Below are 57415 nucleotides of genomic sequence, written 5' to 3' on the forward strand. Positions count from 1 at the left end.
GCCGGACACCAGTGCCGAGAAGATGGCTGCGCTGCAACCGTTGCGGCCGGGCGGCCGGACGACGGCTGCGTTGTCGTCGCAGATCTCCGACGGTGCTTCGGCGGTGCTGGTCGTGTCGGAACGGGCGCTGCGCGAGCGTCGGCTGACCCCTCGCGCTCGGGTGCACCACCTCTCCGCGCGCGGGTCCGACCCGATCTACATGCTGACCGCGCCGATCCGTGCCACCAAGTTCGCGTTGGAGCGGGCCGGGATGTCGATCTCGGACATCGACCTGTTCGAGATCAACGAGGCGTTCGCGTCCGTGCCTTTGGCCTGGGCCAAGGAGTTGAAGGTCGATCTGGGGCGGGTCAACGTCAACGGGGGAGCGCTGGCGCTCGGGCATCCGATCGGGGCGACTGGCACGAAGTTGTTCACCACGTTGCTGCACGAGCTGGAGCGGACCGGTGGGCGGTACGGGTTGCAGACGATGTGCGAGGGCGGCGGTCAGGCGAACGTGACGATCATCGAACGTCTCTGAGCTGGTCGATGATCTTCTCGGCGTCCTGCACGATGGTGGTGATCAGTTCTTCGCAGGTGGGCAGGTCGTCGAGGATTCCGGCGACCTGACCGGAGGCGAGCACGCCTGCGTCGGTGCGGCCCTCGACCAGGCCGGCTTTGAGCAACATCGGCGTGTTCGCGGCCATGATCACCTGCGACCAGGTGAGGTCCTTGCCGTGCTTCATGGCCAGGCCTTCGCGGATCATCGCGCGCCAGCTCAGGCCCGTGTGCTTGCGGAACTTGGCGGCGTTGGTGATCGCTCTCGTGAGGCTGCTCAGCTTGCCCGACTGTTCGAGGTGGTTGACGAGGTCGGTTCTGAGCACCCGGTGGGGCAGGCCGTCGACGCGGGTGGTGACGACCGTGCCGTTCAGATCTCGTTGCAGGTAGGCCTGTTTGACCTGGTGTGGCACCGTGCTTTCTTGCGTGAGCAGGAATCTGGTGCCCATCGCGATTCCAGCAGCGCCGTACGCGAGTGCGGCGGCGAGGCCCCTGCCGTCGAAGAACCCTCCGGCCGCGATCACCGGGATGTCGACGGCGTCGAGCACGCTGGGGAGCAGGAGAGTCGTTGCCACGCCGCCGGTGTGGCCGCCGCCTTCGCCGCCCTGGACGATCACGGCGTGGGCGCCCCACTTCGCGACCTTCTCCGCGTGCCTGGCCGCGCCGATCGACGGGATGACCACGACGCCGGCGTCGTTGAGCTTGGCGATCATGTCGGGTTTCGGGGCCAGTGCGAAGGAAGCGACCTTGACCTGTTCGCGGATCAGCAGGTCCACCCGTTCCGGAGCGTCCTGGGCGTCCGCTCTGAGGTTCACGCCGAACGGTTTTGTGGTGCGGGAACGGGTCTCCTTGATGGCGGCTTCGAGTTCGGCGTAGGTCATGGTGGCCGAGGCGAGGATGCCGAGCCCGCCGGCTTCTGCGGTGGCGGAGACCAGCCGCGATCCGGCGACCCAGCCCATCCCGGTCTGCACGACCGGGTGCCGGACGCCGACCAGGTCGGTCAGCGCGGTCCTCATGCCGGGACTTCCTTGTCGCGCTTGTTGTTCGGGTCGATCGTCGTGCGGATGAGCTCCAGCTCCTCTTCGGTCGGGAGCCGGGTCTCGGTCACGTCGTCGGCGATGAGCGGGAACGACGTCTGCTTCTGGACCTCGTCGACCGACACTCCCGGGTGGGTCGACACTATGCGCATCGAGTGGTGCGGGGTGTCGAAGTCGAGCACCGCCAGGTTCGTGACCACGCGGTGGATGTCGTGGAACGGGCCCACGGCGTGGTCGTAGCCGACGCCGGAGACGACGTCGACCGCGTTGACCAGGATGCGCGGGCTGTGGCGCGGCACCCAGTAGCTGGTGCGGTGGTTGATGGTGTTGCCCGGCGCGCCGCGGAACCCGAGCAGCTGCCGGGTGGGTTTGGCGTGGTCGCCGATCGCGGAGATGTTCTGGTTGCCGAACCTGTCGATCTGGTTCGCGCCCATCACGACGTGCCTTCTGCCGTGCGCGACTACGTCGAAGACCTGGCGGTACGGCAGCCATCCCTCCACTGTGGACTCCGGCGTGAGCAGGTAGGCCTCGCCGTCACTCAGCAGCAGGTCCGGCTCGGTGGTGAGGCGGGCCAGTTTCGCGCCCAGCGACGGGATCAGGCCCATCGGGCTGATCAGCGTCTCGCCGGCGCCGAGGAAGAGGTCCGCACAGGCCGTGACGCAGATTTCGGCCCTCGTGATGTCGCTCATGCCAGCAACCTCTCGTAGAAGTCCGGCCATTTCTCCAGGTCACCGGCGGCTTCGGCGTACTCCCGCTGCAGAGCCTCGTCGCGCGGGTAGTCGGGGACGCAGCTCGTGAACCCCGCGCCTTGTGGTGCCTCGATCACGCCGTCGACCATCATGCGGTTGAGCAGCAGCGTTTGTGGCGGACCGTCGAACGTGTCCACGATCTGCTCGCAGGAGACGTATCGCCGGTCCGCGGCCAGGCAGAACAGGTCGTCGAAGTACGGGTCCGGCCCGAGGTACTGGGCGTTGCCGTGCCGGTCCGCGCGGTTGAGGTGCACCAGCGCGACGTCGAGCTTGAGCGCGGGCATGGCGACGAGCTCTTCACCGTCGTCGTAAGGCGACCGGACCGTTTTGAGCTCCGGGGCGTACTTGAGCACGTCCGAGCCGAGGCCTGCCCTGATCGGCAGGAACGGGAGACGGTGTGCGGCGGCTCGCAGCCCGGTCTGGAACATGCCCTCGTCCAGCTCCAGCACGTCGATCTGCGCGGTCTCGCGGGCCCTGCGGAACCACGGGTCGTACGCGATGGTGTCGAGCGAGACGAACCCGTAGATCAGCTTGCGCACCTTGCCGGCGGCGCACAGCAGTCCGACGTCCGGGCCGCCGTAGCTCACGACGGTGAGGTCTTTGACGGTGCTTTTGAGGATCGCCTTGACCAGGGCCATCGGTTTGCGCCGGGAGCCCCAGCCGCCGATGCCGACGGTCATGCCGTCCTTGATCTCGGCTACGGCGTCCTCAGCTGTCATTCGCTTGTCGCGCATGGTTCCCGTCCACGAAGGCCTGCCGGGCGTGATCGGACACGCCGGTGAGGTTCAGCTCGAAGGTGAAGCCCTGCTCGAAGCGGTAGCTGGTGTGCACGCGCTGCGTGTCGATGCCGTTGATCGCCTCCTTGGCCGCGCGGATCACCGTCGGGTCCTTCTTGGCGATGTCCCTGGCGACTTCACGGGCCGCCTCGTCGAGCCGGTCACGCGGCACGACGTTGTAAACGCTGCCGTGGTGGTGCAAGGTCTGCGCGCTGACGTTGCGGGCCGTGTAGTACAGCGTCCGCATCAGGTGCTGCGGCACGAGCCGGGCCAGGTGCGTAGCCGCGCCTAGGGCACCCCGGTCGACCTCGGGCAGCCCGAACGTGGCGTCGTCGGACGCGACGATCACGTCCGAGTTGCCGACCAGCCCGACCCCGCCGCCGAGGCAGAACCCGTTCACCGCCGCGATGACCGGCACCTCGCAGTCGTACACGGCGGAGAAAGCCTTGGCACATCCCCGGTTCGCCGCGATCAGCGCGTCGTAGCCGGGCGTGCGCTGCATCTCCTTGATGTCGACGCCCGCGCAGAACCCCCTGCCCTCGGCTCTGAGGATCACGACCCTGGCATCCGGGTCCCTGCCGGCCTGCGTGATCACGTCGGCCAGCTCGAACCAGCCGCGCGCCGGTATGGCGTTCACCGGCGGGATGTCGACGGTCACTTCGATGATGCCGTTTTCGGTGTGGCTGCTGGAGATTCCCATCCGCCCGCCTTCCGAACCAAGCGATTGCTTGGTAATTTAGCAGCGCCGGAGCGACCGGGGTAGGTGCATCGTGGAACTGTCCCTCGACGGAGCCGTAGTCCTGGTGACGGGCGGCGTGCGGGGCGTCGGTCTGGGGATCACCCGCGCCTTTCTTTCTGCTGGTGCGGTGGTCGTGACCTGCGCCCGGCGTCCTGCTGACGTACCGGGCGCGTCTTTCGTGCCGTGCGACGTCCGCGATGCCGAGCAGGTCTCGTCGCTGGTGTCCGGGGTTGTTTCGGAGTTCGGCCGGTTGGACGTCGTGGTCAACAACGCGGGTGGTGCGCCGTTCGCGTTGGCCTCCAACGCTTCGCCGCGGTTCCATGCCAAGATCGTCGAGCTGAACCTGCTGGCGCCGTTGCTGGTGTCCCAGGCGGCCAACGAGGTCATGCAGTCGCAGTCCACAGGCGGCTCGATCGTGATGGTGAGCAGTGTTTCCGGTCGTCGTCCGTCTCCTGGTACCGCTGCCTATGGGGCCGCGAAGGCCGGGCTGGACAACCTGACCGCGTCACTGGCCGTCGAGTGGGCGCCTCGCGTGCGGGTCAACGCTCTGGCTGTCGGCATGGTTCGCACCGAGCAATCTCATCTCCACTACGGCTCCGAGGCCGGGATCGCGGCTGTTGAGCGGACGGTGCCGTTGGGGCGGCTGGCGTCGCCGGACGAGGTCGGGGCGTGTGCGGTCTTCCTCGCCTCACCGCTGGCTTCGTACGTGACCGGTTCGACGTTGGTCGTGCACGGCGGGGGAGAGGTACCCGCGTTCCTGGCTGCTGCCGACACCGATGGGGGTTCGTCATGAGGTTGTGCGAGGACCGGGTCGTCATCGTCACCGGTGCGGGGCGCGGGATAGGTCGTGCGCACGCGCTGGCCTTTGGTGCTGCCGGGGCGCGGGTCGTGGTGAACGACCTGTCTGTCGAGCCGGCTGCCGAGGTCGCTGCTTTGATCGGGCCGCGGGCTGTGGTCAACACCGATGACGTGGGGACTTGGGCTGGTGCCGCTCGGGTGATCGATGCTGCGGTGTCTTCCTTTGGCGGGCTCGATGTGCTGGTCAACAACGCCGGGATCGTGCGCGACCGGATGATCGTGAGCTGTGGTGAGGACGAGTTCGACGAGGTTGTGCGGGTTCATCTGAAGGGGCACTTCGCGACTCTTCGTCACGCTGCTGCCCATTGGCGTGCTGTGCACAAGGCCGGTGGGGCGGTCTCGGGGCGGGTGATCAACACGTCGTCTGGGGCGGGGTTGTTCGGGTCTGTCGGGCAGGCGAACTACTCGGCGGCCAAGGCCGGGATTGCGGCGATGACGTTGGTGGCGGCGGCTGAGTTGGCTCGGTACGGGGTCACGGTGAACTCGATCGCGCCTGCCGCCCGGACTCGGATGACCGAGCAGACGTTTGCGGAGTCGATGGCGGTGCCGGACGGCGGGTTCGACGCCATGGCGCCGGAGAACGTGTCGCCGTTGGTGGTTTGGCTGGGGAGTGCGGAGGCTGCCGACGTTTCTGGGCAGATGTTCGAGGTTGATGGTGGGCGGGTTTGCCTCGTGCAGGGGTGGCAGCGGGGGCGGGAGATCGACAAGGGTGCTCGGTGGGAGCCGGCGGAGTTGGGGGCGGTGGTTCGCGAGCTGGTCGCGGAGTATCGGCCGGTGCCGGTCTACGGCGCATGACTCGTTGAGGTGGCCCGTTCCGGGCGGGTCGGCTTGCGTTGGCGGGCGGCGGGTCCCAGGCGGGCGGGTCGGCTTGCGTGCGCTGGCTCGGGTTCCAGCGGAGGGGTCGCCTTGCGTGCGGGCGGTCGCCTTGCGTGGGTGGTTGCTCAGGTCCTTGGACGGGCCGGGTCATTTCATCGCCGCTTCGCGACGATTGCGATTGGGGCTTGACTTCGGGGCCCTTACGAGGCGCTGGTCGGCCTTAAAAAGCCGGGCTGATAAAGCGCCCGGCCGATCCGAACACGGTAGCGCCTCGAACCCAAAGTCAAGCCCCAATCGCCGTCGTGCGTGGTTGCGTTGACACCGGACCTCACCAATACCGGTACCCGGTCGGGTATTAGGCCTTTTCGGGCTCGGCTTCGCCTTCGCCACTGGCGGGCTGCTTGGTCGATTCATTCGATCGTGTCTGGCTTTACGCGTAATCTAATCGTGATCTTGCGGTAGATTGGAACACGTGATCGAAGGTCTCCCGCTTCTCTCCACTGACGATGTGCTCCGGCGTATCGTCGGTAAAGCGATGGAGATCCGTAGTGGCGAGCACGAGTTGATGGAGATGATCGCCGAATTGGATCGGCGAGGCGCCGCATCCGAGCTTGGTTATAAGGATTTGCCGTATGTGTTGAAGCATGCCGTGCGGTGGGATCGGACTGTTGCCAAGCAATGGGTTGAGAACGCGGCGTTGCTGAGCGCTGAGATCACACCGACCGGCGCCGAACTCGCTCCGAAACTTCCCGCCACCGCGTCTGCGGCGGCGGAGGGCGCGTTGTCGGTCGAGCACGTCAAGGTGGTCGCCGAGGTCATGAAGAAGCTGCCCGCCGAAGCCGAAGCCGCGGTGGTGGATTTCGCCCGTGAGCATGAGCCGAGTGCGGTGCGGTCGTTCGGTAAGGAGCTGGCCTACCGGCTCTATCAGGATGACCCCGAGCCGCGCGACGCCGGGCCCGCACCGCGGGTCAACGACCTCACGCTGGACTGGCGGGGCGATCTGCTGAAGGTCTCGGGAACGTTGGACAAGATCACCGGCGCCAAGTTCGAGGCGCTGATCGACCCGCTGGCCAAGCCGCGCCCGACCACGGTCGAGGAAGGCCCGGACCCGCGCTCGCGCACGCAACGCCAAGGCGACGCGTTCGCTGAGCTGGTCGACTTGATGCTGCGCGCCGACCAGATGCCTGAGCACGGCGGCGAGCCGGTGACGTTGACTCTCACGATGCGCTATGACGACCTCGCGGCCCAGGTCGGCGCGGCGACGCTGGACACCCGCGAACGCGTCCCGGCCGATCAGGTCCGCCAGCTCGCGTGCAGCGCGGGCATCATCCCGCTGGTGTTGGGCACGCAGTCGCAGCCGCTGGACGTCGGCCGCAAGGCCCGCACCTTCACCGCCGGAATCCGCCGACTCCTGGTCATCCGCGACCGAGGCTGCGCGTTCCCCGGCTGCGACAGGCACCCGAAGCACTGCGATGCCCACCACATCAAGCATTGGGCCGACGGCGGCGCCACCTCCGCAGAAAACGGCGTGCTGCTCTGCCGTCACCACCACACACTGATCCACCACAGCGGCTGGACAGTAAAAATGGTCAACGGCATGCCGGTCTTCCAGCCGCCCAAGTGGCTGGACCCAGACCGCAGACCCAGACGAAATCTAATCCACGCTCTCTAGGGGTACGGCACGGCGCTAACTGCCGTGCCGTGCAACGGACGCCGCTATGGCGCCGCGAAGCGAGCCCGAAAGGCCTAATGCCCGACTGGGTACCGGTATTGGTGAGGTGCGGTGTCAACGCAACCCACGCACGACGGCGATTGGGGCTTGACTTTGGGTTCGAGGCGCTACCGTGTTCGGATCGGCCGGGCGCTTTATCAGCCCGGCTTTTTAAGGCCGACCAGCGCCTCGTAAGGGCCCCGAAGTCAAGCCCCAATCGCAATCGTCGCGAAGCGCCGATGACGCAACCAAAGCTCGTCTAAGGACCTGAGCAACCACCCACGCAAGGCGACCGCCCGCACGGCAGGTGACCACCCCGCTGGAACCGGCGGTCAACCCACGCAAGCCGACCCGGGTCGTGACCCGAACCAGCCACGACCCTCAGATCCGCTCGATGATCGTCCCGGTGGCCAGCGCCCCACCCGCACACATCGTGATCAACGCCGTAGCGGCATCCCGCCGCTCCAACTCATGCAGCGCCGTGGTGATCAACCGCGTCCCGGTACTCCCCACCGGATGGCCAATCGCGATAGCCCCGCCATTGACGTTGACCCGATCCAGGTTCGGCCGATGCACCGCCGCCCAAGACAGCACCACAGACGCAAACGCCTCGTTGACCTCAAACAGATCGATGTCCGCCATCTTCATCCCACTGCGCTGCAACAACCGCGCCGTGGCATCCACCGGACCGTCGAGGTGGTAGTACGGGTCCGACCCAACCAGACACTGCGCCACAATCCGCGCCCGAGGCCGCAATCCGTGCGCCCGAGCGAACTCCTCGTCCACCACCATCACGGCAGACGCACCGTCAGAGATCTGTGAGGACGTCCCAGCGGTGTGCACCCCATCTGGCACCACAGGCTTCAACGCAGCCAACGCCTCAAGCGACGTCTCCCGCAACCCCTGATCGGTCTCCACCAACTCCTCGCCGACCTTCACCGGCACAACCTCAGCGGTGTACCGCCCAGCCGCCCAAGCCGCCCGAGCCCGGTTCTGCGACTGAACCCCGAACCGGTCAACCTCCTCACGCCCGATCCCGCGCCGAGCAGCCACCCGCTCAGCCGCCACGAACTGGTTGGGCAGATCGATGGTCCAAGACTCAGGCCGCGGCATCCCGGTGTCACCGACGTTGCTGCGTAGCGGTACCCGGCTCATGGCCTCAACCCCGCACGCGATGCCACAAGAGATCGCACCCGCCGCGATCAGCCCCGCGATGAGGTGCGTGGACTGCTGAGCCGACCCGCACTGGGCGTCGACGGTCATGCAGCCCGTCGAGGAAGGCAGGCCGGCGTGCAGCCATGCCGTGCGGGTGATGTTGTTCGACTGCTCGCCCGCCTGGGTGACGGTGCCGCCGATGACCTGTTCGACAGTGGACGGATCTACGCCTGTTCTGTCAAGCAGACCTCGTTGTGCCGCACCGAGGAGCTCGGCGGCGTGCAGGTCGGACAACCAGCCGTTGCGCCGGCCTATGGGCGTGCGCACCGCTCCCACGATCACCGGACTGCCCACGCGGGCCTCCTCTGCCTGGAAACTAGAACACGTTCCTGTGAGTCTCCAGATTGGCCGCCTGGGGGCTTCAACACAAGGCGCAAGCGTGTTTGAATCAGATAGAACGTGTTACATCTAGGAGGTGCCTGTGGGCAAGCCGCGCATCCCCGAGGGCTTCGACTTCACCGACCCCGACATGTACGCGAGTCGTCTGCCCTTCGAGGAGTTCGCCGAACTGCGTCAGACCGCACCGATCTGGTGGAACTCCAAACCACTGGGGCAGGGCGGGTTTCCGGACGACGGCTACTGGGTGGTGACCAGGCACCACGACGTCAAGGAGGTGTCGCGGAACAGCGAGTTGTTCTCCAGCCGGGAGAACACCGCGATCATCCGGTTCCGCGACGACATGCCGCGTGACAACATCGAGATGCAGCGGCTGCTCCTGTTGAACATGGACCCGCCGACACACACGAAGCAGCGCGGCATCGTTTCGCGCGGCTTCACCCCGCGCGCGGTCAACGCGCTGCGTGAGGCTCTCACTGCTCGCGCCGAGAAGATCGTGACGGAGGCGCTGGCCAAGGGAAGTGGCGACTTCGTGAGTGACGTGGCGTGCGAGTTGCCGCTGCAGGCGATCGCGGAGTTGATCGGCATCCCGCAGGAGGACCGGCGCAAGATCTTCGACTGGTCGAACCAGATGATCGCCTACGACGACCCCGAGTTCGAGATCGAACCGCTCGCGGCGGCCACGGAGCTGCTCGGCTACTCGTGGACGATGGCCGAGGACCGCCGCAAGTGCCCGCGCGAGGACATCGTCACCAAGCTCGTTCAGGCCGATGTGGACGGTGCGGGGCTCGCGTCGGAGGAGTTCGGTTTCTTCGTGTTGTTGCTCGCGGTCGCCGGCAATGAGACCACCCGCAACGCCATCACGCACGGCATGAAGGCGTTCCTCGACCACCCGGACCAGTGGGAGCTGTTCAAGGCCCAACGGCCCGCGACGGCCTGTGACGAGATCGTCCGCTGGGCCACGCCGGTGGTGTCGTTCCAGCGCACCGCGATGGCCGACACCGTGCTCAGCGGGGTGGAGATCAAGCAGGGGCAACGGGTCGGGATGTTCTACTCGTCCGCCAACTTCGACGAGGAGGTGTTCGACCATCCCGAGAAGTTCGACATCACCCGTGATCCCAACCCGCACCTCGGATTCGGTGGCAGCGGCGCGCACTTCTGCATCGGCGCGAACCTCGCCCGGCTGGAGATCGACCTGATCTTCAACGCCATCGCGGACGCCATGCCGGACATCAAGCAGGTCGCGGAACCGCGGCGGCTGCGGTCGGGCTGGCTCAACGGGATCAAGGAGTTCCGCGTCCAGTACTCCTAGTACGGTCGGGCGATGGGGGCCGACTTCATCGAGGAACCGACTGTCGTGCCGAGTCCTGCCGGTGACCTGCGCGCGATCGTGCGCAGGCCCGGTGAGGGCGTGGTGCCAGGGCTCGTCTTCGTCGACGGCAGCGGGTGCGGCGGGATCGAGGAGTGGGGCGACTGTCCTGCGCGGATCAGCGGGTGCGGTGTCGCTGTGCTGGCGCACGACAAGCCTGACTGCGGGAAGTCGCCCGGTGACTGGCGGACGCAGTCGTTTGCCGACCGGGCCGCCGAATCGCTGGCTGCGGTGGAAGTGTTGCGCGGCTGGCCCGGTGTCGACCGCGACAGGGTCGGTCTGATCGGGTGGAGCCAGGGCGGCTGGGTGTCGCTGCTGGCCGCCGCCACCGCGCAGGTCGACCGCGTGGTGACGATCAGCGGGCCCGGGGTCACCATGGCCGCGCAGGAGCGCATGCGCGTCGACAGCTGGCTGCGGCGGGACGGGGTTGGCGGCGCCGACCACGCGGAAGGCATGGCCTGGGTGGACGAGCGCGCGCGCAGGTTGCGCGCGGGCGAATCGGCCGAGCAGGTCGTCGCGGCTCAACTCGGCTTCGCCGACAAGCCCTGGTACGGGGTCGTATCTCAGGCCGTGACCACGCCTGGAGCGATGGCGTTCTTCGCGCGCAGCATGGATGTCGACCCCGCGCAGCTGTTGCCCGAGCTGAAGTGTCCGGTGCTCGCGCTGTTCGGTGGCGCCGACGACTCGGTGCCGGTCGCCACCAGCGTTGCCACGTTCGCGGCGGCCATGCCGGAGGACGCGCGCAACGGCATCGCGGTCTTTCCCGGCGCTGATCACAGTCTGTTCGTCGACGGCGTGATCGCGCCGGGATTCCTGCCGATGCTGACCGCGTTCCTCAGCGGTCCGCCAGAACGCGTTGCGCGCCCATCTCGCCGATCATGATGGCCGGCGCGTTGGTGTTGCCGCCGGTGATCGACGGCATGATCGACGCGTCGCAGACCCGCAGGCCCTCGACGCCGCGGACCTTGAGGTCGGGACTCACGACCGCGAGCTCGTCGACGCCCATCCGGCAGGTGCCGACGCCGTGGTAGACCGACGTCGCCCGGTTGAGGATCGCGTCCCGCAACTCCTGGCCACGCAGCCCGACACCTGGGTGGATCTCCGATTTGACCGAGCCGTTGAACGCGCTCGACGCGAAGATCTCGCGGACCATCTCCGAGCCCTCGGTGAGGACGTCGAGGTCGGCCGGATCGGCCAGGTACTGGGGGTCGATGAGCGGTGCCGCCGCCGGGTCCGCGGAGGCGAGGCGCAGCGTGCCGCGGCTCTTCGGGTAGATCAACGTGGTCAGCACGGTGAGCGCGGGGCGCTGGTCCACGTCGTGCCGGATCGGTGCGTCCTGGTTGGGCGACACGTACGCCCACGGCAGCAGGTGAAGCTGCAGATCGGGGATTGCGTCGGCCTGGGACGTGCGCAAGAACGCGACGGCCTCGAACACCGAGTTCGCGAGGAACGTGGTGCCGGGGCGGAGCAGCTCGCGAGCCAGCCCGCGCGCGAAGTACGGTGCGGAACCCTTGTTGCGGCTCGACGAGACGTGGAACGTCAGCGCGTGGAACATGTGGTCGTGCAGGTTGTCGCCGACCGGCAGGTCCGCAACCACCCCGATGCCGTGTTCGCGAAGGTGCTCGGCGTGGCCGATGCCGGACAGCATGAGCAGCTGCGCGGATCCCACGAACCCAGCTGAGAGGATGACTTCCTTGCCGGCGCGCACAGTGCGTTGCGTGCCGTCGGAGTCGACCACTGAGACGCCCACCGCGCGGCCGTTCTCGATTAGCACCTTCTGCACCAGCACGCCGGACTGCAGTTCCAGCGTCGCGGGCGCGAGGTGGTGGAGGTAGCCGCGTGAGGCGCTGTAGCGCAGGCCGTCGGCGGCGTTCTGCTGCATGCGGCTGACGCCCTCTTGCGACTCGGCGTTGTAGTCGTCGAGGATCTTGCAACCGACCGTGTCGGCGGTGGCCTGGAGGAACTGCAGCGAGCCCTCCTCCGGGTTCCTGACGCGGGTGACCCGGATTGGACCACCCTTTCCTCGGAACGTGTTCTCGCCGTCCTCGAAGTCCTCCATCCGCTTGTACGCGGCGTTCACGCGGTCGGCGTCCCAGCCGGTGTTGCCCTCGGCGGCCCACGAGTCGAAGTTGGCGCGGTTGCCGCGGACGTAGACCATGCCGTTGATCGAACTGGAGCCGCCGACGACCTTGCCGCGCGGCACCGGCATCTTGCGGTCGAGGGCGTGCTTCTGCGGCACGGAGTAGTAGCCCCAGTCGAAAGGCTTCTTGAGCTGGGGAACCGCGTGCATCGGGCCGACGAGTCCCGGCTTGCGGACCAACAGTTTCTCGTCGGTCTTGCCGGCTTCGAGAACGATCACGCTCGCGCCTGCCTCCGCCAGCCTGCCCGCGATCGCCGCTCCCGAGCTGCCCGACCCGACGACCACGTAGTCAGCTTCGTTGCCACGCGACGCCCTCTTCGCCATGTCCACTCCTCGGTCGCCCGGCACCGAAAACTGAAACCTGTTCTAGTTGAACGTATAGCGCCTGCGCCCGGTTTCGCAACCGGCGTGCTACGTCACGCCGGACGGGCACGGCCACGCCGCCGTGCAGGCCGCGCTGGACAAGGTGCGCAAGGGCATCACCGGCGCCCGGCTCAGCGGGGACGAGTTCGGGGCCAGGTCCGGCTTCGGCCTGTGGGCCAACGAGCTTCCCGAACCCGGTCAGGGCCCGGCGATCGGCTCGGTGACGTTCGAACGACTGCGCCTCAAGAACAACGAGGTGGACGTCAGGAACACGACGTCCACCTTCACGATCACGAGGTAGTCAGGGAGTCTGAAGGGTCGCGAGCGCGCGTTCTGTCTCCCAGAACGCGCGCAACGACTTCACCAGCCCGTCCTCGCCGACCCTGTAGACGAACACGCCCTCGGTGTCGATGCGCGCTCCGCCAGGCAGGAACGCGGTGATCGTGCCGACGTTGGCACACTCGGAACCGGCCGCGAACGAGTCGTGCATCGTGAACTCGAACCGTTCGACGTTGGCGATCGTCAGGTCCCAGAACGCCGAGATCGCCTCCTTGCCGTGGTGGCCTTTGCCCTCGGCGTCGAACATCGACGGGCCGACCGGGTCCTCGACCACCGCGTCGTCGGCGAACAACGCCAGCCAGTCGTCCTTCGCACCACGCGTCACGGCGTCCATGGAACGCCACGAGGCCACCCGGGCCGGGGTCTCGGTCTTCGAAGCCGTCCAGGTCACCGCGGTCACGCGAACTCTCCCAACACCTCGTCGGCGAAGCGCCGAAGTCCGTCCTTCTTGGCCTGCAAGCTGCCGTCGAACCCGACGCCGTAGAACAGCCACGGCACCACGATCACGTCCGTCACGCCGATCTCGTCGAGCTGCTTGTACCCGTCGAGCCCGAACCGGTCGATGCACACCGCCTGGATCTCGAACGGCCGCTCGAACGCCCCCAGGTCCTTCAGCTGTTCGATCACCGACTTGAGGTCCGCGTACTTGATCATCGCGGACGTCCAGCCGTCACCGACCCGTGCCGCGCGCTTCAGCGCAGCAGGGGAGTGGCCACCGACGTAGAACGGCACCGGCGAGGAGGGCGCCGGCGACATCTGCAGCCGGTCGAAGTCGAAGTACCCGCCGTGGTACTCGACCATTCCGCCGCCGAGCACGAGCTTCAGCACGTCGATCATCTCGTCCACGCGCGGGCCGCGGTTCTTGAACGGCGCGCCGCACCACTCGAACTCCTCCGGCGACCAGCCGAGCCCGACGCCGAGCCCGAAGCGGTTGCCGGTCATGTGCGCGACCGAACCGACCTGGCGGGCCAGCAGCAACGGGTTGCGGGAGCCGAGCTTCAGCACCTGCGTGTAGAAGTGGATTCGCGACGTCACCGCGCCCATCGCCGCTGCGGCGACGAACGGGTCGACCCACGGGGTCTCGGCGTTCCACATCCGTGAGCCGTCGGGCGTGTACGGGTAGTCGGCCGACACCTTCTCCGAGAAGAACAGCGAATCCGGCAGCGCGATCGACGCGTAGCCGCACTCCTCGGCGGTCTTGGCCAACTCGGTCAGCTGGTCGAGCGGGCTCATGGCGATGCCAACGGTGAACTTCACGGCTTCTCCGATCCGACGACCCACATGGCGAAGAACTGCGACCCACCGCCGTACGCGTGGCCCAGGGCCACCCGCGCGCCGTCGACCTGGTGGTCCCCGGCGGTGCCCATGACCTGCATCGCGGCCTCGGCGTAGCGCAGCAGGCCCGAGGCGCCGATCGGGTTCGACGAGAGCACGCCGCCGCTCGGGTTGACGGGCAGCCGGCCGCCGATCTCGGTCTCGCCCGCCTCGGTGAGCTTCCAGCCCTGGCCGACGTCGGTGAACCCCAGGTTCTCCAGCCACATCGGCTCGAACCACGAGAACGGCACGTAGATCTCGGCAGCATCCACTTCGGACAGCGGGTCGGTGATGCCCGCCTGCTTCCACAACGCGCGGGCGGCGTCCTGTCCGGCCTGCGGGTTGACCTGGTCGCGGCCGGCGAACGTCGTGGGTTCGGTGCGCAGCGCTGTCGCCCGGATCCACGCCGAAGGGCCGGACGTCGGTTCGGCGGAGATCACGACCGCACAAGCACCATCCGAGGAAGGACACGTCTCGTCGTAACGGATCGGGTCCCACAACATCGTGGACGCTCGAACCGATTCGACGGTGATGTCCGGCTGTTTCAGGTGCGCGTAGGGATTCAGCGAACCGTTTCGACGGTCCTTGGCGGCCACCATCGCGCCGATGTGTTCCGGGGCGCCTGCGCGGCGGATGTAGGCACGGACGTGAGGCGCGAAATAGCCGCCAGCGCCCGCGTGCACGGGCATGGTGAACGGGGTGGGCACCGAGAGAGCCCACATCGCGTTCGACTCGGACTGCTTCTCGAACGCCACCGCCAGCACGCGGTCGTGCACGCCGGACTGGACCAACGACGCGGCGACGTTGCCCGTGCTGCCCCCGACCGAGCCCGCGGTGTGCACGCGCAGCAACGGTTTGCCGACCGCGCCAAGAGCGTCCGCGAGGAACAGTTCAGGCATCATGACGCCCTCGAACAGGTCGGGGGCCTTGCCGAGGACCACGGCGTCGATGTCAGGCCAGTCCACGCCGGCGTCCGCCATGGCGCGGTCGATCGCCTCACGGCACAGACCGGCCATGGAGACGTCCAGGCGCTTTGCGGCGTGGTGTGTCTGGCCGGTGCCGACGACTGCTGCCGGGCGCATCAGTCCCGCCTTTCCTCAACGTGGAAGAGGTTCCGCATCTACGGCCGCCCTTCCATGACGCAGACCAGGTTCTGTTGCAGCAGCGGCCCGCTCGTGGCGTGCCCCAGCACCTTGGAGGCCGAGCCGTCGTGCACCCGGCGCGCGGCCTCACCGATCCGCGCCAGCCCTGCCGCGAACATCGGGTTCCCGGCGAGCACTCCGCCCGACGGGTTGACCACCACGTCGTCACCGAGTCCGAGTGCCTGGCGCAGCAGGATCTCCTGGTGGGTGAACGGCGCGTGCAGCTCGGCGACGGAGACACCCTCAGTCCCGGCCGCCTTGCCCGCGGCCACCGTCGAAGGCGAGGTCAGCAGGTCGCGTGCGCCGAACGACGGCGAGTCCACCCGGTGCTCGAACCCGGTGATCCACGCCGGCCGTTCGCAGAGCTCCCGTGCGCGGTCGCCGGCCGCCAGCACGATCGTGGCGGCGCCGTCGGTGATCGGCGCGCAGTCGTGCCGCCGCAACGGATCCGCGAGGTAGTCGGAAGCAAGCAACTCGTCGATGTCGACCTCACCGGACAGCTGCGCGAGCGGGTTCGACATCGCTGCGGCGCGACTCTGCGCGGCCACGGTCGCCATCGCCCGCTCGTCCCAGAGCCCGGCCTCGATGCCCATGCGGGCCTGAATCCCGGCCAGGCCAACGGAATCCGGCCACAGCGGCGTCACGACGTACGGATCGAGCTGCATGGCCATGACCCGGCGCAACTGACCGGCCGACGACTTGCCGAATCCGTAGACCAGTGCGGTGTCGACCTCGCCGCAGAGCAGCTTCACCCAGGCCTCGTACAGGGCCCAGGCGGCGTCCATCTCGACGTGTGACTCCATGATCGGTGGGAACGCGCCGATCGCGTCGACCGCCGACACGAACGAGAACGCTCGCCCGGCCAGGTAGTCCGAGGAACCCGAGCACCAGAACCCGATGTCGGACTTGGTCAGTCCGAGCCCGCCGAGCACCTCGTGGAAGATCGGCACCAGCATCTCGACACCGTTGGTGGTGCCGTCGGTCTCACGCACGCAGGGCGTTTGCGCGAAACCGACCACCGCGATCTCTCGCATCAGGGCCTCACAGGTGCTGGGAGTAGGAGTCGAACGGCGCGTCCGGCTCGCCGGAGGGCTTGAAGTGGTCGATGTTGCGCATCGTCGGGCCCCACTCCTCGCGCGGCTTCCACACCGCTTCCACGCGCATGCCCATCCGCACGTCCTCGGGAGCGATGCCGAGCAGCAGGTGCAGGAACGGGATGTCCGCGCCGTCCAGCAGCACGTAGGCCGACACGTACGGCGGCGGGATCCGCTGGCCCAGGAACGGCACGTTGACCACGCAGAACGTCGTGATCGTGCCGCGGTCGGACAGTTCGATCTGCTCCGTCGTCGGTACGCCGTCGGTGGGACAGGCGGGACGCGGCGGGAAGTAGACCTTCTCGCACACCGGGCAGCGCTGGGCGAACAGCCGCCCTTCCATCAGGCCACGCAGGAACGGGTCCTCGGTCGGTGACGCGGAGTGCGTGTAGTGGAGGTTCACCGGCGTGGTCACCATCGTGACCTCGTCAGCTTCAACAGGTGGGTCCGCAGCGTCTTCGGAGAGCTCGAAGCACTCGATGTCGGTGATCGCGCCGACCCGTTCTCCACGCCAGCGCACGCGTACACGCGCGCCTGTGGAGATCTTGTCCGGCGAGCCCGCGTCGACGGCGTGCAGCAACGAGGTGTCCGCGCCGTCGAGCTGGATCAACGCCCACGCGAACGGCCGGTCGAGCGGCTGGCCCTCCAGCGGCTCGGGAATCCACGACCAGCCGCGCACGACCCCGGTCGACGCCACGTCGACGAACTCGGTGAGCCGCTCGGCGGTCACCGGGTCGTACTCGAGCGGCGGCACGTGCACCCGCCCGTCCGCACCGCGGATCCCGGTCACCTTCCGGCGCCGCAGATCCGAGAGGAACCGGCCCAGCGTCGGGCCCGTCGAGCGCGTGTAGTCGAAGCCGACGTCCAGCGGAGCGCTGAGAGGTTTTGTCTCGGGCGGCTTGGTCACAGATCAAAGTGAAACAGGTTCTCGAAATGGTGGCAAGATGGGTGCATGAAGCTCGGTCTGCAGCTCGGGTACTGGGGCGCTGGGCCGCCCGCGAACGCCGCCGAACTCGTGGCGGCGGCAGAGGAATTCGGCTTCGACGCGGTGTTCGCGGCCGAGGCGTGGGGCTCCGATGCCTTCACTCCGTTGGCGTGGTGGGGATCCGACACGCAACGGGTCCGGCTGGGCACGTCCGTCGTGCAGATGTCGGCCCGTACGCCGGCTGCCTGCGCCATGCACGCGCTCACGCTCGATCATCTTTCGGGCGGGCGGTTCGTGCTCGGGCTGGGCGTGTCCGGGCCGCAGGTCGTGGAGGGCTGGTACGGGCGACCGTTCGCCAAACCGCTTGCCAGGACCAGGGAATACGTGTCGATCCTGCGCCAGGTGATGGCGCGCGAGGCGCCAGTGGTCAACGACGGCCCGCACTATCCGTTGCCCTATCAGGGGCCGGGTGCGCTCGGTCTCGGCAAGCCGCTGAAGCCCATCACGCACCCGCTGCGCGCTGACCTGCCCATCTGGCTCGGTGCGGAGGGTCCGAAGAACGTCGCTTTGGCGTCGGAGATCGCCGATGGCTGGCTCGCCATCTACTACGCGCCGCGGCTGGCCGGGATGTACGACGAGTGGTTGGCCGAAGGGTTCGCGAAATCAGGTCGTAGCAGGGAGAACTTCGAGGTCGCGGCCACGTGTCAGGTCGTGGTGACGGACGATCCGGTGAGCGTGCGGGCCATGCTCAAGCCGTTCGTTGCTTTGTACATCGGCGGAATGGGTGCGCCCGGGATGAACTTCCACGCCGAGGTGTTCACGCGCATGGGGTACGGCGAGGCCGTGCAGGACATCGGCAAGCTGTTCCTCGCCGGACGTAAAGACGAGGCGGCGCAGGCGGTTCCGGACGAGCTGGTGGCCGAGATCAGCATCGTCGGCACCGCCGAGCACGTGCGCGACGAGATCGGCCGCTGGGAGAAGGCGGGCGTCACGATGCTCATCGTCGGGTGCCGTGACGTTGCCTCGATCAAGGCCGTGTCGGAGGCTTGTCAGTAGGTGAAACGCGTTCTACTTTGAGGGGGTGGTGACAGGACTCTGGAACATCGCTGCCGATCAGCCGGACCTCACCGCGCTGGTCGATCCGAGCGGTCGCGAGATCACCTACGCCGAGCTCGCGGCATCAGCAGACCGGTACGGGCGCGGGTTCCAGACACTGGGGCTGGAGCCCGGCGACAGCATCGTGCTGATGCTGCCCAACAGCGCCGAACTGGTGGCGGTGTACTTCGCCGCCTACCAGACCGGCCTCTACGTCGTGATGGCCAACTGGCACCTGACCGGGGCCGAGGTCGCGTACCTCGTCCAGGACAGCGGCGCCAAGGCATTCGTGGCCCACGAACGGTTCGCGGCCGCCGCGACAGAAGCCGCGGCGAGCCTGCCTGCGGGATCTCGCTTCGCCGTGGGCGAGATCGCCGAGTTCGAGCCGCTGAGCAAGCTCGGTGAGGGTGAATCTGGCCGGCCGGATGTGCGCACGGCGGGCTCGCCGATGCTCTACACCTCGGGCACGACCGGGCGGCCCAAGGGTGTGCGCAGGCCGTTGACCGGCGCCGACCCGGACGTCATTCCACCGTCGGCGCCGTGGTTCTTCGGCATCTTCGGGATCAAGCCGCACGACGGGCACGTGCACCTCTGCGGGTCGCCGCTCTATCACACCGCGGTGCTGAACTTCGTCGTCATCTCGATCCAGCTCGGCCACACCGCGGTGCTGATGGACCACTGGTCGCCCGAGGAGATGCTGCGGCTGATCGAGCGGTACGAGGTCACCCACAGCCACATGGTGCCGACCCAGTTCCACCGGTTGCTGGCACTGCCGGACGACGTCAAGGCCAAGTACGACATGTCGTCGTTGCGCTCGATGATCCACGGCGCCGCGCCGTGCCCGCTGGAGGTCAAGCGCCGCATGCTCGACTGGTGGGGGCCGGTCGTGATCGAGTACTACGCCGCGACCGAGGGTGGCGGCACCGCGATCTCCGCGCAGGAGTGGTTGCGCAAGCCCGGATCCGTCGGGCTGCCGTGGCCGACGTCGGAGATCAAGATCCTGGGCGAGGACGGCACCGAGCTGCCCGTCGGCGAACGCGGCCTGGTCTACATGCGGATGGGCGACGCGACCTTCGAGTACCACAAGGACGCGGAGAAGACGAAGGCTGCGCGCGTGGGCCGGCTGTTCACGTTGCAGGACATCGGCTATCTCGATGAGGACGGCTATCTGTTCTTGTGCGACCGCAAGAACGACATGATCATCTCCGGTGGCGTGAACATCTACCCGGCGGAGATCGAGGGTGAGCTGATCTGTCACCCGAAGGTCGCAGACGTGGCGGTGTTCGGGGTGCCGCACGCGGACTGGGGCGAGGAGATCAAGGCGGTCGTGCAGCCGGTCGACGGTGTCGAAGGCTCCGAGGCGTTGACCGAGGAGCTGCTGGAGTTCGCCCGCACACGGCTCGCCAAGTTCAAGCTGCCGCGCACCGTCGAGTATCTCGCCGAGTTGCCGCGCGACCCGAACGGCAAGCTGTACAAGCGAAAGCTGCGGGACCGTGCGTGATCTGATCAAGATGAACGCAGCGGAGATCGAGGCGTTTCTGGACGGTCAGAAGACGTTGATCGTCGCCACCATCGGCCGCAACGGCCTGCCGCACGTCGCGCCGATGTGGTTCGCGTGGCTGGACGGCGAGATCGTGTTCTGCACGGACCGCAAGTCGCAGAAGATCGTGAACCTGCAACGGGATCCGCGCTGCAGCGTGCTCGCCGAGGCGGGGGAGACCTACGACCAGCTGCGCGGCGTGCACATGGAGGGCGTCACCGAGTTCACCGACCTCGGCCCGGTCGTGGACGCGGTGGTGGCGCGCAACTTCGGCGAGGTCGGCGACGACGAGACCGCGCGCGAGGCGTTGCGGAAGGCGATGGCGAGGCGCGTGGCCGTGATCTTCCGGCCGACCAAGATCGCCAGCTGGGACCACCGGAAGACGATGTCTGGAGCGACCCCATGAACCTGAACCGCCGTCAGGTGCTCGCCGGTGCCGGTCTCGCGCTGGCCTCCGGACTGGTCAAGACTTCTTCCGCTTCGGCGTCGCTCGGTGAGTTCGACGTCGTGGTGGTCGGTGCCGGTGCGGCGGGCATGACCGCCGCTCTGACCGCGGCGAAACGCGGCCTGAGTTGCGTGGTGCTGGAGAAGGCACCGACTTACGGCGGCTCCGCGGCAAGATCCGGTGCCGGGATCTGGATTCCCAACAACGAGATCATCCTCGCCGCAGGCATTCCCGACACCCCGGAGAAGGCGCGGCAGTACCTCGCGGCGGTCGTCGGTGACATCCCGGCGGTGCGGCAGCAGGCTTATCTGACCTACGGGCCGCAGATGATCTCGTTCGTCATGCGCAACAGCCCGTTGCGGTTCCGGCACATGGACGGCTACAGCGACTACTACCCGGAGCTGCCCGGTGGCATAGTTCGTGGGCGGTCGATCGAGCCGGAGATGCTGGACGGCCGGATCCTCGGGGCGGAGCTCGCCAACCTCAACGCGCCCTACCTGGCCACACCGGCGGGCATGGTCATCTACGGCGCCGACTACAAGTGGCTGGCTCTGGCGTTGGTCAACGCCAAGGGGGCTGCGACGGCTGCGGCGGCGTTGGCACGCGGTACGGCGGCGGCTTTGGCGGGGCAGAAGCCGTTGACGATGGGGCAGGCGCTGGCAGGTGGTCTGCGGGCGGGCCTGATGCAGGCTCAGGTGCCGGTGTGGCTCAACACCCCGTTGGAAGACCTGCACGTGGAAAACGGCGCGGTCAAGGGAGTCCTGACCTCGCGCGGCCTCGTCCGGGCTCGGCGTGGCGTGATCATGGGTTCCGGCGGCTTCGAGCACAACGCGTCGATGCGCGCCCAGTACCAGCGTCAGCCGATCGGTACGCAGTGGACGGTCGGCGCGAAGGAGAACACGGGCGACGGCCACCGCGCCGGCCTGCGGGCCGGGGCGGCGCTGGACCTGATGGACGACGCCTGGTGGGGCCCCGCGATTCCGACGCCCGGCTCGCCGTACTTCTGCCTGGCCGAACGCACCCTGCCCGGCGGCCTGATGATCAACCAGGCGGGGCAGCGGTTCGTCAACGAGGCGGCACCCTACAGCGACGTCGTGCACACCATGTACGACAAGAACCCGACTTCGCCGTGCATCCCGGCGTGGCTGATCGTCGACCAGAACTACCGCAACCGCTACCTGTTCGCCGATGTGGCGCCGACGCTGCCGCTGCCCGACGGGTGGTACCAGGCCGGCGCGGTCGTGAAGAACTGGTCGCTCGACGGACTTGCCTCGGCGATCGGCGTGCCGGGGGCTGCTTTGAAGGCCACCGTGAGCCGGTTCAACAACCAGGCGTTCACGGGCAGGGACACCGATTTCCGGCGCGGTGACAGCGCTTACGACCACTACTACACCGACCCGGCTGTCTTCCCGAACTCGTGTCTCGCGCCGTTGTGGGTGGCGCCTTACTACGCGTTCAAGATCGTGCCCGGTGACCTCGGCACCAAGGGCGGGATGGTCACCGATGCCCGTGCTCGGGTGCTGCGGCCGGATGGTTCGGTGATTCCCGGGTTGTACGCGGCGGGCAACGTCAGCTCGGCTGTGATGGGGCGGAGCTACGCCGGAGCGGGGTCGACGATCGGGCCGGCCATGACGTTCGGGTACATCGCGGCGAACGACCTCTAGTCCCAGACCGTGACCTGGCCGGTGATCGTGCTGGAGTCGAGCGCGACCACGTCGACGAGGAAGATCCGGCCGCCGGGTGTCTGTCCGCACACCCGGCTGCCTGCGATGAGGTTCTCCGCGTCCCTGGTCGCCTTCTGCCCGACGTGGTCGGCGCATTCGGCCTGGCCGGGGACGTTGTCGCTGAGCCATTCCGCGAGCCAGTAGCCGTCGTCGCCGTGCAGGCGCCCCGGGGTGAGCGGCCAGATGTTCGTGCCGGGCATGTCGCGGGGCTGGGCGAGGTCCAGGTGGAAGCTGCCGAACTGAAGTGTGCCGCTGAACCGCACGCCTGCGGGTGGAGGCGCGGCCGCGACGGCCACAGTGGTCGTTGTCGGCTCCACGGTGACAGGACGGCTGCTGGTCGAGCTGGTCGCCTTGCCACCTGGGGCTGGACGGGCGGCACCGGCCGTCGTGGGTCTGGCCGGTGCACCAGGCGTGGAGACGGCGGGTGCTGACGGGGTGCCGGTCTCCGCCGACGCCGAGGCGGTAGCGGCCGCCGGTGTCTGCGGCGCCGGCTCGTCCAGCGCCAGCAGTGCCACGGCCGCGACCGCGGAGCAGGCCAGGAGAGCCGCCGTCGGAACGGCCGAGTACCGCAGAGCCTTGCGCCAGGAGAGCTTGCCGGGCGTGCCCACGTACACGTCGCCGCCGATCGACCCCGCCTGGATCGCCGTGCCGCTGTTGTCCCCGCTGACGTCGTTGTCGGTCGACTGATCGGAGTGCTTCAAGACTGGCCCCTGCTCCGGACTGCGAACGAGTGATACGTCGCAGATCGGCGGAGGTGAGGCAGGTGTTACGGGTGCGAACGAATATTCCGCTCGACGTCTACACCGGACTGATGCGGGCCCTGAGCAGGCAGAAGACGTTGCCCTCCGGATCCTGGAGGACGTGCCACGACTCCTCGCCGGTCTGCCCGATGTCGGCGGGCCGTGCTCCGAGGCTCAGGAGGCGTTCGAGCTCGGCGTCCTGGTCGCGGTCGGTGGCGTTGACGTCGATGTGCAGCCGCGGCTGTCCGGTCTGGGGCTGTTCGTTCGGGCTGAGGATGATCGTCGGCTGCGGGCCGCCGGACCCTGACGGCGGCCCGATCTCCATGCTGCCGTCGTCGTCGCGGTCGAGCACCACGAAGTCCAGCACCTCGCACCAGAACCGCGCCAGCAGCTCCGGGTCGCGGCATTCGAGCACGAGTTCACTGATTCGACACGCCATGGGCGAACTCTAGTGCCGGTCGCGGCACTAGCGGCCCTGGAAGTCCGGCTTCCGCTTCTCCGCGAAAGCGCGCGGGCCTTCCTTGGCGTCCGCGCTCTGGAAGACCTCCATGCCGAGCCGGGCGTCCACTTTGAACGCCTCGTTCTCGTGCATCGCCTCGGTCTCCCGCATGGTCCGCAGGATGGCCTGGACGGCGAGCGGGCCGTTGGCGGTGATCAACGCGGCCAGTTCCATGGCCTTGTCGAGCGCCTGGCCGTCCGGCACCACGTGGCCGATCAGGCCGATTTCCTTGGCCTCGGCGGCTTTGATGTGCCGGCCGGTCAGCAACAGGTCGGCCGCGACGGTGTAGGGGATCTGGCGCGGCAGCCGCACCGCCGAACCGCCGAGCGGGAAGAGGCCCCAGCGTGCTTCCGAGACGCCGAACCGTGCGCTCTCGCCGGCCACACGGATGTCCGTTGCCTGAAGGATTTCCGTGCCTCCCGCCACCGCCGGGCCTTCCACGGCGGCGATGAGCGGTTTCGTCAATCGACGACCTTTCAGCAGCGGTTCGATGACGGAGAAGTCGAACTTGCCGGCGGATTCGCTGGGGTGGTTGGAGGTCATCGCCTTGAGGTCGGCGCCCGCGCAGAACGACCCGCCGGCGCCGGTCAGGATGCACACGCGCACGTCGGGATCGTTGTCCACGCGGTCCCACGCCTCGCGCATGATCGCCATCATGGGGCCCGACAACGCGTTGCGGACCTCTGGGCGGTTCATCGTGACGACCAGAACGTTCCCGACCAAGTCCACCAGCGCGTGTGGTTCCGTCGTGGTCGTCATTCGGGCGCCTCCTGGATCGAGTCTGACCGCACGGGGGATTGTCCAGAACAGTAACACGTTCTACTTTGCCTACCATGGCCCTCAACGTCGCAGACCTCGTTGAACACGCCGCAGACACCGTGCCCGAGCGGACCGCACTCGTGTGCGGCACCAAGCGGGTCACTTACGCCGACCTCGAGTCGCGAGCCAACAAACTGGCTCACCACCTGGCAAGGAACGGCGTCACAGCGGGGGCGCACGTCGGGCTCTACGCACGCAACTCGATCGAGCTCGTGGAGGCCATGCTCGCGGTCTACAAGCTGCGCGCCGTCGCCATCAACGTGAACTATCGTTACACCAAGAACGAGTTACAGTACTTGTTCGGCGAGGCGGATCTGGTCGCACTCGTACACGAACGGCGGTACGCGCCACTGGTCGCGGAGGTCGGTGCGCCCGGCCACACCGTCGTGATCGACGACGAGTCCGATGTGGAGTTCGCCGGCGTCGACTACGAGACGGCGCTCGCCGGGGAGTCCGGGGAACGCGACTTCGAACCCCGCAGCGGCGACGACCTCTACATCCTGTTCACCGGCGGCACGACCGGCATGCCCAAGGGCGTGATGTGGCGGCACGAGGACGTGTGGCGCACGCTCGGCGGCGGCATCGACTTCGTCACCGGTGAACGCCTCACCGACGAGTGGCACCAGGCCAAGTCGGGCAAGGACTACGGCCTCGTGCGGCTCTGCCTCCCGCCGTTGATCCACGGCGCGGCGCAGTGGGCCGTGCTCGGCGCGTTGTTCAGCGGCAGCACCGTGGTGCTGGTCCCGAAGTTCGACCCGGCCGAGATCTGGGAGGTCATCGGGCGGGAGAAGGTCCAGGTCGCGGTGATCACCGGCGACGCGATGGGCCGGCCGTTGATCGAGGAGTACCAGCGCGGCTCGTACGACGGCTCTTCGTTGTTCATCATCAACAGCAGTGCGGCGTTGTTCTCCTACACCGTGAAGAAGCAGTACCACGAACACCTGCCGCACACGACGTTGCTGGAGTCGATCGGGTCGAGCGAGACCGGGTCGACGGGGATCGGCGCGGTGCCCAAGGAGATGGTGAAGACCGACGGCACCAAGGTGAAGCTCAACGAGGACACCATCGTCATCGACGAGGACGGCAAGAAGCTCGAACCGGTGCCCGGTGTCGTCGGCAAGCTCGCGCGCGGCGGCCACATCCCGCTGGGCTACTACAAGGACCCGGAGAAGACCGCGCGGATGTTCGTCGAGGTCGACGGCAAGCGCTACACCGTTCCCGGCGACTGGGCCCGGTTCGAGGAGGACGGCGACATCACGTTGCTCGGCCGCGGCAACACCTGCGTGAACACCGGTGGCGAGAAGGTGTTCCCCGAAGAGGTCGAGGGCGTGCTGAAGTCGCACCCGGACGTGTTCGACGCGTTGGTGATCGGCATCCCGGACGACCTGCTAGGCCAGCGCGTCGGCGCGATCGTGCACCCGCGCGAAGGTGCGTCGCCGACACTGTCCGAACTGGACGCTCACGTGCGCGAGACGCTGGCCGGCTACAAGGTGCCGCGGTCGCTCTGGCTGGTCGACGAGATCGGCAGGACCCCGAGCGGCAAACCCGACTACCAGTGGGCTCGCCGCCACGTGGAGGACCATGCGCACCAGCCTGTGTGACACGTTCGGCATCGAGCACCCGGTCTTCGGCTTCACCCCGTCCGAGCACGTGGCGGCGGCGATCAGCCGGGCCGGGGGGCTCGGCGTGCTGGGGTGCGTGCGGTTCAACGACGCGGAGGACCTCGACCGCGCGTTGACGTGGATGGACGAGAACACCGACGGAAAGCCTTACGGCGTCGACATCGTGATGCCGGCCAAGGTGCCCACCGAGGGCACGCAGGTGGATCTCTCGGCCTTGATCCCGCAGGGGCACAAGGAGTTCGTTCAGCAAACGCTCTTGAAGCTCGGCGTGCCGCCGTTGCCGGAGGGTGAGGGCGGCGAAGGCGTGCTCGGGTGGCTGCACTCCGTCGCGCGGTCGCACGTCGACGTGGCGTTGGAGCACCCGATCCGCTTGATGGCCAACGCTTTGGGCTCACCACCGGTCGACGTCATCGAGCAGGTGCACGCGGCGGGCGTTCCGGTGGCGGCTTTGGCAGGCAAGGCCTCGCACGCTCAGCGGCACGTCGAGAACGGCGTGGACATCGTGGTGGCGCAAGGATATGAGGCCGGTGGACACACCGGTGAGGTTGCCACGATGGTGCTCGTGCCGGAGATCGTCGACGCGGTTTCCGTGCCGGTGCTCGCGGCCGGTGGGATCGGGTCGGGTCGTCAGGCTGCGGCGGCGTTGGCGTTGGGTGCTTCGGGTGTGTGGATGGGGTCGTACTGGCTGACCACCGCCGAATACGCTCTCGGGAACTCCAGCACGCAACGCGCGTTGCTCGCCGCCGGTTCCAGCGACACCGTGCGCACCCGCGTCTACACGGGCAAGCCCGCGCGGCTGTTGAAGACTCGGTGGACGGAGGCGTGGGCCGCGGAGGACGCACCGGAACCGTTGCCGATGCCGTTGCAGAACCTGCTCGTCAGTGAGGCGCATCAGCGGATCGCCCGGACCGATGACCCGTCGGTCGTGTCGATGCCCGTGGGGCAGGTGGTCGGGCGGATGAACGACGTGCGCCCGGTCGCGGAAGTGATGGCGTCACTACTCTCCGAGTTCAACGAAACCGTCGAACGGCTGGCGAAGCTTTCGGGTTGACACGCTCAGTTATCTTGTTCCCGCATCTCGACCTGGGGGAACCATGAAGCTCAGACGTGTCCTTTCCGGATTGTTCGGCGTGCTGGTGATCACGTCGTCGGTCGCGGCACCACACGCCGCGGCCGAGGCGTGCCGGTGGATCGCGCACGACCTGCCGGTGCCGCCCGGCGCGAAGAACGTCGAGATCAGGGCGAGCAGCGGCGACAACACCTTGATCGTCGGCTGGCACGGTTACCGCGGCCTGGTGTGGTGGAACGGCGACCTCTGGCAGATGGACGAGCCGCCGCACGGGGCGTCGACGAACGTCATCCCGTGGGGCATCAACAACAGCGCGGTCGTCGTCGGCGGCCTGGAGACCTATCCGGACGGCGGCGGTCTCGATCGGCGGGCGTTCCGCTACCAGTACGGCCAGTACCAGTTGCTGCAGACGGCATCGGACGAGCAGTCCGTGGCGCTGGGCGTGAACGACAACGGGGACGTCGTCGGCGAGGTCTGGAAGGAACCGAACATCGACTGGCGCACGGTCGTCGTGTGGCCGGCGAACGGCCCGCGCAAGGACTTCGAACGGGGCGACGCCGTCGGCATCAGCTCGGACGGCAAGGTCGTCGCCAACACCCGTCTCGCCGGGGACCGGATCGGCTGGGTGAAGGACATCAACACCGGGGTCAAGACGACGTTCCAGGGGCCGTTCCGGCCGATGCGGCTCGACAACGACCGGATCCTGTACTCCGAGGGGATCTCCGGCGGCGGCGACCGGATCGTCGAACAGGGGCTCGACGGCCAGCGCGTCGCGACCTACGCCGACGGCACCCACGTGTTCGGGAGGACCTCGAGCGGCACGGTGTTCGGTGCGGTCTCCTCCGGCGTCGCCCACCTCTGGCAGTGGGGAACGCACTACGCCGTGGACGCGGAGAAGCTGCCGTCCGCCTGGTACTACGGCGACGTGACCGATGGCGGTGGGTTGGTCGGCACCTACATGGACGCTGACGGTGGCCGCCACCCCGCACGCTGGTTCTGGTGCGCCTGAGGCCCTATCTTGATCCCCCACATCGTTCCAGGGGGATTCGTGAAGCACAGACGTGTGTTCGTCGCGCTCATCTGCTTGTTGTCGTCGGCCGTCGCAGCTCCACGGGCTGCTGCGGCCGACGACTGTCTGTGGAAGATCTTCGAACTGGCGTGGCCGGACAAGCGTTCGGAGGTTCGGGGCAGTAGCCCGGACAACCGCCTGATCGTCGGGACGGTGACTTTTCCCGAGAGCAACGGTCACGGCGTGATCTGGACAGACGGCATCCTGAGCTGGATGAGAAGCATCCCGGGCGAGGGTGCCACCAGCACCGTAACGCCCCACGGCGTCAACAACAGCGGCGTTGTGGTCGGCGATCACCGGCACTACCTGGGCGACGAGGTGTACCAATCTCGCGCCTTCCGCTACCAGAACGGCGCGTACGAGAACCTGTACACCGCTCCGGGCGAGTCTTCGACGGCGATCGGCATCAACGAGGCCGGCGACATCATCGGCGAGGTGTGGAAGACCGGGTACCCCAGCATCCACCCCTGGATCGCCCTGTGGCCGCGCGACAACCATCCGCGCCGCCTGTACCTCAACGGCAAGGCAGTCGGCATCACCGACGACCGCAAGCTCGTCGTGGAGCAGGACGTGTGGAGCAGCAACCGGAAGGTCTGGTCGATCGACGGCAACACCGGCACCTGGACCGCCTTGCCCGGCTCGAACGGGCGGCCTGTGCTCGACGACAACCGGTTGTTCACCGCCAGCTCCGCCAACAACAGCATCCACGAGTGGACCCTCGACGGTCGGCAGGTCGGCACGTACGAGAAGGGCTGGGCGGGGCACGGCCGCAACTCCAGCGGCACGGTGTACGGCTGGACCAACAACGGGGCGAGCCTGTGGCAGGGCGGCGCCCGCACCCGTACGGAGGTGGTCGCGGACCAGGTGCACTACGGAACCATGTACGGCGACATCACCGACGACGGCCGGCTGATCGGCACCTACCGGGACGCTCAGCAGGTCAACCACGCGGCTATCTGGTTCTGCTCCTGATCAAAGGTCTCAGCGGTTATCTTTCTCCGTCTGGGGACGATTCACTTGGGGGAACCGTGAGACAAAGACCCGTATTCGTTGCGCTCTTCTGCGTGCTGACCTCGGCCGTCGCAGCCCCGCAGGCTGCGGCGGCCGCTGCGTGCCAGGTGGAGGACCTGCCCGTGCCCGCCGGTGCGTTCGAGGCGCGCACCCGCGGTACGTCCGACAACGGACTGATCGTCGGCGAGGTCCAGCACGACGGCATCCGCGGCGTGGTCTGGGCGAACGGACAGCCGAGCGAGATGGCCGCGCCCGCGAACCCGAACGTGACGAGCGTGCGGCCGTCGGACATCAACAACCACGGCTCGGTCGTCGGCACGCAGGAGACCTTCGGCAGCGGCGAGACGGTCAACCGCGCCTTCATCTACCGCGACGGCGTGTACTACCTGCTGTACACCGAGGGGCCGGAGCAGTCCAGGGCAGTCGGTGTCAACGACAACGGCGACGTCATCGGTGAGGTGTGGCTGAAGTCGGCGCCGCAGACCCGGTGGGTCGCGCTGTGGCCGGCCGGGCAGCCGCGCCGGTTGTACGTCAAGGGCCAGGCCATCGGCATCAGCGCCGACCGCAAGCTCGTGCTCGCCACCGCCACGGACAAGACGTGGGTGATCGACGGCAACACCGGCGCCTGGACGCCGATGCCCGGCGCCCGCACCCCGATGACGCTCGACAACGAGCGCATCCTGCACTTCGAGTTCACGCCGACCGGCACGCAGATCGCCGAGTGGAACCTCACCGGTCAGCGGGTCGACGCGTACGCGGAAGGTCGCGACGTCTACGGCAAGAACGCCGCGGGCGTGTTGTTCGGCGTGAGCACGCACGGCGAGACCAGTGTGTGGTCCGGCGGCACGCGGAAAGAGATCGTGGCCGACAAGCTGCCGCATTTCAGCTACGCCGCCGACATCCTGGACGACGGCACGATGATCGGCACGTACGAGGGCTCGCAGAGCGGCCTCCCGCACGCGGCGAGGTGGACCTGCTCCTGATCTGTTGACACGTAAGGGAGATTCATGAAGCGAAGACGTGTGTTCGCCGGCGTGTCCGGCGTTTTGCTGGCGGCGTCGATCGTCGCCGCGCCGCAGGCTTCCGCGGCCGCCTGCTCGTGGGTGGCGAACGACCTGCCGCTGCCCGCCGGTGTGACGCACGGGCAGACCACAGGTAGCAGCGGGGACAACAGGTTCATCGTCGGCTCGTACTTCCAGAACGGCACTCGCGGTGTCCTCTGGGACCACGGCGCGTTGCGGACGATGACGCTGCCTTCCAACTCCGCCGACGACATCACGCCCAGAGACGTCAACAACAGCGGGGTGGTGGTCGGCGCCTACTGGTACAGCTGGGGCGCGGACAGCCGCTATCGCCCCTTCAGGTACAGCAACGGCACGTACGAGTTCCTTTACTCCGACGTGAACGAAGACGCGATCGCTCGTGGTGTCAACGAGAACGGCGACGTGATCGGCGAGGTCTGGTTGCGGTCGGCTCCGCAGACCCGCTGGGTCGCGATGTGGCCTGCCGGTCAGCCTCGCCGCCTGTACCTCAAGGGCCAGGCCATCGGGATCAGCAACGACCGCAAGCTCGTGGTCGTCACGAACACGACCGCGTGGCTGATCGACGGCCACAACGGCAAGTGGACCGAGATCCCCGGCGGCCGGACGCCGATGGTCTTCGACAACGAGCGGGTGCTGCACATGGCCTGGGGCGGCGAGAACGGTGCCGCGTACCGGATCGTGGAGAGGGACGTCAACGGCGTCCTGACCGCGGAGTACAACGCAGGCCTCGAGCCCTTCGGCAGGACGTCCGGCGGCACGCTGTTCGGCTCGACCGGTCCCAACGGCACGAGCCTGTGGCAGAACGGCTGGCGCACCGACGTGGACAGCGAGAAAGACCCGCATCCCAGCTACTACGGCGACGCCACCGACGGCGGCGCGTTGATCGCCACCTACCGGGACGCACAGGGCAACACCTACCCGGCGCGCTGGTTCTGGACGTGCACCTGATCGCGTCCCGATATCGTGTTTCCGCCTGGGGAAGATCATGGGGGAAACATGAAGCACGGACGTGGTTTCTTCGCGCTCTCTTTGCTGCTCGTCTCGGCTGTCGCGGCTCCTCAAGCCGCGGCAGCCGAGACGTGTCAGTACCGGGCGCAGGATCTGCCGGTCCCGGAGGGGGCCAGGTGGGCCCGCACCCAAGCGACCAGTGACGACAACAAGCTGATCCTCGGCGCCGTCATCGTGAACGACCGCTGGCGCGGCGTGGTGTGGCGGGACGGCGAGCTGACTCAGCTGGCCGCGCCCGACCAGGGGACGGGGCACGTCTCGGTCAAGGACATCAACAACAGTGGTGTCGTCGTCGGCGGTCTGGAGATCGCCGACGTGAGCGGGGAGATCACCACCCACGCGTTCCGCTATCGGAACGGCACGTACGAGCTGTTGCCGGTCGAGTCGGTCGAAGGTTCCTCGGCGCACTGGGTGAACGACGCCGGCGACGTCGTCGGCGAGGTCTGGGACGAGTCGGGCCGGCGCACCGAGGTGTGGCCGGCGGACGGACCCCGGACGACGCTCGGCCTGGGAGAGCCGGTCGGGATCAGCCGCGACCGAAAAGTCGTCGTGCAGGACCGCGGCAGCTGGCCGGTGACCGGATCGGTGATCGACCTCCGGACCGGTCTCACCACGCGGCTCACCGGCATCACCGGGCAGCTGTGGGCGGTGGACAACGACCGGTTGCTGCTGCCCGGTAAGGGGCACACGATCGACGAGCGCGACCTCGCCGGCAACCTGATCGCCACCTACGCCGACGGCATGGTCGCGTACGGCAAGAACAACACCGGCACGCTGCTCGGCCGGACTGGGTACAACGAGAACGTCTTGTGGCAGCAGGGAGTTCGTCAGCTGTTGGACGCGGACAAGCAGCTGGACCGGTTCTACCACGGCGACGTCACCGACGACGGCGTCCTGATCGGCACCTACAGCGACGCCGACTGGACCTCGCACCCGGCGCGGTGGCTCCGAACATGTAGCTGATCTGTTGACACGTCTCGCTATCGTGTTTCTGCCTGGAGATCTTCAATGGGGGAAACATGAAGCACGGACGTGTGTTCGTCGCGCTCTCTTTCGCACTCGCGTCGGCTGTCGCGGCTCCACAAGCCGCGGCAGCCGAGACGTGTCAGTACAGGGCGCAGGACCTGCCGCTGCCGGAGGGAGTCAGGTGGGCCGTCGCCAAAGCGAGCAGTGACGACAACAGGCTGATCCTCGGCACGACCCGCCCGGACGCCGTCGACCGCGGCATCGTGTGGCGTGACGGCGAGCTGGAGCCGTTGGTGCCGCCTCCCGCGGGGACGGGGAACGTGTCGGTCAAGGACATCAACAACAACGGTGTCGTGGTCGGCGCGATGGATGTCATCGACGAGGACGGCGAATTGAACAGCCGGGCGTTCCGGTATCAGAACGGCCAGTACGAGTTGTTGCCCGTCGAGAAGGGGGAGAGGTCCAGCGCGAGCGGCGTGAACGACGCAGGTGACATCGTCGGTCAGGTGTGGCGGCTGGGGACGACGACGAGCGCCACGATGTGGCCGGTCGACGGTCCCAGGACGACGACGCACCACGAGGCCGAGCCGATCGGCATCACCTCTGACCGCAAGGTGGTCGTGCGGAGGACCCACTCCTCGCCGGCGATCGGCTGGGTGGTCGACCTCGCCACCGGTGTCACGACTCCACTTCCTGGCGAGTATCCGGCGGTGGTGGTCGACAACGACAGGATCATCCAGGCTGACGCCGGGACGATCGTTGAGCTGGACCTCAGCGGCCACAGGGTTGCCACGCACGAGGACGGCACTGGTGCGTGGGGCAAGAACTCCACCGGCACGATGTTCGGCAGGAAGTACGACACCAGTGGCCTGAGCGAGACCATCTTGTGGCAGCAGGGGAACCGCGAGCTGGTGGAGACCGAGCAGCTGCCGGATCCGTTCTACTACGGCGATGTCACCGACGACGGCGTGTTGATCGGCACCCACGCCGACTGGCAACCGCGCCCGGCGCGGTGGTTCCGGACGTGCGTTTGATCGCTTGACACGTCTGGTTCTCTGGATTCCGCACGGGGGAATCTGTTTCTTTGGGGGAAACATGAAGCACAGAGCCGTATTTGTCGTGCTCTCTTGCGTTTTGGCGTCGGCTGTCGCGGTTCCACAGGCGGCAGCCGACGGATGTGGCTGGACCGCGCGGGACCTGCCGCTCCCGGCCGGCGCGGAGTGGGCGTACACGACGTCGAGCAGTGACGACAACAGGCTGATCCTCGGTTCGATCCTCACCGACGCCGGTCGTCGCGGCGTGGTGTGGCGCGACGGCGAGCTGGTGGAGATGGCGGCACCGCCCGCCGGGATCAAGCATGTCTACGTCAACGACGTCAACAACAACGGCGTCGTCGTCGGCGACGTGTTCATCGACGAGGGTGGTACGCCGGCCACCCGCGCGTTCCGCTATGAGAACGGCCAGTACGAGGTCTTTCCGGGCAGGTCGTGGGAACGGTCCACCGCCACGCTGGTGAACGATGCCGGAGACGTGGTTGGCACGGTGTTCGGCGGGATGTTCGTGCGCACCGTGTTCTGGCGATCGGACTGGGCACGTCCGACGATCGAGGGGGAGACCATGCCGGTCGGGCTCAGTGCTGACCGGACGAAGCTCGTCGTGAAGGATGCGAACAGCTATCCGGTGACCGGATCGGTCGTGGACCTGGCGACCGGTGAGTCGGCGCCGCTTCCCGACGAGATGCCGGCGCTGGTGGCCGACAACGACCGGATCCTGTACTCGGGCCAGGGCAACACGATCGTCGAGCGCGATTTCGACGGCAAGCAGGTCGCCACCTACGAAGACGGCGTTGCGGCCTATGGCAAGAACAACACGGGCACGGTGCTCGGCCGGACCGCCGGAGGCGAGACCGTCCTGTGGCGCAACGGTGTCCGGGAGCAACTGCGGTCCGACAAGCTGCTGAACCCGTCCCACCACGGCGACGTCACCGACGACGGCGTCCTGATCGGCACCTACTCCGACGGTGAAGGCACCACTCACCCGGCGCGCTGGTTCTGCGCCTGGAGAACAGCGCTGAGTTTGAGGAGCTGGGCGGTCGCCCCGCCCAGCTCGAACTCGGCCCGCTTCGCCGCGGTGAAGTAGCGGTGCACCTCGTGGCTCATGTCGATGCCCGTACCGCCGTGCACATGCACGGCGGTGTGCGCCACGCGGTGTCCCGCGTCGGCCGCCCAGAACTTCGCGGTCGCGATCTCGGCGGCGGCGTCCAGGCCTTCGGACACCTTCCAGGCCGCCTGCCACAACGTCAGCCGGATCGCCGCGACGTCGATGTACGCATCAGCAAGTCGTTGTGCCACAGCCTGAAAACTGCCGATCGGCCGGTCGAACTGCACACGTGTGCGGGCGTACTCGGCTGTCAGCTCCAACGCGCGTTCGCACACGCCGAGCTGGAAAGCGCACAGCCCCAACGTGTAGCGCTCGATCAGCCAGTCCGGCGAAAGTCCGGGGACCAGCGTGCCGCTGCCGGAGAACGAGAACGAGCCCGCGTCCGAGCCGTCGACGAGCTCCTGCGCAACGACCTCGACGTCCGACGCGTCGATGAGGAACACCTCAGTGCCTGAGGCGACGAGGAAAGCGGATGCCGTGGTAGCGAACGGAACCGTGGTCTTCGCGCCATCCAGGTCGTCCACGAGCGCGAGCGACAAGACTGTGCCGGCCGCAGGGGGCGTGCCGAACTTGGCCAGCGCGGACGACGCCACCGCGGTCGGCAGATAGGGCACGTCGGACACCGCGCGTCCCAGCTCGACCAGCACCGAACACTGTTCCAGCACACCGAACTCGTCGGGGTGCTCCGGCACGACCCCGGCCTTCACGAGATCGGCCCACGGCGCGTCGGAGGAGTCGAGGATCTTGCGGGTCAGCGCGGCCAGTTCGCGTTGCGCCTCGGTCAGCGTGAAGTCCATGTCTTCTCCGGTGTTGTCGAGGCGCTGTTATCGAGGTACTGCGGGCAGCCCGAGGCCGGCCCGCGCGATGATGTCCCGCTGGATCTCGTTGGTGCCGCCGCCGAACGTCAGGATCAGCGACGAGCGGTGCATGCGCTCCACCCGGCCCTGCAGCACCGCGCCCGGCGAGCCGCCGCGCACGATTCCGTTGGCGCCCAGCACTTCCATCAGCAGCCGGTAGCCCTCGGTGGCGAACTCGGTGCCGAACACCTTGGTGGCGGAGGCTTCCGCGGGGGAGGGCGCCTCGTCACCACCGGAGGCGATCCGCCAGTTGATCAGCTTGAGGAACTCGGTCTTGGCGTGCACGCGGGCCAGGTGCAGCCGCACCCACTCGTGTTCCAGAGCACCGGTTTCCTGCGCCCATTGACGAACTTCGCGCAGCGCGGTCTGCAGCGGCGCGGCCGAGCACAGCGCGACGCGTTCGTGGTTGAGCTGGTTGGTGATGAGCTTCCAGCCCTTGTGCTCCTCGCCGATCAGGTTCGCCGCCGGCACGCGCACGTTGTCGTAGAAGGTCGCGCTGGTGGTCGGGCCGGACATCGTCGGCACAGGCGTCCACGAGAAGCCCTCGGAGGCGGTCGGCACGATGATGATGCTCAACCCGCGGTGCCGCTGGGATTCCTGGTCGGTACGACAGGCCAGCCACACGAAGTCCGCGTACTGGACGAGGCTCGTCCACATCTTCTGGCCGTTGATGACGTAGTCCGAACCGTCGCGGACTGCCCGAGTGCGCAACGAAGCGAGGTCGGTGCCCGCCTCCGGCTCCGAATATCCGATGGCGAAGTGGATCTCGCCGGAAGCGATTTTCGGCAGGTAGAACGCCTTCTGCTCGGGCGTCCCGTAGGCCATGATCGTCGGCCCGATCGAGTTCAGCGTCAGGAACGGCACCGGCGCACCGGCCGCGGACGCCTCGTCCAGGAAGATCAGCTGCTCGATCATCGGCCGGTCGCGACCGCCGTACTCCTGCGGCCAGCCGATGGTCAGCCAGCCGTCCAGCCCCATCCGGCGGACGGTGTCCTTGTACACCTCGGCGTCGCCGTAGTCGCTGCTGCCGCTGAGTCCTGCCCGGCGTTCCGGCGTCATGAGCGCGGCGAAGTACGCCCGCAACTCCTGGCGCAACTGCTCCTGTTCGGGCGTGAAACCGATGCGCATGCCCGCTACTCTAGAACAAGTTCTACCTGATGTCAGGAGGCCGTGATGAAGGTCGACGTCGACCCTTCGCTGTGCGAGGCGCACGGTGAGTGCATGTCGATCCTGCCTGAGGTGTTTGACCTTGACGACGACGAGGTTCTGCAGATCCGGGAGGGTGAGCTCGCCGGTGCCGAGGTGCCGCTGGCGGAACGGGCCGTCGCGTCCTGCCCGAAGGGGGCACTTCGCCTCTCACGCTGATGGGCCTTGTCGCGAACAGGAACAGATTCTAGTGTGCGACGAGTACTCGCAGGACGCGCTCTTCGACTGACACATTCACTTGGGAGTCTTCTGTGGACCTCGCGGGGAAGGTCGCCGTCGTCACCGGCGCGGGTGCCGGGCTCGGGCGTGCGGAAGCGTTGGAGCTCGCACGCGCCGGTGCGTCGATCGTGCTGAACGACCTGCCGGGATCGGCCGATGCCGCTGCGGCCGAGATCGAGGAACTGGGCGCGAAATGCGTCGTCGTCGAGGGTGACGTGGGGGAGCGGAGCACCGCGGACGCCCTGGTCACCGCGGCGATCGAGCAGTTCGGCGGGCTGCACGTGGTCGTGAACAACGCCGGCGTGCTGCGCGACCGGATGCTGTTCAACATGTCCGACGAGGACTGGGACCTCGTCGTGAGAGTGCACCTGCGAGGCCACTTCCTGTTGTCGCGCAACGCGGCCTCGCTGTGGAAGCAGCAGTCGAAGGCGGCCGGCGAACCGGTCTACGCGCGGATCATCAACACCTCGTCGGAGGCATTCCTGCTCGGTTCCGAAGGGCAGGCCAACTACGCGGCGGCCAAGGCGGGCATCGCGGCCCTGACGGTGGCGACCGCGCGCGGCACGTCCCGCTATGGCGTGCGGGCCAACGCGATCTGCCCACGCGCCCGCACGCAGATGACGGCCCACGTCTTCGGTGAGGCGCCGGAAGGCGACGACTCGCTGGCGCCCGAGCACGTCGCGAAGTTCGTGGCACACCTGGCAGGCCCGTCCGGCGACAAGATCAACGGCCAGGTCTTCGTCGTGCACGGCGGCATGGTCGCGCTGATGGCACCGCCCGCGGTGGAGCAGAAGTTCGGCGCCTTCACCGATCTCGACGGCTACTTCGCCGACCGCGATCCCCAGAAGACTTTCTCGTGCACCGAAACGATGTCCCTGTAGGAGGAGCTGTGACGCTCACCGTGCAACCGCACCGCGAGACGCTCGGCCTGAAGGACGGCCGGCTCCTCATCGGAGGGGAGTACCGCGAGACGGACGAGGCCTGGACCCATCGCCACCCCGCGACCGGCGAGGAGATCGGCCACTTCGCCATCGCCTCCGCCCAGGACGTCGACGCCGCGGTGCAGGCCGCCCGCAAGGCGTTCGACGACGGCAGGTGGTCGAACGCCCGTGCCACGCAACGCATCAAGGTGCTGCGCAAGTACGCGGACCTCCTGCGGGAGAACGCCGACGAGCTGCGCGGCCTGCAGGCGCTGGACAACGGTGTGCCGCTGTCGTTCGGGCAGATCTACGCGACCTCGGTCGGCATCGCGGCCGACATCTTCGACCACCACGCGGGCTGGATCGACAAGGTCGGCGGGCAGACCCTGCCGCCCTACCAGGGCGGCGACCACCTCGCGATGACGTTCCGCGAGCCCGTCGGCGTGGTCGCGGCGATCCTGCCGTGGAACGCGCCGTTCGTGCTCTTCGCCCAGAAACTCGCCCCCGCACTGGCCGCGGGCTGCACGGTCGTCGTGAAGCCGTCGGAGTACGCGAGCTTCTGCGTGATCCGCATGGTGGAGCTGCTGATCGAGGCCGGCCTCCCGGAGGGCGTGGTCAACCTCGTCACCGGCCCCGGCACCACGACCGGTGAAGCCCTGATCACCCACCCGCTGGTCGACAAGATCAGCTTCACCGGCAGTCGCGGTATCGGCCGCCGCATCGTCGAAGCCTCGGCGGGCACGATGAAGCGCGTTTCGCTGGAACTGGGCGGGAAGTCGCCCGCACTCGTGTTCGCGGACGCCCCGAACGTCGGCCTCGCCGCGATGACCTGCATGGGCATGGTCACGATGGGGCTGTCCGGCCAGGCGTGCGTCGCGCACACGCGGGCGTTGGTGCAGCGCGAGATCCAGGACGAGTTCGTCGCCACCGCCCAGATGCTCGCGGGCGCCGTCACGTTCGGCGACCCGTTCGACCCCGGCGTGCTCGCCAGCCCGTTGATCAACGAGAAGCAGCTCGACCGCGTGCTCGGCTACATCCAGCGCGGCGAGGAGGAGGGTGCTCGCAAGGTCGTCGGCGGCAACCGGCTCGAAGGCGACCTCGCCTCCGGGAACTTCGTCGCACCAACGATTTTCGCGGATGTCAGCAACGACATGACCATCGCGCGCGAGGAGATCTTCGGCCCGGTGCTCACCGTCGTGCCGTTCGACGACGAAGAAGAAGCCATCCGCATCGCGAACGACACCGAGTACGGCCTGGGTGCCGGCGTCTACACGAACGACGTGCGCAGGGCGTTCCGCGTCTCGAAGTCGTTGCGCGTGGGCATGGTCGGCATCAACGGCTTCCAGCTGGAGCCGCACCTCCCGTTCGGTGGCTACAAGCAGTCGGGGCTCGGCCGCGAGGGCGGCCAGAGCGCCTACGAGGCCTACACCGAGCTGAAGACCGTGATGATGCCGCTGACCGACGAGATGATGTAGATGAGGCTGGACGGGAAAGTCGCCCTGATCACCGGTGCGGCCCGCGGTCAGGGCGCGGCCGCGGCGCGCCGGTTCGTCGACGAGGGCGCACGCGTGATGCTCACCGACGTCCTCGACGACCAGGGCAAGGAACTGGCCGCCGAACTCGGCGCGGAGTACTGCCACCTCGACGTGTCGAGCGAGGACGAGTGGGCCGAGGCGATCTCGTTCACCACGAGCACGTTCGGCGACATCACCGTGCTCGTGAACAACGCCGGGATCCTGCACTTCTCGGCGCTGGCCGACACCACGCTCGCCGACTACCAGCGGGTGATCGGGATCAACCAGGTCGGCACGTTCCTCGGCATGCGCGCGGTGGTTGAGTCGATGACGCGGGCAGGCGGCGGCTCGATCGTGAACGTGTCGTCCGTGGAGGGGCTGGGCGGCATGCCGTACCTGGTCGCGTACACGGCTTCGAAGTTCGCCATCCGCGGGATGACCAAGGTGGCCGCGATGGAGCTCGGCCAGCACGGCATCCGGGTCAACTCCGTGCACCCCGGCGCGATCAACACCCCGATGGTCGGCGAGGCGCTGGGCCGGCCGGTCGACATCTCGCCGGTAGGCAAGAAGGTCGCGCTGCGCCGGGTCGGTCAGCCGGACGACGTCGCGAACGTGGTGTTGTTCCTGGCCAGCGATGAGAGCGCGTACTGCACCGGCGGCGAGTTCGTAGTGGATGGAGGAGCGACCGCGACGCACGCCCTGAGCTGATCCCCGGCCGCTCGTATCAGGGCGGCACCTGTGTGCGGCCCTACGACGTGTCGGATCAGGCTCATCCTCGCAGGCTCAGCGAGGCGCGCGGCCACACCGACCGCGTCTACTCGATGTCGTTCTCTCCGGACGGACGTGGTTGGCCACGGCCGGTATCGATCGCACGGCTGCGGCTGAATTGGTCAGTGGTTGTTGTTCAACTGTCCGACCTCGAACGTGAACAATCCTTCGTGGCTAGCGTCCCTGGTGACGTCCGCGCCGCGATCTGGGGGCGGCGCGGGCGTCGAATCCGCGTTCGACGCAAGGCAACCAGGTCGGTCTCGACAGCGTCTCCATGATCGAGACCTACCTGGGGAGAAAATGTGAAAACTCTGTTGGTCACGGCTGCGCTCATACTGGGGATGGCGCCGGCCGCCATCGCTGAACCCGACGTGGAGACACCGGCGCTGACGTGGCAGGACTGTCAGGACGGCTTCCAGTGCTCGACCGCTCGGGTGCCGCTGGACTACGACAGGCCGACCGGCACGAAGATCGACCTCTCGCTGATCCGGCTGCCCGCGACCGACCCGTCGAAGCGGATCGGCTCGCTGTTCGTGAACTTCGGCGGACCCGGCGCGTCCGGGGTCGACCGGCTGCGGGCGCGCGGCAAGTGGGAGTGGCTGTTCTCGCCCGAGCTGCGGGCGCGGTTCGACGTCGTGTCGTGGGACCAGCGGGGGATCGGTCGTTCCGCGACCGTGCGGTGCTTCGACAGCGTCGAGGAGCAGCAGCAGTTCCTGAACGCCATCCCGGTGTACCCGAACGCCGAGCCGGACGAACCGGCGTTCTACGACAGCTATCGCGAGTTCGTGAAGCGGTGCGAGCAGAAGTCCGGCGATCTGCTGGACCACGTCTCGTCCGCGAACACGGCGCGTGATCTCGACCAGCTGCGCAAGGCCGTGGGCGACAAGAAGCTGACCTACCACGGCATTTCGTACGGCACGCACCTCGGTGCGATCTACGCCAACATGTTCCCGAACAAGGTGCGCGCGCTCGCGTTCGACGGCGCGTTGGACTTCATCGGCAACGCGACCGGGCACGGCAACGAGGGCTCGACCGTTCCGCTGGACACGCGCCAGGACGTGCCGCGTGGCATCGCCGAGACGTTCGACCAGTTCCTGACGCAGTGCGCGGCTCCGGGCGCGAAGTGCGCGTTCGCGGGCGGTGACCTGCGCAAGAAGTGGGCGGACCTGGTGACCAAGGTGTCGGAAGCTGCGGTGACCACGCCGGACGGCCGGTTCGACCGCGTCACGTTGATCAGCACCGTCTGGGACGCGCTGGCGCAGCCGGACACGTGGCAGGACACCGCGCGGATCCTGCAGGGCGTCTGGGAGGCGCCGGCCTCGATGCGGGCGGCGTCGGCGGACTACATCACCAACCGGTTCGAGGCGTTCAACGCGGTCCAGTGCTCGGACAGCAACTTCCCCCGCAATGCGGCCGTGTACTCCGAGTACGGCGCGAGCGAGGACATCCGTGTGCCGTACTGGGGTCGTGCGGTGGTGTTCGACATGATGGCCTGCGCGTTCTGGCAGGGCCGTGATGACGACCGCTACACCGGTCCGTGGAAGCGGTGGACGTCCGCGCCGATCCTGTTCATCAACAGCCGGTTCGACCCGTCCACGCCGTTGCACGGGGCTGAGGACGGTGCCGAGGAGATGGCTCGCACGGGGTTCCTGACCGTTGAGGGTGCTGGGCACACCTCGATGTACGTGCGGAGTGCTTGCACGGAGAAGGTGAAGCGGGAGTACCTCTTCACCGGGGTCCTGCCGGTGCAGAAGACGTGTGGGATCGACAAGGCGCCGTTCGCCTAGGTCGGCTTTGAGAAGGGGCTCCACCGCGCTGGTGGGGCCCCTTCTTGCGTTCGAGGTCGCGTCTGCGGTAAGAAAACTGAACCGGTAAGAAAAGTGAACCAGGAGGCCCGGTGACAGTGTTGACCGACGACACCACGCTGCTTGCAGCTGCCCGCACCATCGCCGACCTGGCCCGGGAGTCCGCCCCCACGACCGAATCGGCTCGTGCCCTCGCATCACCCCTGCTCGATGCGATCCGCGCGGAAGGCCTGTTCAGCCTCGGCGTGCCTCAATCCCTCGGCGGTCTGGAACGCCCACCGGCCGAGACTCTGGCCGTCGCCGAGACGATCGCGCGCGGTGACGCCTCCACGGGTTGGTGCGTGTCCATCGCGGCCACCAGCGGACTGCTCGGCGCGTACCTGCCTGATGAGGGTGCCGCCGAGGTGTTCGCGGACCCTCGGTCGGCCACTGCCGGTGTGTGGGCGCCCAAGGGGCGTGGCCAGGCGGTGGACGGCGGTGTCGTGGTGTCCGGGCGCTGGTCGTTCTGCTCCGGGATCGGGCACGCCGACTGGCTGTTCGCCGGGTTCGTGCTCGACGGCGTGCTGAAGGTGGCGGCGTTGCCCAAGTCGTCGCTGGAGGTGCTGGACACCTGGCACACCACCGGGTTGCGCGGCACCGGCAGTCACGACTCTGTGGCGCGGGACGTGTTCGTGCCTTCGTCGCGAATTCTGTCCGTTTTGGACGGTCCGGTGCGGTCCGGTGCGCTGTACCGCTTCCCGGTGTTCGGGTTCTTCGCGCTGTCGGTCGCGGCGGCTGCGCTGGGCAACGCTTTCGGTGCGCTGGACGACTTCGTGGCGCTGGCCGGCCGGCGCAGCCCGCTCGGATCCAGCCGCACGCTGGCCGAACGCTCCTCGACGCAGGCTGCGGTGGCCGAGTCGTCGGCTGCACTGCGGGCTGCTCGGGCGTTCTTCTACGAGGCCGTCGGTGAGGCCTGGCAGGGTGGGCCGTCGGTGCAGGAGCGGGTCGGGTTGCGGCTGGCCGCGACGCACGCGACCCGCACGGCTCGGCAGGTCGTCTCGAACCTCTACGACCTGGCCGGTGGTGGCGCGATCTACGACGGGGCGGCGATCCAGCGCCGGTTCCGGGACGCACACACGGCCAGCGCTCACTTCCAGGTCAACGCCGCGTCGTTCGAGCTGCCGGGACGCGTGCTGCTCGGCGTGCCCGCGCAGACGGAGCAGTTGTGAGCTCTGTCGGTGTGGTGACGCCGTTCTGGCTGGACCGGCCGCCGTCGGAAGCCCTGGACATCGCGGTCGCCGCCGACGAGACCGGGTTCGGGACGTTGTGGATCGGCGAGATGGCGACGTTCGACGCCTTTGCCCTGGCCACCGCCGCCGGCCTGCGCACGTCGAACATCTCGTTGAAGATCGGTCCTCTCGCGGTGGGTGTGCGGAGTCCGGTGGCACTGGCGCTCGGACTGTCCACAGTGGTCGCCACGACCGGCCGGCGGGCGAGCCTCGCGTTGGGCGCTTCTAGCCCGCGGATCGTCACCGAGTGGCACGGCCGGCCGTTCGAACCGGTGCGCCTGATGCGCCAGACGGTGAGGGACACCCGTGCGATCCTCGACGGCAACCGCGTGAACGGATTCCGGCTGCAGCAAGCGGTTCCCGGCACGTCGATCTCGGTCGCCGCGTTCGGCCCGGCGATGCTGCGGGCGGCCGCGGAGGAAGCCGACGAGGTGGTGCTCAACCTGGTCAGCGCCGGCCACGTCGCCCAGGTCCGGAGCGAGCTCACTCAGGCCCGCGTGCCGCCGCCGATCGCGGTGTGGATCCCGGCCGCGCTCGACCCCGGTCCGGACACGCTCCGCCAGTTGCGCTCGCAGCTGGCCGTCTACCTGGCTCCGCCCGGCTACGGCGAGATGTTCACCGCGCTCGGCCACGGTGAACTGGTCGAGAGGGCACGCGCCGGTGCGCCGCGAGCCTCGCTTGCGCAAGACATCCCGGTGTCGTTGCTCGAAGCCGTAGGTGTTCTGGGGTCTGCGGAGGACATCGCACGGGGTGTCCAGGAGTACTTCGACGCGGGCGCCGAGCACGTGGGACTCGTGCCGGCGACAGCGGAAGACCCCGCCGGGCGCCGACTGCTGACCACGCTCTCTCCACTGCTTGCGACAGGAGGCCGATGACCGAGCTCGACCGCCGGTTCCGCGGCGAGTCCGTTGGGCGCGCGCTGGACCTCGTGGGGGAGAAGTGGACGCTTCTCATCCTGCGCGAGGCCTTCTTCGGCGTGCGGCGCTACGGCCAGTTCGTGCGCAACCTGACGATCCCGCGCCCGACCCTGTCCGCTCGGCTGAAGACGCTCGTCGAGGCCGGGTTGCTGGACCGGGTGCCGTACGCGGAGGACCGCGACGAGTACCGCCTCACGCAGGCGGGGCTGGAGCTGTTCCCCGCGATCGTGATCCTGATGAAGTGGGGTGACCGGTACGTGCCGGATCTCGAGGGCCCGGCCGTGGTGCTCGAACACAACCCGTGCGGGCAGGTGGGCGACGCGTACCTCGCGTGCCGGTGCTGCGGCGAGGAGATCACCACGCACAACGTGACGGCCCGCTAGACAGCCGCTGTCAGTGCACTGTGCGCGTCCTGTCAGCGGCCGGGCGCACAGTTCCTCTCGAACACAGGGAGGAACGATGTCGCTGGCGATCAGGGCAGAAGGCCTGGTCAAGCACTTCGGAGAGACCAAAGCCCTCGACGGGGTGGATCTCGAGGTGCCGGAGGGGAAGGTCGTGGGGGTGCTCGGGCCGAACGGCGCGGGCAAGACCACGGCGGTGCGGGTGCTGGCCACGTTGCTGCGCCCGGACGCGGGACACGCCACGGTCGGGGGCTACGACGTGCTCAAGAACCCGCGGGCGGTGCGGTCGATCATCGGGCTGACCGGGCAGTACGCGTCGGTGGACGAGGACCTGTCGGGCACCGAGAACCTGGTGCTGCTGGCCCGGCTGCTGGACTTCTCGCGCACGGGGGCGCGAGCGCGGGCGGCCGAGCTGCTGGAGCAGTTCGAGCTGACCGACGCCGCGGGCCGGGCCGCGAAGACGTACTCCGGGGGCATGCGTCGCCGGCTCGACCTCGCGGCCAGCCTGGTCGGCAGCCCGTCCGTGCTGTACCTGGACGAGCCGACCACCGGGCTGGACCCGCACGCGCGCAACGAGGTGTGGGCGGTGGTGCGCAAGCTCGTCGCGAACGGCGTGACGGTGCTGCTCACCACGCAGTACCTGGAGGAGGCCGACCAGCTCGCGGACACGATCACGGTGTTCGACCACGGCCTGGTGGTGGCCGAGGGCAGACCGGACGAGCTGAAGCGGCGCGTCGGCGGGCAGACGTTGCAGGTGCGGCCGACCTCGGCGCACGACCTCGACGTGGTCTACCGGATTCTCGGTGACCTGACAGGAGCTCAGCCGGTCCGCGACGACGACACGGGTTTGCTGACCGCGCCGGTCAACGATCCGGTGCTGCTGTCCACTTTGGTCCGAAAGCTCGACGAGGCGGGCATCACCGCGGACGAGCTGGCGTTGCGGCTGCCGTCGCTCGACGAGGTCTTCCTCGCGCTGACCGGCAAGCAGCAGGAGAGGAGCCTGGCATGACCACGATCGCGTTGAACCGGGGCGTGCGGCACGGCTTCACGCTGGCCTGGCGGGGCATGCTGAAGATCCGCAAGAACCCCGAGCAGCTGATGGACGTGACGATCGGGCCCATCATCCTGCTCCTGCTGTTCACCTACATCTTCGGCGGGGCGCTCGCCGGCAGCATCGACGGCTACCTGCAGATGCTCGTACCGGGCATCCTGGTGATGAACATCCTGCAGGCAAGCATGACCGCGGGCGTGCAGCTGAACACGGACGTCTCCAAGGGCGTCTTCGACAGGTTCCGCGCCATGCCGATCGCGCGCTCGGCGCCGTTGATCGGGGCGGTCCTCGCGGACGTCGTGCGGTACGTCGTGTGCGTGCTGGTGCTGCTGGTCGTCGCCACGGTGATGGGCTTCCGGGTGCAGACCGGCCCGGTGGAGCTGCTGATCGCGGTCGGCCTGGCGATCGTGTTCGGGCTGTGCTTCTGCTGGGCGGCGGTGTTCGTCGGCATGCTGCTCAAGACCCCGCAGGCCGTGCAGGGCGTCATGATCGTGCTGATCATGCCGTTGACGTTCGGCAGCAACGTGTTCGTCGGCACCGCCACGATGCCGGGCTGGCTGAAGGCGTGGGCGGACATCAGTCCGGTGACGCTGATGTCGGACGCGTTGCGCGGCCTGCTCAACGGCGGCGCGATCGCGGGACCGCTCGTGGGGTCGCTGATCTGGATGGCCGCGGCGGTCGCGGTGTTCTTCCCGCTCGCGATGTGGGCCTACCGCAAGCGGGTGTGAGTCAGTCTTCGCGGATGCCCGCTTCTCCGCGGATCTCCTGGAGCGCCTCGGGTTTCGTGACCTGGGGCGCTTCCGGTTCTCCGATCTCGGCGACCAGGCGGCGCACGTCGGGGTCGCCGAGGTCGAGCCGGCCGCGCACCGCCTTGGTGAGCGCGAGCAGCCTTCTCGCGGCGTCGTCACGGCCCTGCGCGTGCCGGATCTGGGCGAGCAGTTCGGCGACCGTGGCCACGTCCGGCATGTCGCCGCGGTCCGAGGTCGACTCGATCGCCGCGGCGACCCGGGCCTCGGCTCCGGTGAGGTCGTTGTCGGCGATCGCGATGCGCGCGTCGAGCACCGCGGACCACTCCGCGACGAACGAGCCGAGCACGGTCGACGTGGTGGCGGCCTCTTTGAAGTGGGCGCTCAGTGCGCGTGCCTCAGCGACGCGGCCGGAGCGCAGGAGGACCTCGGCCTTCGCGTAGCTCAGCATGAGCGCCATCTGGTCGTTGCCGAGCCTGTCGACGTACTGCTCCGCCTTGGCGATCTCGCGTTCGGCGGTGGCGTGGTCGCCGAGCCGGGCGTACTCCGCGGCGAGCCGCCAGTGCTGCTGCACGGCGTCGTCCTGCGAGCGCAGCTCCAGCGCCACGTCGAGGCCGCGCTGGTAGAGCGCGATCGCGGCCTGGTTGTCGCCGGTGTGCGAGACGAACGCGGCTTTCAGGCCGAGCGTCATCGCCGATCCCCACCGGTCACCAGCGGCCACGAACTGCTCGTACGCGCGATCGCGAGCCAGCTCGGCGCCGTCGAGGTCGCCCTCGTCGACCAGGATGAAGCTCATCGCCCAGTCGGCCGCCGCCCGTGCCCACGGGTCGTCGCTCCCGGCCGCCCGGTCCACCTCGCGGCGCGCCAGTTCGTGGTTGTGGCTGAGGAACGCGAGCATCGGCAACGCGAGCGCCAACGACGGGTACTTCTGCGTGGCGCCGGTGCGCACGCAGTCGTCGATGATCGCCGCGGCGTCGTCCTTGTGCGCCTGGCCGGGCATCGCGTTCATGATCAGTTCCATCGCGCGGAACGTGGCGGACAGGTCCTCCGGCATGTGCTCGCCGAGCGCGAGGACGTCGTGCACCGACATCGCGGCACGTTCGTTGTCGCCCTTGACCAGCCAGTACCAGAACACGCCGCCGAGCAGGTCCGCCGCCAGCTCGACCTCGTGGTCGTCGATGGCGCCGCGCAGGGCCGCGATGATGTTGTCGTGCTCGTCCTCGTACACCGTGATCGCCTCGAGCTGGCGGGCGGTGCGGGTCAGCGGTTCCCAGTGCTGGGCGAGGTCGCGGTAGTAGCGGCGGAACCGCGCGGTCGTCTCGGCGCGTTCGCCGGAGGCCTCCAGCTGCTCTGCCGCGTAGACCCGGATCGTCTCCAGCATCCGGTACCGCGGCGCGTCGGCGAGGTCCACAATGGACTTCTCGACCAGTGAGGTGAGCACGTACAACGCGTCGGGATGGCAGACCTGCTCGATCGCGGCCAGGTCGGCGCCGGCCGGGAACACCGAGAGCCGGCGCGCGAGCTGCAGCTCCTCCTCGGTCAGCAGGTCCCAGCTCCACTCCACCACGGCGCGCAGCGTGCGTTGCCGGGGAAGTGCCGTGCGGCTGCCCGAGGTGAGCAACCGGAACCTGTCGTCGAGTCGTTGAGTGATCTGCTGGACCGTCATGGACCGCAGGCGCGCGGCGGCCAGCTCCAGTGCGAGCGGCATGCCGTCGAGCCTGCGGCAGATCTGCCTGACGTCGTCCACAGTGGACTCGTCCAGCCGGAAGCCCGGTCTCACCGCTTTCGCCCGGTCCAGGAACAGCCGCACCGCGCCGAACCCGCCGACGTCGGCCTGCCCGTTGGGCACGGCGAGCGGCCCCAGCGGGTAGAGCGACTCGCCGTCGATCGCGAGCGGCTCCCGGCTGGTCGCGATCACCCGCAGGTTCGGCACCCGCCGCAGCAGCTCGCCGCAGAACTCGGCCGCCGGGGTGATGAGGTGCTCGCAGTTGTCCAGCACCAGCAACGAGTCCCCGGCGCCGAGCACCTCCGCGATCCGGTGCATGCCCTCGCTGCTCCGCCGCAACGGATCCCCGCCGAAGGTCACGTCGAACGCGCCCAGCACCGCTCCGGCGAGGTCCTCCGCCGCCCGCACGCCGGCGAGCGCCGCGAACCAGACGCGTCCCTTGGTGTGCAACGGATGCCGCGCCGCGACCTCGGTGGCCAGCCGCGTCTTGCCCGCGCCGCCCGGCCCCACCAGCGTCACCAGCCGCGCGTCGTTCAGGAGTCCACTCACTTGCGTGAGCTCGTCGTCACGGCCCACGAAGCTGGTGAGCCGCACCGGCAACCGGTCGACCGCGGCCCGCGGCCCCAGCTCCCCGCGCAACGCCGCGAGGTGGATCTCCTGCAGCTCGGCCGAGGGGTCGACGCCCAGCTCGTCGGCGAGCCTCCCGCGCACCTCCGCGTAGACGTGCAGCGCCTCGGACTGCCTGCCCTGCGCGCACAACGCCCGCATCAACAGTCCCGCCAGCCGTTCGCGCAGCGGGTGCTTCTCGTGCAGCGCGGTCAGCGCGGGCACGTCGAGCTCGCCGCGCTCTTCCTCGGACGCCAGCCGCGCTTCTTCGAGCCTTGCCGCCGCTGCTTGAGCGAACGGCGCTTCTCTCACGTCGGCGAGCGCCTCACCGCGCCACAGTTGGAGCGCTTCGTCGAGCCGCCCGGCGGCGCGCAGTCGTTCGAACCGGAAGACGTCGACGTCGTCCTGCTCGACGCCGAGCCGATAGCCGCCCGGCTCCAGCGTCACGTCGGGACAGACCTTGCGCAGCCGCGAGACCAGCGACTGCAGGGCGTTCGACGCGTCCGCGGGCGGCTGCTCGCCCCACAGGTCGTCGATCAGCGTCGTGGTCGGGACCGGGCGGCCGGGATCGAGCGCCAGCCGGGCCAGGAGCATGCGAACGCGGGCACCACCGATGTCGACCGGTGTGCCGTCCTCGGCCGCCATCTCCGTCGGCCCCAGCAACGCCACGCGCACCAGTCCAGCTTCCCAGATCACCGGGAGTGGTCAGGCGAGAACCGCCAGCGCCTTGTCCAGCGCCTCCCTGATCAGGCGTTCCACCTCCCGGTCGGTGAGGCCGCGCGGTACCCGTTCGGTGAGCATGATCGAGTAGAGGTACGCCTGGTAGGTGGCGAGCCGGACGCGTGCGGAGTCGGTGAACTCGAAGCCGTACGCGGTCAGGAAGTCCTCGTCGTCCTCGATCTCGCGGAACAGCGCCAGCGACACGAACTCCGCGACCGGATCGCCCCAGAACGCGCGCTCGCCGTCGACCAGCCCGGTCAGGCCGGTGTCGGTCAGGACGTTGCCGTCCCAGAGGTCGAAATGCACCAAACTCGGACGTTTCACCTCGTCGAGCACCCTGGTGTTCAGCGGGATCTCCGGCAGCGTGACGCCGTACCGTTCGGCGTCGTTCAGCACGGCGTCGAACATCGCCGTGAACGCCTCTCGCCACGTCTGGTGCAGGCCGAGCTGGGGATAGCCGAAGCCGGGACCGGTGACCTCGTGCAACTTCGCGACCGCCGTGCCGAGCTGGCGGCGGATCGACGGGCGGTCGACGTCGGACCGGCCGTGGAGCGGTTCGCCCGGCAGGCAGGTCATCAGCAGGACGTCACGATCGGTGAAGTCGGTGTGCACCACCTCCGGCACCGGTGCGACCGAGGAGCCGAGTCTGCAGAACAACGCCTCGGTGCGCGTGAGATGGCGTTCATAGGTCAGTCCTGGCTGGTCGGGCGCGATCTTGAGGACGAAGTCGCCCTCGGGCGAGGTGACGCGGTAGACCTCGTTGTACGTGCCGCCGCCGAGCGGGCGAACCGTGAAATCGGTCAGGCCTGCCGCTTCCAGCATCCGCTCCACGGTCACCAATGTAATGATCGAGCGATGGGGACGTACTGGGGGACCGCCGAGTCGGCGTGGCGGTGGGTGCTGGATCAGGTGCGGTACGACGACGAGGTGTGGATCCCGGACGCGGTCGGTGAGGAGCTGAATCCCCGCTACCACTACGGGATGTACTCGGGTGTGGCCGGGCTGGCGCACGTGCTGGCGGAGATCCGGTTGTGCCGGGCGTGGACGGACGAGGAGCAGCGGCTGGCGGACGTGCTGGCCGCGCAGGTCCGTGCGGGCATCGGGAAGGTCACCGACTGCTCGTTCTTCGGAGGCCTGCCCAGCGCGATCGGGGTGCTGACGGCGTTGGATGCGCCTGGGCGTGAGGAAGCCGTCGCCAGGACGCTCGAACTGTCCACACCGGACGGATGGGCGGTGGACTTCCTCACGGCGGACCACTATCTCCCTGGTGCTCGCGTCCACGATCTGGGGTTGGGCACGGCGGGGGTCCTGCTGGCCGCCGTGTGGGCGCGGCGGCACGGTGTGGCGGGGGCCGGGGAGCTCGCCGAGGTGGCGGCCGGGGTGCTGCTCGCCGAGCGCGAGGAGGTGCCGGTCGGTGCCAACTGGCGGTGGATTCCGGAGCGTTTCACCACGAACGGTTACCAGATGCCCAACTTTTCGCATGGCCTTTCGGGGATCGCGACCGCGCTGGCGTTGGCCGGCGCCGAGTTCGATCGGCCGGATCTGGTCAAAGCGGCCGCGGAGGGTGCCGAGCACCTCGTGACGTTGGCGGATCTCTCCGATGGCGGGTTCCGGGTGTGGCCTCGCCTACCGCTCGACGAGAACCCATTCAGCTACGGCTGGTGCCATGGGCCGACCGGAACCTCGTTGCTGTGGCCTGCTTTGCGGCACGCCGGAGTGTCTGAAGTGGGCGGTCGCGACGTGATGGACTGGCATCGGCGGTGTCTGCACAGCATTCGCGTGTCAGGTCTGCCCGAGCGGCTCTATCCGGGCTTCTGGGACAACGACGGCCGGTGCTGCGGGACCGCGGGTGTGGGCGACGTGCTGCTCGATTGCGGGCAGGACCTGGACTTCGCGCTGCACCTGGCCGATGTTGTGGTCTCGCGGGCGTCGCCGGACGGGGCCGGGGTGTGCTGGCGGTTCATCGAGCACCAGAACGAGGACCCGCTGTTGCCTCCCGGCATCGGGTGGATGCAGGGCGCGGCGGGCATCGCGGCCTTCCTCTTCCACGCGGGTCGTCCCGACTCGGCGGTGGCGCGCATGGACAACTGGTGGGTCCTCTAGGCAGGGCTCCAGCCGAGTTCCGGGCCCAGCTTCGTGGCGATGTCGGCGAGGATCTGCACGTAGTCCTCGTGCGCGAAGCTGAACGGCAGCGCGAACGCGACCTCGTCGACCTCCTGGAACGCCGCGTGCGCGTACAGCTGCTCGGCGATCTCGGCGGACGTGCCGATCAGGTCGCGGGCGAACATGAACCGGCGCGGCCCGACCGGTGCGGCGGTGCGGGCGGTGCGGTGGTCGACGTAGGCCTGGTACTTCGCGCGCTGTTCCGGGGTGGCCGAGTCGGTCGGGATGACCACCAGCCCCTGCGAGACCCGGCCGCCGCCGTGCTCGCGGAACGTGCGGATGTGCGACAGCTGGATCTCCGCGAAGTCCTCGGACTGCTCGGCCTGGACCACGTTGCTGCACAACAGGTTCAGGCCGTGCTCACCTGCCCACCGCGCCGACCGCAGGCTCCCGCCGCCGTACCACATGCGTTCGCTCAGGCCTGCTGAGTGAGGCTGGACGCGGTCCGAGAACACCTCGATGCCCTCGGTGCCGCTGAAGTCCGTGACCTTCTCGCCCTTGACGAAGCCCAGCAGCCGTTCGAGCCGCTGGTAGCTGAAGTCCTCGACGTCCGCGGTGTCCGGGTACAGCGCGTGCTTGACGTCGTCGTAGTGCATCGGCTGCCCGACGCTGACGCCGGGGTTGAGCCGCCCGCCGGACAGCACGTCGCTCCGCCAGCCGCAGCGGGTTCTCCCAGCCCAGCGGGATGACCGCGGTGCCGAGGCTGATCCGGCTGGTCCGCTGGCTGGCGGCGGCCAGGATCGCGATCGGCGAGGAGATGCCGAACTGCAGGTGCCGATGCCGCACCCACGCGCTGTCGAACCCGAGCTCCTCACCACGCTCGATGATGTCGAGCGTGGTCCGATGGCCGGCGCCCGGATCGTGCTCGTCGAACAGCCCGATGGTGAGAAAACCCAGCTTCCGCAACGGCTCTGACTTCCGCGGCATTTCCGGCCCCTCCTCGGTCATCCTCCTTCCGAGCGTAGGTGACGTCTCAACTATGTCCGCATGCTGGGACAGAAGTTGACCGCGAAGCTCGCCTTCTGCGCGTGCAGCCGGTACTGCGGCAGCACGCCCGGCCCGCACGACGCCGTGCCCAGGCCGTGCTGGGCCAGGTCGAGGTTCAGGTAGACGCGGTCACGCGGCTTCAGGTCGGTGGTGTGCTGCGCCGCGTCGAGGTCCTCGCTGGTCCAGCGGCGGGCGGTGAAGTCGAACACCGGCTCGCCCACGACACCGATGTCGCCGATCCGCAGCCAGCGGACGTTCGCCCGGTTGCCGTTCTCCTGCGGGAAGACGTACGGGGTCTGCAGGGCGTCCACAGTGGACTCGAAGCGGCCGATCCGTGCTGACTGGCGGCTGTCCGCGTAGGCCTCGCCCGGGCCGGCGCCGAACCACTCGACGCTGCTCAGCTCGCCGGGAAGGGCGAGCCTGAGGCCGAGCCGGGGGAGCGTGCACGGCCAGTCGCCGTCGGGGGTGACGTCGAGCTGGAGGCGCAGGCGGTCGCCGTCGGCGGTCCAGGTGTAGTCGGCGAACATGCCGAACCCCCAGCTCGGGGGCGCCACGCGGGTGCGCACGACCAGCTCGTTCTCCTGGGCGCCGACCTCGATGACGCGGTGCTGCAGGCGGTGCAGCCCAGCCTCGCGCCAGGCTCGTTCCTCCGGGTTGTCGGAGCCGCGGTCGTTGTCGGTGGGGGCGCGCCACAGGTCGAGGCGCGGGCCCTCGACGGGGTGGTCGCCGAGGCGGGTCAGGAGTCCGGTCGCCGGGTCGAACTCGCCGGGGCCGAGCCACAGGACGTCGCCGACGCCGACGAGCTCGACGGCGCTGATCGGGTTGGTGGGCGCGGCCTCGGTGATGGAGATCTGGCCCCAGGCGACGGTGTGGCCTGCCTCGGCCCAGGTGGTGGGCGCGGCGAGGGTGGCTCGGACGGTCAGCCAGCCTTCGCCGGTGGCAAGTGGGGCGGTGGGGGCGGAGGGCGTGGGTAGATCGGTGGTGTCGGGTTGGCCGGTGGTGACGTCCAGGTCGGGCAGCGCGATGTCGACGTGCTGCCCGGCAGCCACCGGCGGCACCTCAAGCGACCCCTCGGCGACCTCCACCCCGTCGACCTCGTACACCCACTCGAACTTCAGGTGGTCGAGCGAGATGTGGTCGTAGAAGCTGGCGATCCGGACACCCGCCGAAGTCCCCGTGATCCGCACCGGCTCGAAGACCTTCGCGAACTCCAGCAGCCCCGGCGATGGCGTGCGGTCCGGGAACACCAGCCCGTCGATCACGAAGTTGCCGTCGTGGATCGACTCGCCGAAGTCGCCGCCGTACGCGTAGTGCCCGTCCCGTTCGAGCCCGTGGTCGATCCACTCCCAGATGAACCCGCCCTGCACGTGCCGGTACCGCTCGAACAGCTCGCGGTACTCGAGCATCCCGCCCGGTCCGTTGCCCATCGCGTGCGCGAACTCGCACAGCACGAACGGCATGTCCGCACGCGTGCGGCCGATCTCGTCGACTTCCTCGTGCGAGGCGTACATGCGGCTGTAGACGTCGACGTACTCGCAGTCGAAGTCGCCTTCGTAGTGCACCGGGCGCGACGGGTCGCGGTCGCGGGCCCACGAAGCCATCGCCGCGAGGTTGCGGCCGGTGTGGGACTCGTTGCCCAGCGACCACAGCAGAACAGACGGGTGGTTCTTGTCGCGCTCCACCATCCGGCGCATCCGGTCCACACAGGACTCGGCCCAGCGCGGGTCGTCGCTCGGGTTGCCGGCCCAGTCGAGCTCACCGAAGCCGTGGGTCTCCAGGTCGCACTCGTCGATGACCCACAGGCCGTACTCGTCGCACAGCGCCAGGAAACGCGGGTCCGGCGGGTAGTGGCTGGTGCGCACGGCGTTGACGTTGTGCTGCTTCATCAACAGGATGTCGGCGACGGCGAACTCGCTGGGCACCGCGCGGCCGAACCGGGGGTGGTGCTCGTGCCGGTTCACGCCGCGGAACACGATCCGCGCGCCGTTGACCAGCAAAACGCCGTCAGTGATCTCGACGGTCCGGAAGCCGATCCGCACCGGCACGTGTTCGACGGCCGTGTGGACGACGCCGTCGTACAGCCGCGGGCTCTCCGCGCTCCACGGTTCGACCGCGACGGACACGGACTGGCCCTCCGGCAAGTCCACCACACCCAGTTCAGGCACGGTGACAAGACCGCCGTCGACCGACAACGTGCCGAGCCCGGTCACGTGGTCGTACGAGGCGTGCACCTCAAAGTCCGCAACGCCACCGCGCGGCCGCGACAGCAGCGTCACCGAGCGGAAGATCCCGGACAGCCACCACATGTCCTGGTCTTCCAGGTAGCTGCCGGACGACCACTGGTGCACTCGCACGACGAGCACGTTCCCCTTGGGCTGCAACAGGTGCCCGACCTCGAACTCGGACGGGAGCCGGCTGCCGCGCGTCACGCCGAGCTCGACCCCGTTGAGCCACACCAGTCCGCACGAGTCGATGCCGTCGAACCGCAGCACCGCCGGTTCGTCGGGCCAGGACGCCGGCAGGTCGAACACCAGCCGGTGGTCACCGGTCGGGTTCTCGGACGGCACGAACGGCGGTTCGACCGGGAACGGGTAGCGCACGTTGGTGTACGCGGGCGAACCGTGGCCCTGCAACTGCCAGTGACCCGGCACGGTGATCGTGTCCCAGTCGTCGCCGCCGAAGTCGACGGGAGCCGCGGCGGCCGACGGTGACAGCCGGAAGTCCCAGGTCCCGTTGAGCGACAGGGAAGCCGCGTCGGAGGTGAAGAAGGCGCGCGGCGGCAGGACCCCGGTGCCCGGACCCATGTCCTCGATGTACGACAAAACTTCAGCCTTTCAGAGCGCCAGCAGCGATGTTGCGGATGAAGTGGCGTGCGCCGAACAGGAACACGATCACCAGCGGCACGATCGCCACCAGCGTCCCGGCCATCACGACGGCGTAGTCACGCATGTAGAGGCCGTTGAGCTGCGACAACGCGACCTGCAGCGTCACGTTGTTCGAGTCGATCAACACCACCAGCGGCCACAGGTAGTCGTTCCACGTGTTGACGAACGTGAAGATCCCGAGGAACGCCAAAGCAGGTCGCAGCACCGGCAGCCCGACAGACAGGTAGGTGCGGAAGAAGCCCGCGCCGTCGACCCGCGCGGCCTCCAGCAGCTCGTCTGGAATCGCGCCGCGGGCGTACTGGCGCATCCAGAAGATGCCGAACGCGTTGGCCGCCGCCGGGATGATCAAGGCCTTCAGGTCGCCGACCCACCCGAACGCCGCCATCAGGTTGAACTGCGGGATCGCCGCGAGCTGCGTCGGCACCACGAACGTCGCCAGCAGGATCCCGAACAGCACGTTGCTGCCGGGGAAGTCGTACTTGGCGAACGTGAAGGCGGCCAGCGAGTCGAAGAACAGCACCAGCAACGTCGTCGCGATCGCCACGATCAGCGTGTTCAGCACCGAACCGAAGAAGTCGACCTTCGCGAACACCTCGCCGATGTTCTCGAAGAGGTGCCCGCCGAACCAGAAGCTCGGCGGCGACGAGTAGATGGTCCCGGTGGTGTTCGAGGCCATCACCGCGAGCTGGTAGTACGGGAACAACGTGATCAGCGCGCCGACGACCAGCGCGAGGTACGTGAATGCGCGGCTCACCTGCTCGCTCCGTTCAGCTGTGACCTCAATTTGGGCGGGCGTTGCACGAGCCGCCAGTTGAGGATCGAGAAGAGGACGACCACGACGAAGATGCCCCACGCGATCGCGGCGCCGTAACCGAAGTCGTTGTCGGCGAAGGCGGTGTTGTAGAAGTAGAGGACCATCGTCATGCCCGCGCCCTCGGGGCCGCCGCGGTTGCCGAGCAGGATCTGCGACTCGGTGAAGATCTGCAGGCCGCCGATCGCGGACATCACGACCGAGAACAGCAACACCGGGCGCAGCAACGGAAGCGTGACCCGGAAGAACGTCTGCACCGGCCCGGCGCCGTCGAGCTTCGCGGCCTCGAAGACGTCGGACGGCAACGCCTGCAGCCCGGCCAGCAGGATGATCGCGTTGTAGCCGGTCCAGCGCCAGATGATCATCAACGAGATCGCGACCCTGATCGCCCACGGATCGCTCAGCCACTGCACCGGATCGACGCCGACGATCCCCAGGAACCAGTTGAAAACACCGAAGTCGGCGGAGAAGAACGACCCGAACACCAAAGACATCGCCACGATCGACGTGACGTTCGGCAGGAAGTACGCCACCCGCAGCACGCCCTTGTGGCGCACCGAGGAGTTCAGGCCCAGCGCGACGAGCATCGACAGGATCAGCATCGGGATCGTCGACATCACCCAGATGATCAGGGTGTTGCCGATCGCGTCCCAGAACGCGGTGTCGGTGAGCAGGAACCGGAAGTTCTCCAGCCCCACGAACTTCATCGGGCTGACGCCGTTCCACCGCTGCAGCGACAGCCACAGCGAGTAGACCACCGGGTAGACCCCGAACACGGCGAACAGCACGAAGAACGGCGCGATCGCCAGGTACTGCGGCAAGAACCGCCACCTGCGATTCATGACAGCACCCCCTGCCGGCGCAGCAGCCGCTCGACGGCCGTCTGGGCGTCTTCCCAGGCGCGGTCCGGGTCCTTGCCCGCGCTCTCGACGTTCGTGAGCTCGTCGGTGTAGGTGTCGCTGATCGAGATGTCGTACGGCGAGAAGTAGACGGGCTGGACCTCCTCGGCGATCTTGCCGAACACCTCCATCGTCACCTGGCCGCCGAAGAACTCCTCGGGCGCGAGCACCCGCGGGTCGGAGAAAGCGGCCGGGCTGGACGGGAACAGGCCGAGCTCCACATAGGAGGCAGCCAGGTTCTCCGGTGACAGCACCCACTTCACGATGTCGTACGCACCCTGCGGATCGGGGCAGTACTTCGTGATCGCGAGGAACGAGCCGCCCTGGTTGCCGGGACCGCCCGGCGGCCGGCACACGCGCCACCTCCCGGACGTGGCGGCCGCTGACTGCTTGATGTTGCCGGTGATCCAGGAGGCGTTGACGAACGCGATCTCCTTGCCGGTGTTCCAGGCCGCGAGCCGGTCGATGCCCTCACCGGTGGCCGAACCCGCGTACCCCGCGGTGAGGCCCAGCTGGAACGCCTTGACCGCGCGGTCCCACGCGCGCCGCACCTGCGACTGGTCCGCGAGGTAGCGGTTCTGCCGGTCGAGGTACTTCTGCTTCTCCTGCGCGAGCGAGTACGTGAACACCATCTTCGTGTCGGTGATCAGGTACCGGCCGGGCAGCTTCTCCTTGACCC

53 protein-coding genes and 1 pseudogene (2 of these 54 running past the window's edge) are annotated in these 57415 nt (G+C 68.2%); 31 read left to right on the forward strand and 23 right to left on the reverse strand.

From position 1 onward, the window contains the following. On the forward strand, positions 1 to 517 hold the end of the coding sequence (locus LFM09_RS08000; protein ID WP_414095662.1) for an acetyl-CoA C-acetyltransferase. Its footprint begins 629 nt before the window's first position; only the last 517 of its 1146 coding nucleotides appear in the window; its start codon lies beyond the left edge, outside the window; the stop codon is at positions 515 to 517. Here LFM09_RS08000 and LFM09_RS08005 read toward each other — a convergent pair. Genes LFM09_RS08005 through LFM09_RS08020 form a run of 4 tightly spaced genes read right to left on the reverse strand, consistent with a single transcriptional unit; the run spans position 501 to position 3796 of the window. Next, positions 501 to 1550, reverse strand: a complete 1050-nt coding sequence (locus LFM09_RS08005) for an NAD(P)H-dependent flavin oxidoreductase (protein WP_414095663.1) — start codon at positions 1548 to 1550, stop codon at positions 501 to 503. The genes LFM09_RS08000 and LFM09_RS08005 overlap by 17 nt on opposite strands. Then, positions 1547 to 2260: a CoA-transferase subunit beta gene (locus tag LFM09_RS08010; protein ID WP_414095664.1), complete on the reverse strand. Its 714-nt coding sequence runs from the start codon at positions 2258 to 2260 to the stop codon at positions 1547 to 1549. Before LFM09_RS08010 ends, LFM09_RS08005 begins: the two co-directional genes overlap by 4 nt. Next, complete coding sequence (locus tag LFM09_RS08015) at positions 2257 to 3054, reverse strand: CoA transferase subunit A (RefSeq protein ID WP_414095665.1); 798 nt, start codon at positions 3052 to 3054, stop codon at positions 2257 to 2259. Before LFM09_RS08015 ends, LFM09_RS08010 begins: the two co-directional genes overlap by 4 nt. Next, a complete protein-coding gene (locus LFM09_RS08020) occupies positions 3029 to 3796 on the reverse strand; it encodes an enoyl-CoA hydratase family protein (protein WP_414095666.1) in 768 nt (255 codons plus the stop codon). The genes LFM09_RS08015 and LFM09_RS08020 overlap by 26 nt, the downstream gene beginning before the upstream one ends. Before the next feature lie 70 nt (positions 3797 to 3866). Here LFM09_RS08020 and LFM09_RS08025 point away from each other — a divergent pair, with 70 nt between their 5' ends. The 3 genes from LFM09_RS08025 (at position 3867) to LFM09_RS08035 (ending at position 7181) form a co-directional block, all read left to right on the forward strand. Then, positions 3867 to 4628: an SDR family oxidoreductase gene (locus tag LFM09_RS08025; RefSeq protein ID WP_414095667.1), complete on the forward strand. Its 762-nt coding sequence runs from the start codon at positions 3867 to 3869 to the stop codon at positions 4626 to 4628. After that, on the forward strand, positions 4625 to 5488 hold the full coding sequence (locus LFM09_RS08030) for an SDR family oxidoreductase (RefSeq protein ID WP_414095668.1): 864 nt from the start codon (positions 4625 to 4627) through the stop codon (positions 5486 to 5488). The genes LFM09_RS08025 and LFM09_RS08030 overlap by 4 nt, the downstream gene beginning before the upstream one ends. 493 nt (positions 5489 to 5981) lie before the next feature. Then, positions 5982 to 7181, forward strand: a complete 1200-nt coding sequence (locus tag LFM09_RS08035) for a DUF222 domain-containing protein (RefSeq protein ID WP_414095669.1) — start codon at positions 5982 to 5984, stop codon at positions 7179 to 7181. A 420-nt stretch (positions 7182 to 7601) separates the two neighbouring features. Here LFM09_RS08035 and LFM09_RS08040 read toward each other — a convergent pair whose 3' ends face one another. Next, positions 7602 to 8729, reverse strand: a complete 1128-nt coding sequence (locus tag LFM09_RS08040; protein ID WP_414095670.1) for a steroid 3-ketoacyl-CoA thiolase — start codon at positions 8727 to 8729, stop codon at positions 7602 to 7604. 127 nt (positions 8730 to 8856) lie between these two features. Between LFM09_RS08040 and LFM09_RS08045 the strand changes: the two genes are divergently transcribed. After that, positions 8857 to 10083: a cytochrome P450 gene (locus LFM09_RS08045; RefSeq protein WP_414095671.1), complete on the forward strand. Its 1227-nt coding sequence runs from the start codon at positions 8857 to 8859 to the stop codon at positions 10081 to 10083. A 12-nt stretch (positions 10084 to 10095) separates the two neighbouring features. Then, entirely contained in the window at positions 10096 to 11022 is a 927-nt protein-coding gene (locus LFM09_RS08050) for an alpha/beta hydrolase family protein (RefSeq protein WP_414095672.1), read from the forward strand. Here LFM09_RS08050 and LFM09_RS08055 read toward each other — a convergent pair. Beyond that, positions 10976 to 12604 (reverse strand): GMC family oxidoreductase, encoded by a 1629-nt coding sequence (locus tag LFM09_RS08055; protein ID WP_414095673.1) that lies wholly within the window; start codon positions 12602 to 12604, stop codon positions 10976 to 10978. The two genes, LFM09_RS08050 and LFM09_RS08055, sit on opposite strands and share 47 nt — an antisense overlap. Before the next feature lie 121 nt (positions 12605 to 12725). Between LFM09_RS08055 and LFM09_RS08060 the strand changes: the two genes are divergently transcribed. After that, on the forward strand, positions 12726 to 12944 hold the full coding sequence (locus LFM09_RS08060) for a hypothetical protein (RefSeq protein WP_414095674.1): 219 nt from the start codon (positions 12726 to 12728) through the stop codon (positions 12942 to 12944). Here LFM09_RS08060 and LFM09_RS08065 read toward each other — a convergent pair whose 3' ends face one another. From LFM09_RS08065 to LFM09_RS08085, 5 genes are read right to left on the reverse strand one after another with little or no spacing between them, the layout of a single operon-like run. Further along, positions 12945 to 13382, reverse strand: coding sequence for a nuclear transport factor 2 family protein (locus tag LFM09_RS08065; protein ID WP_414095675.1), 438 nt, complete (start codon positions 13380 to 13382; stop codon positions 12945 to 12947). Next, positions 13379 to 14239, reverse strand: coding sequence for a TIGR03619 family F420-dependent LLM class oxidoreductase (locus LFM09_RS08070; RefSeq protein WP_414095676.1), 861 nt, complete (start codon positions 14237 to 14239; stop codon positions 13379 to 13381). The genes LFM09_RS08065 and LFM09_RS08070 overlap by 4 nt, the downstream gene beginning before the upstream one ends. Next, entirely contained in the window at positions 14236 to 15378 is a 1143-nt protein-coding gene (locus LFM09_RS08075) for a thiolase domain-containing protein (protein WP_414095677.1), read from the reverse strand. Before LFM09_RS08075 ends, LFM09_RS08070 begins: the two co-directional genes overlap by 4 nt. Positions 15379 to 15416: 38 nt before the next feature. Next, positions 15417 to 16472 (reverse strand): thiolase domain-containing protein, encoded by a 1056-nt coding sequence (locus LFM09_RS08080; RefSeq protein ID WP_414095678.1) that lies wholly within the window; start codon positions 16470 to 16472, stop codon positions 15417 to 15419. A 7-nt stretch (positions 16473 to 16479) separates the two neighbouring features. Further along, entirely contained in the window at positions 16480 to 17439 is a 960-nt protein-coding gene (locus LFM09_RS08085) for a Zn-ribbon domain-containing OB-fold protein (protein ID WP_414095679.1), read from the reverse strand. 45 nt (positions 17440 to 17484) lie between these two features. Here LFM09_RS08085 and LFM09_RS08090 point away from each other — a divergent pair, with 45 nt between their 5' ends. The 4 genes from LFM09_RS08090 to kstD are packed head-to-tail and all read left to right on the forward strand — an operon-like array spanning position 17485 to position 22201. Next, positions 17485 to 18513: an LLM class F420-dependent oxidoreductase gene (locus LFM09_RS08090; protein ID WP_414095680.1), complete on the forward strand. Its 1029-nt coding sequence runs from the start codon at positions 17485 to 17487 to the stop codon at positions 18511 to 18513. Positions 18514 to 18538: 25 nt separating this feature from the next. Beyond that, positions 18539 to 20053, forward strand: a complete 1515-nt coding sequence (locus LFM09_RS08095) for an acyl-CoA synthetase (protein ID WP_414095681.1) — start codon at positions 18539 to 18541, stop codon at positions 20051 to 20053. Further along, entirely contained in the window at positions 20046 to 20498 is a 453-nt protein-coding gene (locus LFM09_RS08100; RefSeq protein ID WP_414095682.1) for a pyridoxamine 5'-phosphate oxidase family protein, read from the forward strand. Before LFM09_RS08095 ends, LFM09_RS08100 begins: the two co-directional genes overlap by 8 nt. Then, positions 20495 to 22201, forward strand: a complete 1707-nt coding sequence (gene kstD, locus LFM09_RS08105) for a 3-oxosteroid 1-dehydrogenase (RefSeq protein ID WP_414095683.1) — start codon at positions 20495 to 20497, stop codon at positions 22199 to 22201. Before LFM09_RS08100 ends, kstD begins: the two co-directional genes overlap by 4 nt. On the opposite strand, the gene LFM09_RS08110 is transcribed toward kstD, so the two are convergent. The 3 genes from LFM09_RS08110 to LFM09_RS08120 form a co-directional block, all read right to left on the reverse strand. Then, positions 22198 to 22962, reverse strand: coding sequence for a hypothetical protein (locus tag LFM09_RS08110; protein ID WP_414095684.1), 765 nt, complete (start codon positions 22960 to 22962; stop codon positions 22198 to 22200). The two genes, kstD and LFM09_RS08110, sit on opposite strands and share 4 nt — an antisense overlap. A 97-nt stretch (positions 22963 to 23059) precedes the next feature. Continuing rightward, positions 23060 to 23440 carry a VOC family protein gene (locus tag LFM09_RS08115; RefSeq protein ID WP_414095685.1) on the reverse strand — a complete coding sequence of 127 codons (381 nt, stop codon included), beginning with the start codon at positions 23438 to 23440 and terminating at the stop codon, positions 23060 to 23062. Between the two features lie 27 nt (positions 23441 to 23467). Continuing rightward, positions 23468 to 24259 carry a crotonase/enoyl-CoA hydratase family protein gene (locus LFM09_RS08120; protein WP_414095686.1) on the reverse strand — a complete coding sequence of 264 codons (792 nt, stop codon included), beginning with the start codon at positions 24257 to 24259 and terminating at the stop codon, positions 23468 to 23470. A gap of 74 nt (positions 24260 to 24333) precedes the next feature. On the opposite strand from LFM09_RS08120, the gene LFM09_RS08125 reads away from it, so the two are divergent. The 9 genes from LFM09_RS08125 (at position 24334) to LFM09_RS08165 (ending at position 34246) form a co-directional block, all read left to right on the forward strand. Continuing rightward, complete coding sequence (locus LFM09_RS08125; RefSeq protein WP_414095687.1) at positions 24334 to 25920, forward strand: acyl-CoA synthetase; 1587 nt, start codon at positions 24334 to 24336, stop codon at positions 25918 to 25920. Further along, positions 25901 to 26992, forward strand: coding sequence for an NAD(P)H-dependent flavin oxidoreductase (locus LFM09_RS08130; protein ID WP_414095688.1), 1092 nt, complete (start codon positions 25901 to 25903; stop codon positions 26990 to 26992). Before LFM09_RS08125 ends, LFM09_RS08130 begins: the two co-directional genes overlap by 20 nt. Positions 26993 to 27035: 43 nt before the next feature. Beyond that, positions 27036 to 28019 carry a hypothetical protein gene (locus tag LFM09_RS08135; protein WP_414095689.1) on the forward strand — a complete coding sequence of 328 codons (984 nt, stop codon included), beginning with the start codon at positions 27036 to 27038 and terminating at the stop codon, positions 28017 to 28019. Between the two features lie 39 nt (positions 28020 to 28058). Continuing rightward, entirely contained in the window at positions 28059 to 29051 is a 993-nt protein-coding gene (locus LFM09_RS08140; protein ID WP_414095690.1) for a hypothetical protein, read from the forward strand. Between the two features lie 92 nt (positions 29052 to 29143). Beyond that, positions 29144 to 30073 (forward strand): hypothetical protein, encoded by a 930-nt coding sequence (locus LFM09_RS08145; RefSeq protein ID WP_414095691.1) that lies wholly within the window; start codon positions 29144 to 29146, stop codon positions 30071 to 30073. Between the two features lie 24 nt (positions 30074 to 30097). Then, on the forward strand, positions 30098 to 31081 hold the full coding sequence (locus tag LFM09_RS08150; RefSeq protein ID WP_414095692.1) for a hypothetical protein: 984 nt from the start codon (positions 30098 to 30100) through the stop codon (positions 31079 to 31081). Positions 31082 to 31129: 48 nt separating this feature from the next. Further along, entirely contained in the window at positions 31130 to 32104 is a 975-nt protein-coding gene (locus LFM09_RS08155) for a hypothetical protein (protein WP_414095693.1), read from the forward strand. 56 nt (positions 32105 to 32160) lie between these two features. Continuing rightward, positions 32161 to 33141 carry a hypothetical protein gene (locus tag LFM09_RS08160; protein ID WP_414095694.1) on the forward strand — a complete coding sequence of 327 codons (981 nt, stop codon included), beginning with the start codon at positions 32161 to 32163 and terminating at the stop codon, positions 33139 to 33141. 61 nt (positions 33142 to 33202) lie between these two features. Further along, a complete protein-coding gene (locus LFM09_RS08165) occupies positions 33203 to 34246 on the forward strand; it encodes a hypothetical protein (RefSeq protein WP_414095695.1) in 1044 nt (347 codons plus the stop codon). On the opposite strand, the gene LFM09_RS08170 is transcribed toward LFM09_RS08165, so the two are convergent. After that, positions 34141 to 35064, reverse strand: a complete 924-nt coding sequence (locus LFM09_RS08170) for an acyl-CoA dehydrogenase family protein (RefSeq protein WP_414095696.1) — start codon at positions 35062 to 35064, stop codon at positions 34141 to 34143. The genes LFM09_RS08165 and LFM09_RS08170 overlap by 106 nt on opposite strands. Before the next feature lie 27 nt (positions 35065 to 35091). Further along, positions 35092 to 36252 (reverse strand): acyl-CoA dehydrogenase family protein, encoded by a 1161-nt coding sequence (locus LFM09_RS08175; protein WP_414095697.1) that lies wholly within the window; start codon positions 36250 to 36252, stop codon positions 35092 to 35094. A 45-nt stretch (positions 36253 to 36297) separates the two neighbouring features. Here LFM09_RS08175 and LFM09_RS08180 point away from each other — a divergent pair, with 45 nt between their 5' ends. From LFM09_RS08180 to LFM09_RS08225, 10 genes are all read left to right on the forward strand, one after another. Beyond that, the gene (locus LFM09_RS08180; RefSeq protein ID WP_414095698.1) at positions 36298 to 36489 is read left to right on the forward strand and encodes a ferredoxin; all 192 of its coding nucleotides are present in this window, start codon (positions 36298 to 36300) and stop codon (positions 36487 to 36489) included. A 92-nt stretch (positions 36490 to 36581) separates the two neighbouring features. Further along, positions 36582 to 37430: a 3-oxoacyl-ACP reductase gene (locus LFM09_RS08185; protein WP_414095699.1), complete on the forward strand. Its 849-nt coding sequence runs from the start codon at positions 36582 to 36584 to the stop codon at positions 37428 to 37430. An 8-nt stretch (positions 37431 to 37438) separates the two neighbouring features. Continuing rightward, the gene (locus LFM09_RS08190; RefSeq protein ID WP_414095700.1) at positions 37439 to 38944 is read left to right on the forward strand and encodes an aldehyde dehydrogenase family protein; all 1506 of its coding nucleotides are present in this window, start codon (positions 37439 to 37441) and stop codon (positions 38942 to 38944) included. After that, entirely contained in the window at positions 38945 to 39691 is a 747-nt protein-coding gene (locus LFM09_RS08195; RefSeq protein ID WP_414095701.1) for a glucose 1-dehydrogenase, read from the forward strand. Between the two features lie 362 nt (positions 39692 to 40053). Then, the gene (locus tag LFM09_RS08200; RefSeq protein ID WP_414095702.1) at positions 40054 to 41538 is read left to right on the forward strand and encodes an alpha/beta fold hydrolase; all 1485 of its coding nucleotides are present in this window, start codon (positions 40054 to 40056) and stop codon (positions 41536 to 41538) included. A 110-nt stretch (positions 41539 to 41648) separates the two neighbouring features. Beyond that, on the forward strand, positions 41649 to 42764 hold the full coding sequence (locus LFM09_RS08205; RefSeq protein ID WP_414095703.1) for an acyl-CoA dehydrogenase family protein: 1116 nt from the start codon (positions 41649 to 41651) through the stop codon (positions 42762 to 42764). Then, positions 42761 to 43699 (forward strand): LLM class F420-dependent oxidoreductase, encoded by a 939-nt coding sequence (locus LFM09_RS08210; RefSeq protein WP_414095704.1) that lies wholly within the window; start codon positions 42761 to 42763, stop codon positions 43697 to 43699. Before LFM09_RS08205 ends, LFM09_RS08210 begins: the two co-directional genes overlap by 4 nt. Next, on the forward strand, positions 43696 to 44124 hold the full coding sequence (locus LFM09_RS08215) for a winged helix-turn-helix transcriptional regulator (RefSeq protein ID WP_414095705.1): 429 nt from the start codon (positions 43696 to 43698) through the stop codon (positions 44122 to 44124). Before LFM09_RS08210 ends, LFM09_RS08215 begins: the two co-directional genes overlap by 4 nt. A gap of 76 nt (positions 44125 to 44200) precedes the next feature. Then, the gene (locus LFM09_RS08220; protein ID WP_414095706.1) at positions 44201 to 45151 is read left to right on the forward strand and encodes an ATP-binding cassette domain-containing protein; all 951 of its coding nucleotides are present in this window, start codon (positions 44201 to 44203) and stop codon (positions 45149 to 45151) included. Next, positions 45148 to 45921 (forward strand): ABC transporter permease, encoded by a 774-nt coding sequence (locus LFM09_RS08225; RefSeq protein ID WP_414095707.1) that lies wholly within the window; start codon positions 45148 to 45150, stop codon positions 45919 to 45921. Before LFM09_RS08220 ends, LFM09_RS08225 begins: the two co-directional genes overlap by 4 nt. 1 nt (position 45922) lies before the next feature. Here LFM09_RS08225 and LFM09_RS08230 read toward each other — a convergent pair whose 3' ends face one another. Next, a complete protein-coding gene (locus LFM09_RS08230) occupies positions 45923 to 48967 on the reverse strand; it encodes a BTAD domain-containing putative transcriptional regulator (RefSeq protein WP_414095708.1) in 3045 nt (1014 codons plus the stop codon). A gap of 9 nt (positions 48968 to 48976) precedes the next feature. Next, on the reverse strand, positions 48977 to 49828 hold the full coding sequence (locus LFM09_RS08235; RefSeq protein ID WP_414095709.1) for a phosphotransferase family protein: 852 nt from the start codon (positions 49826 to 49828) through the stop codon (positions 48977 to 48979). A gap of 18 nt (positions 49829 to 49846) precedes the next feature. Here LFM09_RS08235 and LFM09_RS08240 point away from each other — a divergent pair, with 18 nt between their 5' ends. Beyond that, positions 49847 to 51094, forward strand: a complete 1248-nt coding sequence (locus tag LFM09_RS08240) for a lanthionine synthetase LanC family protein (protein WP_414095710.1) — start codon at positions 49847 to 49849, stop codon at positions 51092 to 51094. On the opposite strand, the pseudogene LFM09_RS08245 reads toward LFM09_RS08240, so the two are convergent. The 5 genes and pseudogenes from LFM09_RS08245 to LFM09_RS08265 form a co-directional block, all read right to left on the reverse strand. Continuing rightward, positions 51091 to 52081, reverse strand: a pseudogene (locus LFM09_RS08245) (LLM class flavin-dependent oxidoreductase). The gene LFM09_RS08240 and the pseudogene LFM09_RS08245 overlap by 4 nt on opposite strands. A gap of 50 nt (positions 52082 to 52131) precedes the next feature. Next, on the reverse strand, positions 52132 to 54963 hold the full coding sequence (locus LFM09_RS08250) for a glycoside hydrolase family 2 TIM barrel-domain containing protein (RefSeq protein WP_414095711.1): 2832 nt from the start codon (positions 54961 to 54963) through the stop codon (positions 52132 to 52134). Between the two features lie 4 nt (positions 54964 to 54967). Beyond that, positions 54968 to 55780: a carbohydrate ABC transporter permease gene (locus tag LFM09_RS08255; RefSeq protein WP_414095712.1), complete on the reverse strand. Its 813-nt coding sequence runs from the start codon at positions 55778 to 55780 to the stop codon at positions 54968 to 54970. Continuing rightward, positions 55777 to 56679 carry a carbohydrate ABC transporter permease gene (locus LFM09_RS08260; protein WP_414095713.1) on the reverse strand — a complete coding sequence of 301 codons (903 nt, stop codon included), beginning with the start codon at positions 56677 to 56679 and terminating at the stop codon, positions 55777 to 55779. The genes LFM09_RS08255 and LFM09_RS08260 overlap by 4 nt, the downstream gene beginning before the upstream one ends. Further along, positions 56676 to 57415 carry the 3' portion of an ABC transporter substrate-binding protein gene (locus LFM09_RS08265; RefSeq protein WP_414095714.1) on the reverse strand. 541 nt of this gene lie beyond the right edge of the window, so the window shows 740 of its 1281 coding nt (coding positions 542-1281); its start codon lies off the right edge, out of view — the gene reads right to left on this strand; its stop codon occupies positions 56676 to 56678. Before LFM09_RS08265 ends, LFM09_RS08260 begins: the two co-directional genes overlap by 4 nt.

This window comes from Lentzea alba, assembly GCF_047445655.1.
In the GTDB taxonomy this organism is placed as follows: domain Bacteria; phylum Actinomycetota; class Actinomycetes; order Mycobacteriales; family Pseudonocardiaceae; genus Lentzea; species Lentzea alba_A.

Excerpts from the sequence above, each read along its gene's own strand:
- LFM09_RS08005 (WP_414095663.1), bottom strand. The coding sequence starts at position 1,550 with ATGAGGACCGCGCTGACCGACCTGGTCGGCGTCCGGCACCCGGTCGTG.
- LFM09_RS08010 (WP_414095664.1), bottom strand. The coding sequence starts at position 2,260 with ATGAGCGACATCACGAGGGCCGAAATCTGCGTCACGGCCTGTGCGGAC.
- LFM09_RS08015 (WP_414095665.1), bottom strand. The coding sequence starts at position 3,054 with ATGCGCGACAAGCGAATGACAGCTGAGGACGCCGTAGCCGAGATCAAG.
- LFM09_RS08020 (WP_414095666.1), bottom strand. The coding sequence starts at position 3,796 with ATGGGAATCTCCAGCAGCCACACCGAAAACGGCATCATCGAAGTGACC.
- LFM09_RS08030 (WP_414095668.1), top strand. The coding sequence starts at position 4,625 with ATGAGGTTGTGCGAGGACCGGGTCGTCATCGTCACCGGTGCGGGGCGC.
- LFM09_RS08050 (WP_414095672.1), top strand. The coding sequence starts at position 10,096 with ATGGGGGCCGACTTCATCGAGGAACCGACTGTCGTGCCGAGTCCTGCC.
- LFM09_RS08055 (WP_414095673.1), bottom strand. The coding sequence starts at position 12,604 with ATGGCGAAGAGGGCGTCGCGTGGCAACGAAGCTGACTACGTGGTCGTC.
- LFM09_RS08075 (WP_414095677.1), bottom strand. The coding sequence starts at position 15,378 with ATGCGCCCGGCAGCAGTCGTCGGCACCGGCCAGACACACCACGCCGCA.
- LFM09_RS08080 (WP_414095678.1), bottom strand. The coding sequence starts at position 16,472 with ATGCGAGAGATCGCGGTGGTCGGTTTCGCGCAAACGCCCTGCGTGCGT.
- LFM09_RS08090 (WP_414095680.1), top strand. The coding sequence starts at position 17,485 with ATGAAGCTCGGTCTGCAGCTCGGGTACTGGGGCGCTGGGCCGCCCGCG.
- kstD (WP_414095683.1), top strand. The coding sequence starts at position 20,495 with ATGAACCTGAACCGCCGTCAGGTGCTCGCCGGTGCCGGTCTCGCGCTG.
- LFM09_RS08115 (WP_414095685.1), bottom strand. The coding sequence starts at position 23,440 with ATGGCGTGTCGAATCAGTGAACTCGTGCTCGAATGCCGCGACCCGGAG.
- LFM09_RS08120 (WP_414095686.1), bottom strand. The coding sequence starts at position 24,259 with ATGACGACCACGACGGAACCACACGCGCTGGTGGACTTGGTCGGGAAC.
- LFM09_RS08125 (WP_414095687.1), top strand. The coding sequence starts at position 24,334 with ATGGCCCTCAACGTCGCAGACCTCGTTGAACACGCCGCAGACACCGTG.
- LFM09_RS08130 (WP_414095688.1), top strand. The coding sequence starts at position 25,901 with ATGCGCACCAGCCTGTGTGACACGTTCGGCATCGAGCACCCGGTCTTC.
- LFM09_RS08135 (WP_414095689.1), top strand. The coding sequence starts at position 27,036 with ATGAAGCTCAGACGTGTCCTTTCCGGATTGTTCGGCGTGCTGGTGATC.
- LFM09_RS08150 (WP_414095692.1), top strand. The coding sequence starts at position 30,098 with ATGAAGCGAAGACGTGTGTTCGCCGGCGTGTCCGGCGTTTTGCTGGCG.
- LFM09_RS08155 (WP_414095693.1), top strand. The coding sequence starts at position 31,130 with ATGAAGCACGGACGTGGTTTCTTCGCGCTCTCTTTGCTGCTCGTCTCG.
- LFM09_RS08160 (WP_414095694.1), top strand. The coding sequence starts at position 32,161 with ATGAAGCACGGACGTGTGTTCGTCGCGCTCTCTTTCGCACTCGCGTCG.
- LFM09_RS08165 (WP_414095695.1), top strand. The coding sequence starts at position 33,203 with ATGAAGCACAGAGCCGTATTTGTCGTGCTCTCTTGCGTTTTGGCGTCG.
- LFM09_RS08170 (WP_414095696.1), bottom strand. The coding sequence starts at position 35,064 with ATGGACTTCACGCTGACCGAGGCGCAACGCGAACTGGCCGCGCTGACC.
- LFM09_RS08175 (WP_414095697.1), bottom strand. The coding sequence starts at position 36,252 with ATGCGCATCGGTTTCACGCCCGAACAGGAGCAGTTGCGCCAGGAGTTG.
- LFM09_RS08180 (WP_414095698.1), top strand. The coding sequence starts at position 36,298 with ATGAAGGTCGACGTCGACCCTTCGCTGTGCGAGGCGCACGGTGAGTGC.
- LFM09_RS08195 (WP_414095701.1), top strand. The coding sequence starts at position 38,945 with ATGAGGCTGGACGGGAAAGTCGCCCTGATCACCGGTGCGGCCCGCGGT.
- LFM09_RS08215 (WP_414095705.1), top strand. The coding sequence starts at position 43,696 with ATGACCGAGCTCGACCGCCGGTTCCGCGGCGAGTCCGTTGGGCGCGCG.
- LFM09_RS08220 (WP_414095706.1), top strand. The coding sequence starts at position 44,201 with ATGTCGCTGGCGATCAGGGCAGAAGGCCTGGTCAAGCACTTCGGAGAG.
- LFM09_RS08225 (WP_414095707.1), top strand. The coding sequence starts at position 45,148 with ATGACCACGATCGCGTTGAACCGGGGCGTGCGGCACGGCTTCACGCTG.
- LFM09_RS08240 (WP_414095710.1), top strand. The coding sequence starts at position 49,847 with ATGGGGACGTACTGGGGGACCGCCGAGTCGGCGTGGCGGTGGGTGCTG.
- LFM09_RS08260 (WP_414095713.1), bottom strand. The coding sequence starts at position 56,679 with ATGAATCGCAGGTGGCGGTTCTTGCCGCAGTACCTGGCGATCGCGCCG.